The organism is Cognaticolwellia aestuarii, from assembly GCF_002000025.1.
GTDB lineage: Bacteria > Pseudomonadota > Gammaproteobacteria > Enterobacterales > Alteromonadaceae > Cognaticolwellia > Cognaticolwellia aestuarii.
On the sequence record NZ_MUZV01000004.1, the window covers coordinates 173,015 to 230,685 of the forward strand.

Here is a 57,671-nt window from a genome sequence, read left to right on the forward strand (position 1 = left end):
CTCAGTTTTTTATAGCCCATAGCCATCAATAATAAAGCACCTGTTGCTTCATTAGCTAATTCACCACAAATACTTAACGGCATATTTCGTTTATGGCTGATTTGCGCAATGTACTGTAATGCCCGTAAAACAGCGGGGTGATAAAAGTCATACAAACTGGCAACCCGACTATTATTACGATCAACCGCGAGTAAATACTGCGTTAAATCATTGCTACCAACGGAGAAAAAATCGACTTTATCCGCTAAATCTTCTAACTGAAAAATAACACTAGGTACTTCAATCATCACACCAATTTTTGGCCTAGTTAGCGTTTCACGTTCATGGCTAGGTAGTTCAGCACTTAATTCATAATAGGCTTGGTTAATCAGCCTAATCGCTTCATCTACCTCGGTAATACTCGAGATCATTGGCAACATAATAGCTAAATTGCCCAAACCGTAGTTTGCCCTTAACATTGCACGAATTTGTACTAAAAATATCTCAGGGTGATCTAAAGTAATACGAATTCCACGCCAGCCGAGAAAAGGGTTAGCTTCAATAATAGGAAAATAAGGTAACGACTTATCTCCACCTACATCTAAGGTGCGCATGGTAACCGGTTTACCCGAAAAAGACGCTAGCACCTGTCGGTATAATGCTGTTTGTTCTAACTCAGAAGGAAAACAGCTACGATTCATAAAGGGAATTTCAGTGCGATACAATCCAACACCATCTGCCCCAACATTTTGAGAATATTCGAAACCCGATGACAAGCCGGCATTAACTAATAAGCTCATACTATGACCATCTTTTGTTAGCGCCGGTAAGTGCTCAACTTCTTTGACTTGTGCTTGTAGTTGATATTCTGCCGCTAATATATGCTGATATTCAGTAATTAACGCTTCACCCGGTGTCACATAAAGTTGATACGCATAACCATCTAAAATAGCATGTTTTTGATGTAGCTGACGAATAGCTAAATATTCAACCCCCATAATCGCAGGAATGTTCAATGCTTTCGCTAAAATGGCTGTATGTGAATTATTAGAGCCGGTTAATGAAACAATACCTAATAACCCCAGGTGCTGATGTTCTGCTAACATTGCTGCACTGACATCTTCGGCAACTAAAATAAACTTTTCAGGTAAGTGTTGATCGTGGTCCGCTAAGTTTTGAATGTTGTTGAGTAAACGATTACCTAAGTCTTTGATATCGTAGGCACGCTCACGGAGATATTCATCATCTAAGGCTTCAAACTTTACAACATAACTATCAACAATCAACTTTAATGCACTTTCCGCATTCCAGCCTTGATTTATTTTAGCAATAACTTCAATTTTAAAATTATCACTGGCCAAAAGCTGCTTATAAACATCGAAAATATCAAGGCTACTATCTGAAATTATTTTTTTCAGTTTTTCGCTCATTTGTGAAAATTCAGCAAAAGTTCGAATAACCGCATTATCAAAAATAACTCGCTGCTGTGTAATATCACCTTCTTTAGTAAGCGCAATCGTCGTCAAATCAGCTTTTGGATGCACCACAATCATCTGCCCTATAGCAACGCCAGGAGCGCCACCTATGCCCTTATGATACTTACCAATACTTTGTTTACCATGATATTCAAGTAAACCTTGTGCTTCGACATTGACTAAAGCATTTGCCAGTTGTGCAGATAAGGTCACCAAAAATGCTTCTTCATTTTCAGTAAAAATCCGTGCATTTTCTTGTTGAACGGTGAGTATTCCCAGCACTTTACGCTGATGAATAATTGGTGTGCCTAAAAAAGCCTGAAAGTGATCTTCTTGTACCTCGGGGGCATGGATAAAGTCAGGGTGTTGTTGCGCATTAGCAATATTAATCGGCTCTTCTCGTTGCCCAACAAGACCAATAAGCCCTTCAGTAAAGCCAATACTCGTTCGGCCAAAAGCATCCTGTGCTAAGCCATTAGATGCCATTAACAAGAAGTGTTGTTTTTGATGATCAGCTAAGTATACCGAACAACATTGGGTAGCTAGCGCTTCTTTCACCTGGCTAACCAAGTGCATTAAAGCTTGATCAAGTTCAGATGCTTGGCTAAATTCTAAGACAATTCGGCGTAAAGTCGTAAGCATTATAATCCCTATAATTAAGTTATTTACTGTACATTTAACAATGCAGGCTATGTAAAGCTGTTAGGATTTGTTGATCTTTGAGTTTATAGCACAGGAAGCTAAAGCTGAGCATCACGACATAATATAACGCTCATTTCGCTTTGTTAACTCAAAAATCACCTTATAGCAAAGGCTAAAGTAAAAGATCAACAGCCCTAGTAAACTAAGCTGATCTGCTGATAGTATTAGAATCGGTTATGTCATCCATGTTCATAACGCTAATATTGATATAAGGGTATTACTTAAATAGGTGTTTAGGCAATAAATTTAAACTAAATAGCTCACCGAAGTGAGCTATTTTACAAGACATAATAATAATCTAAAGTACCATCGTTAAGCACGTCGTCTTCGACGTTCTTGGCGATAACTTGGCATTGCTGCTAAAGCAAATTCCTTCATCACCTTACGATAAACTTCACGTTTAAATGACACAACCTGTCTTACTGGATACCAGTAAGACACCCAACGCCAGTCGTCAAATTCAGGATGATTTGAATGTAACAAATCAACTGCTGACTCTGGTGCCGTCAATTTCAGTAAAAACCATTTCTGCTTTTGACCAATACAAACCGGCAAGCTTTCGTGTCTAATTAACCTTTTTGGTAATTTATATCTTAACCAATGCTTAGTGGTAGCCACAATTTTAACATGCTCAGGTTTTAAACCGACTTCTTCGTCTAATTCCCGATACATAGTTTGTTCTGCGGATTCACCCTCATCAACGCCACCTTGTGGATATTGCCAAGAATGCTGACCAAAACGCCTTGCCCAAAATACTTGTCCCCTATCATTGATTATTACTATGCCGACATTGGCTCGATAGCCTTCGGCATCTATCAAAGGAACTCCTGACAGCATTAAATAATGCTTTGATTCTTCCACACTCTGCTGTTTTGGGCAAATACTTATTAACAGAAATATTGCGAATATGCGCTTGTTTGCTATTAACATTGTCGAGTTTCCCAATAACAAAAAATAATTGCCTTGCTCAAAACCTTATTGCTGATTGATAATAAGCTAAATAAAATTGATTGAAGGGTCAACGTTGAGTACCACAATACCGAAAAGCGAAGCTGAGTTATTAGCACGAGCACAAAATCTTGCCGGTATGACCCTTGGCGAAATTGCAGCGTCAATGAATATTGCCGTGCCTAAAGACCTCAAACGAGAAAAAGGCTGGATAGGATTATTATTAGAGCAAGTTCTTGGCGCAAGTGCTGGCTCTCGCCCAGAGCCCGACTTCCCGCATTTAGGTATTGAGCTCAAATCATTACCCATTAACTACCAAGGCAAACCTTTAGAAACCACGTTTGTTTGTGTTGCACCACTTACCGGTTTAGTTGGTGCTAGCTGGCAAACTAGTCATATCCGTAATAAATTAGCCCGTGTATTGTGGATACCCGTGGTGTCTGAACGCAATATCCCTGTAGCTGAACGTATAGTAGGTAGTGCTTTTATTTGGTCGCCATCACCAGAAGAAGAGCATTTACTTGCTTTAGACTGGCAAGAGCTAACGGATATGATCGTACTTGGTGAAGTGGAAAATATTCACGGTCGCCATGGACAAGTTTTACAGTTACGTCCTAAAGCAGCTAACAGCCAGGCAAAAACTCAAGCATTTAACCGTCATGGCCAACCCTTTATGACATTACCACGCGGTTTTTATTTAAAAACAAGTTTTACACAAGCCTTATTAAACAAATATTTACGCATAAATTAGTGATAGACCCCAACATTAAAAACATTGTGCTAACTAGATTATATAAAAATATAATCATCTAATCGTAGATAAAATTTTCTAAGCACGCTATAAATTACTTAACATTAACATTTGATATTGTTTTTCTTATATGAAGTTTGGTAATAAGTTTGATCGTTACATTGCAGCTATATTTTTCGTTACTATTGTCACGATTATCCTCGCCTCTTATTTAACCTTAAAAGATGTAATAAATACACATAACAAACAAGTACAAAGTGCAATAACGCCGCTATTTTCCTTAATCACCAGCGAAATACTTCGCCCATTAGGTGTCGCAAATTATATGGCTCACAATCAATTTATTATTGACTATGCTAGCCAAGAAGCAATAGAAAAAGACTACCTAGTAGCTTACCTTCGTAAAATTTCTGAATCATATAATATGGTGGCTTTTATAGCTTTAGAGAAGCATAACGTTATGCTCGACTCTAATGCTAAAGAATCAACACTACAGAGTGAAGACACTGAATGGTTTCATCGTCTAAAAGGCCTACCCGGCAATCAATTTAGCGATATTGGTAACACACAAAACCCACATTTATATTTTGATAATAGAATTTTTAATCATCAAGAAGAATTTATTGGCTTTACGGGCGTAGGTATAGACCTAAATTATTTTGCCAGTAAGTTTCAAGAGTATAATAACCGCTTTGGCTTTGAACTCTTTTTTATTGATGAAAATAATGTTGTTACTTTATCATCAAATTACATTATGAAATCAGAAAGCTTCCATCGCAAAGGCTTGATCACTAGGCTAAATGACTTACCTTGGTACCAATCACTGATCAAAAATAATCAAGCTGATGCTAACTTAAGCTCAGAAGTCATGTATACCACCGAAGAAGGTTTGCTTATATCTCAAATGCCAATTCAAGAGCTTAATTGGCGTATGTTTATTGTTTCGCCACCGGCAGCAGATCAAAATGAATATTGGAAAATATTTATTGGTCGATTTTTACTATTTTTCTTTATCGCTATTATTTTTTACTTAATACTTTTAAACAGTATTAAGTATTTTAAATCACGTTTAATTAAGCACTCAGAAACAGATTTTCTGACCCAACTACCTAACCGAAGTCATGTTCACTGGCGCTTTGATGATTTAGCCGAAACCAATACCAACCTCTGTGTCGTTTTAGCTGATATTGATAACTTTAAACGTATAAATGATACTTACGGCCATTTAGTTGGCGATGATGTTCTACGTATTATTTCTCAGCAACTGTCACAAGCTTTACGTAAAATAGATATTGTTGGACGCTGGGGCGGCGAAGAGTTTGTTATGCTATTGCCAGAGACAACGGCAGAACAAGCACATACCATTGTTGAACGCATACGAGAAAACATTGCACGTATTTCTTTCCCTATTTCAACTACTAGTGGCTCATTCAGCACAACCATCAGCTTTGGTATTTGCCAATTGCCACTACACAATAAAACCATTGAAGATTATATACAGGGTGCTGACAAAGCTTTATACGAAGCTAAAAATAATGGTAGAAATCAAAGTGTAATTTTTAACTAAGCTGCCATACACCGACATTACCGTTAAAGTTAACTTTAGCGGTAATGTCATTAAGTACCAATTATTATTGAGTATATAATTTAATGGTTTGACTCATACTAACACTGCCATGACTTGCAATAGTTTGCCAATCTGTATTCGCAGCTTCTAAACAAACAAATTCATTTTCACCTTCGCCGTGTACATCATGCATTTTTTGTGCTTCTTTTCCCGGATTCCATAGTACCCATTGCTGACAGCCTTGGCTTGTTATTTCAATTTCTCGCTGCCAGTTATGGTCAACAACCATCATACGATCGCTACTGTGATATATCCGGTCAATCGGTCCTGTGCAATGGCTTAATAACGATTGCTGTTCATTAGCACCACTCAATTTATCATCAAAACGAGTATCATTTAACGCTGGGATTTCAATATATTTGGGGTTGCTGACACAAAGGTAACTGTGCAGAGCGCCGGTATAATTCACCGCGTGAGCTGATAGGTTTTTCATCGTTAAATGTTGATGAAATGATTGTCCAAACACCAATGATTGATTAAGTTCAAATGCTGCCGGCCAATAAGGTGAATGGTTATCACCCGACAAAGATAAAACAATTTCAACACTTGCAGGTGTTAACTTAACATCACTGAGCTGCCATTGACTTTGTCGAGCGAAGCCATGATTTGCCACTTTGCTGATATCGCCATTGACTAACTTTACTTCACCGCCAAACCATGGCCAGCAAAGCGGTATGCCACCACGAATAGCTTTACCTTCACTGTATTGACTATCATCACTCAGCCAAAACACTGGTTGCTCATGCTTTGGCTGCCAAGTAAGTACTTGCCCACCATATAGACTTAGCGAACCTTGACCTTGTTGATGAAAAAAGCGTAAACCTTGCAAGTCATCACTAAGTTCATAGCATTCAACTCGACCAAACTCGTTCTCTAAAATTACGCCTAATGGAAGCTTTTCTGTCATATCATTCTATCTCGCAGTTACCTTGTTGCGATGGCTTAAGTACCAAGCAATATGAGTTATTTTAGGTAATTAAAGTGCTGGATGATAGCACTAAAGTATTCATCATAACTTACAGATAACGCTAAACTAGCGTGTTTGAACTGAAAATAACTGCGGTGAAAATTCAGTACTATACATACCAGACTCAGTGAAGCAATAATAAAATAAAAACAAAACCTTATGCGGATATCACCTAATGTGGACATAACAGAGTGCGGACATAACCGAGTTAAGGCATAGTGTTAGGATAAAACAATGCGCTAAACACGTAAAAAAAAGCCACGTAAGTACGTGGCTTCAAAGTGTTATTCGCCCATGCGACTTAGGTTATTTAACGTAAGCTTTCGGCATATCACTTTTTGATGTATAGCGATCTCGTAAAGCATCTTGGCGACTTTCGGTTGAGTACTCTTTACCTGAAATCCAAATTTTACTTACCTTAGAGCTAAGTTCAAAAGGATCCGCACTCCACAACACCAAATCGGCTGTCTTGCCAATCGCTATTTTTCCACTATCAAGATTAAATGCGTCAGCAACATTAGCAGTTACCGATGCTAAGGCTGCGCTACGTGTTAAACCATTCGCTATGGCATTACCAGCATGAAAGCGCAATTGATAAAGATTGTGGGTATCACCATCAACGGTTAAAGCAACCTTAACACCCGCCTGAGTTAATTTGCCGGCATTCTCCAATGATGCATGTAACGAGTCGAAACTGCCCGGTAAGTTATCTAATGCCGCCATCACAACCGGCACTTTTGCTGCAGCTATTTTATCTGCAACTAAAACCGCATCCGCAGCACCTACTAAGACAAGATCTAATGAAAAGGTTTCTTTAAGTTTAAGTAATGCTAACAAATCTGTTGCACGGTCAGCATAGGCAACCAACGCTTTGTCACCATTAAGTAAAGCGTTAATCACTTGCGCTTTTCGGCTCGGCTCTTTCGCTTCTTTTTTATCCTTGGTGTTTTTCTTTTTAGCTTTAGCTAGCGCTTTTGTTGCATCTTCAAGTTGCTGATGCAAGTGTTGTAGTGATAACGCTCGAGAGCCTTTACTTTTTGCACCTAAGTCAATCACCACATTATTGTTACTGACACGAACACTGTTAAATTCTCCAGAGAGGTCAGCAACAAATGTTTGGCCCTTAAACATATCATCGCCGCCACGAGGTGCAACAACATTACTGGTAATACCGCCCTTACGACTATAAGGAATAACAGTCGAGCGAGGATTAAACGCTAAACTTGCATCAAAGGTAATATCAGCCTTTTTATCCGCAGCGTCACGACTACGAGAAACCGCACCAACTTCAACTAAACCCAGTTGGTTCATAGAACCAATAAATCCAGGCGTTAAAATTCGTCCTTGGGCGTCAATTGTGTTATCAGCAGTAATTTTTTCAGGATTAATAGCAATCACTTTGCCATTTTCAATAACCACGGTAGCATTTTCAAGTACACCTTGGTCAGTTACGGTATGTACTGTTGCATTAGTGATAGCAAAACTTTCGGCGAAACTTGCTGTTGAACTCGCTAACGCTAACGCGATCAGCGAGGTTTTAAATAGTTTAAAATTCGTCATTTTTTTCACCTTATTTCTGACCTAACAGGAAATCACTTTTTGCTTGGTATTTTTCGTCAAAACGGTCAAAAACTTTCGCACCATCAACAAATACTTGCTCAGCTTGTGCATAAACACTAAACGGGTTTTGGTTCCAAATCACCACATCAGCATTTTTGCCAGATTCTAGGCTACCCGTTTTATCCGCTAAACCGAGTGACTTAGCAGCATTAGCGGTGATCCATGTAATCGCTAACTCAGGGGCTATATCGAAACCATTTTCATTAGCACGGTACATAACCTTACCAGCCTCTTGATTCAAACGTTGAATAGTATTAGCTGAATCTGAGTGTACTATTGCACATGAGTTCTTTACTGCATCGACAATCGCTACATTTTCATGCACCATATCATAAGCTTCCATTTTAAAGCCCCACCAATCTGGCCACATAGCAGCACAATTGCCGTTTTCTGCTAAACTGTCAGCAATTTTGTAGGCTTCTATCGCATGATGAAAAGTACCTGAGTTATAATTAAACTCTTTCCCCAAATCGATCATCATCGCCATTTCTTCAGCTTTATAACAATGGTTATGAATTAAAATATCACCATCTAACACACCTTTTAAGGTGTCTAGCTCTATATCACGCACAGGTGCTGTTGGATTTTTCCCAGCAGCATAATCACTATCATATTTTTCCCAAGCACGTTTATATTCAGTGGCTTCTGCCCACGCCATTCTATAACCGGCCATGTTTCCCATACGTGTTGATGGTAATACCTTTCGACTACCGTAAACACGTTTAGGGTTTTCACCACAAGCCATTTTTAAGCCGTAAGGTGCATCCGGGAACTTCATACCTTGCATGGTAGGACTAGGTACATTGCGTAATGTAACACCACGACCACCGAATAAATTGGCTGAACCAGGAAGGATTTGTAAAGTCGTGATACCACCAGCACGTGCCGCTTCAAAACCAGGATCTTGTGGCCAAACACTATGCTCAGCCCACACTTCAGAAGTGTTAGGCGAAGTCATTTCATTGCCATCAGAATGTGATTCAACAGACGGGCTTGGATAAACCCCTAAATGTGAATGAACATCAATAATGCCCGGTGTTATCCATTTACCATTTGCATCAATTTCAGCCGCCCCATCTGCACTTAAGTTTTTACCAATTTTACTGATTTTGCCGTCTACCATCAAAACATCAGCATTATCCATGCGTGTTCCCGTACCTGTCAGTACGGTAGCATTTTTAATTAGTGTTGTTTGTTGGGGTAGTACTTGATAAGTGCTTGGGTATGGATTTTTATTTATCACCACTTTTTCATCTTGCTGTTCGCTTTGCAAACAACCGGTTAAGGCAACAGAAAGCGCTGCCATCACTAGCGATGGGAGAAATTTTTGCATAAGATTTTTCCTGTATTACTGCATACCTTGCAAAAAACATTATGTTATTTGGCAATTGCTTGTATGAGTTTATTATTAACGTGAACTACTGACGTAATTTATAATGATTAATACAACAGTATTATGAAATGTCTCTGACAACAAGCCAGAGATAAAGGCGAGTAATGCAATTGCGTTGAACTGTCAACTATCTGCGATAAATGGGCTAAATCGTTAGCTATAATTCAAAATCGTTAAAGTCAAAATCGTTGCTGTTATCAATTCGTGGCTTACTCGGCGTATCAAGTAAAGAAGCTTGTTTATTTTCAACAACCACTTCAGCTAGTTTAACTTTTACAGGTTGATTTTTACGCTTTTTACGTTGCTGACAACGCTTAATAACTTTTTGACGCTGATCAGAATCTGATGATGTCCAGTTTAAGCGCTCCTCTCGGGTACGAAAACAACCTAAGCACTGGCCTTTGTCATCAGACTGACAAATACCAATACAAGGGCTTGGAACATCAAAAAATTCTAATTGCATCTATTTGTACTTAAATTCAATTACGTTATTAGGCAGATACGATAAGTATAGCTTATCGTATCTTGTCGCCTAGTTAACCGAGTTTGTCTGTCGCAATATGGTACTCAGGATCTTCAATCACATTGATTTCCACTAAGCTACCTGCTTTAGTTAACAGCTGTGTACACTCTTTACTTAAATGTCTTAAGTGCATTTTTTTGCCACGACTAATATAACGCTCGGCTAACGTATCAATAGCCTCAATAGCTGAATGGTCAGCTACGCGAGAGTTTTTAAACTCTACAATCACATCATCGCTATCATTTTCCATATCAAATTGCTCTAAAAAGCTCGATACCGAACCAAAAAACAATGGTCCACTCACGTCATAAACCGTTGAGCCTTTGCCATCAATTGAGCGATGAACAATAACGTGTTTTGCATGCTCCCATGCAAAAACAAGCGCAGAAACAATAACACCAACTACAACGGCGATAGCTAAATCAGTGGCCACAGTAACCGCTGAAACCAAGATAATAACAAAGGCATCAGCCTTAGGCACTTTACCTAAAATACGAATGCTCGACCACTCGAAGGTGCCAATAACTACAATAAACATCACCCCAACCAGTGCAGCTAAAGGAATTTGCTCAATTAAGCTTGAAGCAAATAAAATGAAGCCTAGTAGGGCAAGTGCTGCTGTAACACCTGACATACGACCGCGACCGCCAGAGTTAACATTGATCATTGATTGACCGATCATCGCACACCCCCCCATACCACCAAAAAAGCCAGTCACTGTATTCGCAGCACCTTGAGCAACACATTCTTTATTGCCTTGTCCACGAGTACCGGTAAGTTCATCAATTAGTGTCAATGTTAACAGCGACTCAATTAGACCAATAGCAGCTAAAATAAGTGCGAAGGGTAAGATCACCTGTAGTGTTTCTAAATTAAATGGCACATTAGGAATATTAAATTGTGGCAAGCCACCCGCTATAGAAGCCATAGGGTCATTCGTCATATCACGTACAAAATCGACTACAGTACGTGCATCCAAATCAAGACTCTGCACTAAAAGAGTTACTACAACTATCGCCACAAGTGATGACGGCACAGCTTTAGTTAATTTTGGTAAGAAATGGATAATTGCCATGGTCAACACGATAAGTCCAACCATAGTTAGCATTTGACTGCCCTGCATCCAAGCTAAAACACCATTTTCATCGGTGACTTTAAACTGCCCTAATTGAGCCAGAAAAATAACAATCGCTAAACCATTAACAAAACCAAGCATAACCGGATGAGGCACTAAGCGAATAAACTTGCCTAGCTTAAATATACCAGCGAGTATTTGCAGTAAACCGGTTAGCACTACAGTGGCAAATAGGTACTCAACACCGTGAATTGCTACCAAGCTCACCATAACAACCGCCATAGCCCCCGTAGCGCCAGAAATCATACCTGGACGACCACCAAAAATAGAGGTAATTAGCCCCACCATAAAAGCAGCATATAAACCAACAAGCGGTTCAACGCCGGCAACAAAAGCAAAAGCAACAGCTTCTGGTACTAATGCTAAGGCAACCGTTAAGCCCGATAAGACATCATTTTTTAAATTTGCCACTTTACTGGCGTGTAATTCAAACATTATTTTCTCAACTTTGATTAGAACATCAAAAATACAAGCACAAATTTTATTAACTTGGCTTGTACTTAAATACTTTAGGTATAGACCCGAAATTACCTAATGACAGGTAATCTAAACAGAAATTGTTATCTTTCGGGACTTGAAGGCGCGGGAATACTATAGATATGTTACTAAAAAGTCAATATATGCTCAAAATTACAACAAGATTTTCAAGCAGATAACAAGTCATTAATTAAAACAAAAATTTACCTACAGAGCATAACATTGGCTACATCTAGCTAGGTGATCTAATAAAACTCACCCAGTGACAATCATCCACTAATAATCGATTCACGCTCATTCAAAAATGCTTTGATTTCATCACGAGAACCTAAAATATGCTGTTTTAATAAGGCCACGGCTTTTTCAACATTGCGTGCTTTACATAAGGCTAAAATTTCATTGTGTTCTGATTCTGCTTTAGATATCCCCCCAGCCCACAATAAATGCATCCGAATATAACGATCTGCATTCTTATTGAGTGTATCAACTAAAAGCTGAGTTTGCGGACGATCAGCTCCCGAATATAAACAATTGTGATAATTTGAATTAAGTTCGCTCCAAGTGTTAGCTGCATTTTCTTTACCAAGCGCTTTATCAAGCCTTTTCAATAATTGCGTTGCTTCTTCCAAGGTTTCATCACTAAGGTTCGGCAATGAGTTTGCTAATAAATCTGCTTCTAACATTGCACGCAGCTCAAACAATTCATCAACTTGGTCAGCATTGAGCTCAGTTGCCGTTGCGCCTTTATGTGGTTCAAAAACCACTAAACCTTCCCCTTCAAGCTGTAGTAACGCTTCTCGAACAGGAATTCGACTAACATTTAGCTCAGTCGCTAGCGCTGCTTGTCTTAAAGGTTGCCCCGCTTGAATTTCACCACTTAAGATCTTTTCTCTTAGTGTTTCTACAACTAATTGTGTTCTAGTTTTATATATTATGCTCATACTGGGCTTCCTGAAAATATTGCAGCTATTATAAATAACTGCAGGTTAAACACAAAAAAAAGCCACTATTAATCAATTAAAGGTAAATCAGGATCAAGCGGTTTTGTATGACTGCCTTGCTCGGTTTGTAAAGGTACTTTAACAACAAAGCAGCAGCCGTGTTCACTGTCAGCTATTTTAATGCTACCGCCAAGCTTAGTGTTCACTAAGTTATAAACAATATTCATGCCTAAACCTGAGCCACCAAAACCGCGCTTAGTCGTCACAAATGGATCAAATATTTTATCTTTTATTTTTTCATCTAAACCCTTGCCATTATCTTGGTATATCAGCACTAGGCTATCTTCACTCGCTTGAAATTCAATGGATATTTCACCTTTCATACAATTTTCAAAACCATGAATATGTGAATTAGTCAGAAAGTTAGTCAATATTTGATTCCATGCACTTGGAAAGGTAAACACATTTAATGCTTTATCAATTTCGATCTTAATCGTATAGTTTTTTTGTTTAAATAAGGTTTTTACCGTATTTACCACATCATTGACATGTTGGGCTAAATTTATATTTATCTTAGGATCGGTGTGATGCTCGACGGCGACAGATTTAAAGCCTCGAATTAAATCAACGGCTTTATTTAAACTACGCTCAATAATTTGCTCATATTCAACAAACAGTTTTAAAATTGAGCTCAATTGTTTTCGGCTCAACGTTTCATCAATAAGCGCATGATTTAATTCTGAAATTTTTTCCTTTAAAGCGCTTACTGACGTAACGCAAATACCTAAAGGTGTATTTACTTCATGGGCAACACCGGCAACTAATTGCCCAAGAGAGGCCATTTTTTCTGACTGTACGAGTTGATCTTTCGCTAAGGTTAATTCATTTAATGATTGTTGTAAGTGTTGGTTTATTTCCGCTAACTTAGCTGTACGTTCATAAACTTTTATCTCTAAATCGCCATTGAGATTAATTAAGGCATTTTCAGCATCTTCCAACTGAATAATATCGTCCTTGAGCGTTAAGCGCATATCATTAATAGCGGAGACGAGCTCATCAAGCTCATCGGTTGTTTCACCACGGTTTTCGAGTATTAAGGGGGTATCTATGTTTTCCCCTGTCATCGCTTTCGAATACAAAGTGATACGGTATAGATGGCGAGTGATAAGCCAGTGAACAATAAAGAAAGTACAAAAAGCGACGATAAAAATCTTAATAAATTCTGAAATAACAATAAAACCGGCTCTTTGCCATAGCTCTTGATAGATATCTCGGTAATCAGCAGATATCACCATATTGCCAATGCTATTACCTTCGAAAATAATTGGATAGTTTTCTGTTTTTTTCACCTCAGCAGTAATATCACCCACTTGATAAATTTTACCAAAACTTGTGGTTATTTTGACATGACGAATATCGGCTAAACGTAATATCCCTTCAATTTGTTGTCGAACTAAAGGCTCATTAAAATCCCATAAACTGGTCGATATTGATTGATTAAAGCTCAGTTCAATATCGTTAAATCGCTCATCAAGTTCGGATACGCCACTTTGAAAATCTGCATAGAGTTGAATCATTGTTGAGCACACAGATAATAAAGCGCTACACAGAAGAATATAAATAAAGACTCGTCGACTTAATTTACTATTAAAAGCACCCTTGTTGTCCATTACTTCATCCACGCAATGTTTTTTATCACTGATAAAACCTATAAAAATTATCTAAGTACAATGTATTTAGCACCTGAAAAAACCACCACTACAGCCCGAAAATTAACCACAGCATAGCTATATATCCTTAAATCGTAACACTATTTAAATAATAGTGGGTAATAAAGTCAAATTACAAAACGATTAATCAACTAATGTTACCTGTAATCTTATCTGAGTAACAAAATTATTTTATTAACTTGGAATAACATACTGAACTTAAAGGTTTTCTATAGGGTAATGTATAAGCGAAAGAGAGCAGCCAAACTATTTTTCCGAGTAAGCGAGCTTATTACAATTAAGTTTATCTCTAAAATTAAACCGATCTATTTTTAATAAATAGTCGGTTTTCGAAGTAGGAGCTCTTCCAAAGCACTTGCTTTCATCATTATATTTTAGGTCTTGTCCGATTATCGCTAGCCATTTACATTGCCTAGCGTATCATCAAAAAAACTATTCAGACGAGTAAAGTATCACTATGGCTAAAAATAAAACATGTTAAATATTGAAGTTTGTGAAAAAGCACGCTTAAGCCGCGATGCTCGTTTTGACGGTAAGTTTTTTACTGCGGTTTTAACCACAGGTATTTTTTGCCGCCCTATTTGCCCCGCTAGAGCACCAAAGCCTGAAAATGTCACTTACTATGAGAGCGCCGAACTAGCACAGAAATCAGGCTTTCGCCCCTGTAAACGTTGTTTTCCTCAACTTGCGCCAAGCTTACCGCTACCAAGAAAAATAAAACAAATCAGCCAAGCTTATTATGAAAACAGTTACAGTTTACAAAAATGCGCTCAACAACTTGATATTAGCGAAAGACAAATTCATCGTATTTTCACCCAGTATTATGGCCTGTCACCAAGTGAGTTTTTTCATCAACAACGTTTATTACTTGCCCACAAACTACTTATAACAACATCATTAAGCATGACAAATATTGCTTTTGCTTCTGGTTTTAATAGCATACGACGTTTTAATGAAGTTATTCTGCAAACTTACAAGGTAACACCTAGCGAAATCAGAGGTAAAAACATCACAAACACTGATAACCAAGTCATAATATTATTACCCTATAAAGCACCTTTTGATTGGCCACTTATGCTGAGCTTTTTTCAGTCAAGAAAAATGAGTAATATTGAAGAAATTAGTGCTGAGTATTACTTTCGCACCATAGAGCTTGACGACTGTCGCGGTTGGTTAAAGGTTAGTCAACACGAAAGTAAAAATGCCTTAAACTTAACCGTTAAGCTAACCGACTACAGCTATTTACACCAAGTTATTGTGCGTGTTCGCCGTATGTTCGATTTAGATGCTGACATGCAAATTATCCATCAACATTTAGCAAAGCACCCTAAACTAGCGGCAGTTATTGAACAAGTTCCGGGGTTACGCCTACCTGGCTGTTGGGATATTTTTGAATTTTCTATTCGAGCTATCTTAGGCCAACAAATATCAGTAAAAGGTGCAACAACTCTGGCCCAACGCATTGCGGAAAAATATGGAGATAATGTTGCTGATAGTGAGTCTGCGGGTAAAGGCAAGCCGCGCAAATATTTCCCAAGTATTAATGCATTACTCGATGTTAATTACCAAGATATTGGATTAACTCGCTCTCGTATCGCCACTTTACAAACTTGGGTTAGCTATTTTCAGGCTCAGCAAAGCATATTCACAAAGGGCTTAACTATTGAAGAGCTTGAAATAGCCTTAACAAAACTTAAAGGTATTGGCCCTTGGACAGTCAATTATATTGGCATGCGTGGCTTAAGTGATCCCGACGCTTTTCCAAGTGCCGATTTAGGCATCATTAAAGCCTTAACATACGATGAAATTAAACCTAAAAACAAAGATATATTAACCTTAGCGGAAAGCTGGCGACCTTGGCGTGCATACGCAGCTATATATTTATGGCAATCTCTAGCAGCTAAAACCTAAACTATTCAACGCCCGTTTAGGCTAATGATCAGGAAACTTTAAATGTATTATTCTACGTACCAGTCACCATTAGGTGAAATAGCTTTAACAGCCAATGACCATGGTTTAAGCGCCTTAGCATTTCAAACCGGCAAGTCTCCTATTTCCTTTGCTGGATTGAGCCAAGATAACAGTAAGTTCACTGAGGTCATCGAACAGTTATCCGAATACTTTAGCGGCACTCGCAAGCACTTCGATATCCCTTTAGCACCAACAGGAACTGCTTTTCAAAAAAAAGTTTGGCAAGCATTAACCGAAATTCCCTGCGGTGAAACCAAAAGCTACGGCTGGATTGCTAAAAGTATTAATAATGAAAAAGCGGTGCGCGCAGTTGGTACAGCAAACGGTGCTAATCCAATTGCGCTTATCGTCCCCTGTCACCGTGTTATTGGTAGTAATGGCAAATTAACAGGTTATGCTGGGGGCCTAGCTTTAAAAGCAAAATTATTAATGCACGAAGGAGCGCAGTTTAAACCATAGTCACTCATAATTTAGAACAAGTTAGCAGCACAAGGTTGATGTTCGCTCATTCAACACTTGTATAAACGAAAAGTCATGTAACCCACATCAAGCACTGAGTTGGCCATAGTTTGCAGTTTTATTTTTAAACATCTAACGTGAATTAATGGCCACTAAAAACCTTAACTGTGTGCAAAAAATACTGTTATCATGGCGCGGTATTTTTTGACTCTACTTGGGTATTATTGTTTTGGAAATCATCGTTGTAATCGCAGTTTTATTCTTAATTTGGTTGATATGGCAGTTTATACGCGCCAAACGTTTCACCCAATTTAAGCGGCAAATTTTTCGAGAGCTGAAACCTAAAGTTATCGAAAGTATCGTGGTAGAAATGGCTGAAACTCGCGACGAAAAATTACCGAATAGCCCTGCACACCAAGAAGCGACAATACATTATTGGAGCGCATCTGCAGGCCGAATTCTACAAGCGGCATTAAAGCGAGAGATTATTGATGAACAGTGGCTGAAAGAGACAGGTAATTTGCGCAATACGCAGCACTTGTTTCATATTGAACGAGACAAGTTACACCGATAACCTGCCACAAAGTTATCAGAATAAAAATATAAATTAATCAAGGTGGTAAGTTATACCACCTGAATAAATTTCAGTTAGCATTAGCTAATACGACTAAATTGTAAATCCCAAACACCATGACCTAAGTTCTGACCACGGTTTTCAAATTTAGTTAACGGGCGAGAATCAGGGCGCGGCACATAATCATCATTTGATGATAAGTTTTTATAGCCCGGTGAAGATTTCATATCTTCTAGCATGCATTCAGCATAGTTTTCCCAGTCAGTCGCCATATGAAAAACGCCACCAATTTTAAGTTTTTGGCGTATAGCTTCAACAAAGCTTGCTTGTACAATGCGACGTTTGTGGTGCTTCTTTTTATGCCATGGATCAGGAAAAAACAATTGCACAGTTGTTAGTGACTCAGCGGGAATACAATCAGCTAAAACCTCAATAGCATCATGTTCATATACTTTAAGATTGTTAACGCCTTCTTCCTGCGCTAAAGCGATACAAGCGCCTACGCCTGGACGATGAACTTCAACACCAATAAAATTCAATTCAGGCGCATTTTTAGCCATTTCAACTAATGACTTACCCATGCCAAAACCAATTTCTAATACCACTGGGTTGTCGTTGCCAAACAAAGTACTAAGATCAAGCAAACCATCTTCATGGTTCAGCCCCATAGTATCCCAAAACTGCTCTAAAGCTTTTGCTTGGCCATTAGTCAGACGACCTTCTCGCTTAACAAAGCTGCGTACTTTTCTAATGTACTTACCTTCTTGTTCTGCTTGCTCAATAGTTTTATGGGTTCTTTCAGTCATAGTCGTTCTTAAAGAAAAATCAGGGCGCATATTATCCACGTTTAAACAAATAAATTCAAACACAAAGAAGTTGTAGCTTGAAGATTGTCTATTCTGACTTTCTAGTCTACAACTATAATAGATATATCAGTTTAAAATGAGACACTTGTGATCAATTGGCTAAATAGCATTTCAATAAGAAAAGCACTTATAGCGGTAATTTCCGCTTCCCTTATAACACTATCTGTTGTCAGCATAGCGCTTAACAATAGTATTTTTGCCACCGTTTTTGAAACGAACATAGAACAGGACATATTACCTAACCAGTTAGCCAAAGTTGAAGCACGTATCAGAGCACAACTCGGTACGCCACTAGAGTTAGCTCGGTCAATGACACAAAATAAATATTTAATTGACTGGGCAATGGCTGACGAACCTGCAAGCGAACAGCAGCAAGTAGTCAATTTTTTACAACACATGCAACAGCAAAATGATGCGGTAACGGTTTTTTGGGTCTCAAATATCTCAAATAATTATTTTAATCAGAGCGGTATTTTAAAAAAAATCACCCGACAAAATGATCCATGGTTTTATCAGTTTCTACAGCAAGAAAAGCCATTCCAAATTGTTTTTGATTTCGAAGAAAATACAGGAAAATTAACTACCTTTATTAACTACAAAGTACAACACCAAGGCAAAGATCTAGCCATTGCGGGCATCGGCTATGAAGTTGATGAAGTGAGTGCAAATATTTTAGCTAATAAAGTCGGAGAAAACGGTTATGTATTTGTCAGCGACTATCAAGGTAACGTCATTATACATCCAGAATTAAACAACTTACCAAGTACCAAACTACAGCAATTCGATGGCTTTGATAGCGCCGCGAGCAAATTACTTACTGATGACGCTAACTATGTGTTTGATACCGTACGTTATAACAATGACGACTACTATGTTGCCAGTGTTGGTATGCCTGAACTCAATTGGAAAGTGATCGCCATGCTGCCAAAAGCGGAGCCATTATCAAAAATTTATGCCGCACTAAGCAAAACAGCTCTGCTGAATTTAGTCATTGTGATCGGCTTTATTTTTCTTATGGTACTCATGGCAAACCGTATCACTAAGCCGATAGTGCAAATCGGCGATAGATTACTTGATATGGCTGGAAAAGGTGGTGATTTAACCCAACGATTAGATGACAGTAAATCCAATGAGCTTGGGCTACTGGCTAAAGGCTTCAATGCTATTCTTAGTAAAGTGCAAGATATCATGATAGAAATTAAGCAAGCAGAAGAAGTAATGACCACATCTTTTGAACAACTAAGAACAATGGCGTTAACCGTTAATAGTTTAGTGGCAAGCCAACAAATTGAGTCAGACTCTGTGGCAACTGCAACTAACGAAATGAGCCATAGTATTCAAGAAGTTAGCGAACTTGCCGGTAATACCGCGAGTAAAACAGAAACATCTGAGCAACAAATTAGCGTTTCTAATCAAAGAGTTGATGAATCTAGCGAAGTGATGCTGAAATTACAAGAAAGTAACCGAACTACCCAAGATAAAATTACAGAGTTAGCGCAACAAACACAAACCATAAGCTCAGTAATAGAAACCATCAGCAGTATTTCAGAGCAAACTAACTTACTTGCACTCAACGCTGCTATTGAAGCTGCGCGAGCTGGCGAACAAGGCCGAGGTTTCGCTGTTGTGGCTGACGAAGTACGTACATTGGCAGGCCGAACACAGAACTCGACTCAAGAAATTAATGAAGTTATTCAACGTTTACAAGCACAAGCAAATGAAACGGTTACCGCCATGAAAGAAAACACCAAACTGGCAACCGAGGGCTTAAGTAAAACCAATGATGCAAAACTGGTGTTAGGTGAGGTTGTATCGGAAATAAAAGAAATCACGTCGATGAATGTACAAGTTGCAGGCGCAACTCAAGAGCAATCGAGTGTGATCAATGAACTTAATCAAAATGTCACTAAAATTGCTGATATGGCGACAGAAATATCAGCGCTATCTGAAAGCACCGCATTGGTGATGAATGAGCTAGACATACAAAAACATCAGCTGCAAAGTTTAGTATCGCAATTCAAAACAGAATAAATAAAGCGTAGTTGAGGTATAGGGAATTAGATTGTAGAAAATTAAAGTGTAGATAATTCAGCGCTAAATAATAAGTGCTAAATGCAGCGTAGGTTAAAAATTCAAGCTAGTAAGCCACTAGCTTGAGTCCTATTTAACCGCGGCTAAATAACTATTCTGCCCACCAAACATCATACAACGGGCTGACAGTAACTGAACTTGCGCCATTATCAGTTAACCACTTCTCAACTAATTGGCGATGCTCTTCAGTACACTTACCCAGTTTTTGTGTACACACTAAACCGTGCCATAACGTATCACCTTCGCCACCGAAGCCTAAACCATTTGGATCAATCGCTTCATCAAAAAATTTTGATAGAAAGGCATCAACCGTTTCATTATCAGCGCCATCTTCAAGCTTCCAAGCAATATCGAAACCTAATTCTTGATATTCATCAACACGTAATTTTTTACGTAAACGGTTACTACGATTTTTTGCATCTACTTTCATATTTAATTCCTTGCGGCTTGGTTTAAACCAAACACTGACTGATTACTCTGTGCGAGAGCATAGTGGCAATAGAAATTTTTGCAATGAAAATCTAAGCTTTATTCGCTACACTGTCGCCGTTATGACAAATAAAACTACTATATCAGCCAAATCTGCCCAAGCATTCAGCGACCAAGTCTTATCATGGTTTCAGTTGCAAGGCAGAAAACACTTGCCATGGCAGCAAGATAAAACACCTTACCGTGTCTGGATTTCAGAAATTATGCTACAGCAAACACAGGTAGCAACGGTGATCCCCTATTATTTACGGTTTATGACCAGTTTTCCCAACATTACCGCTTTAGCCGATGCTGATGAAGATACAGTACTTCATCACTGGACCGGCTTGGGCTATTACGCTCGGGCACGAAACTTACATAAAACTGCAAAAATAATTAGAGATAACTACCAAGGCAAGTTTCCTGAAGATATTGATGAAGTTATCGCACTTCCGGGTATAGGCCGCTCAACCGCAGGTGCCATATTAAGTTTGGCACTAAATAAGCATCACGCCATTCTAGACGGCAATGTTAAGAGAGTTTTAGCGCGTTGCTATAAAGTACAAGGCCATACAGGCCAAGCCATTTACGAAAAAACTTTATGGCCAATTACTGACACCTTAACACCTAAAGTTGGTGTAGCTCAGTTTAACCAAGCGATGATGGACTTAGGCGCTATGGTTTGCACTCGCTCTAAACCTAAATGTGAAGTTTGCCCTCTCAAGACAAGCTGTTTAGCCTTTGCTAGCGACGAACAAGCAAGCTATCCACAAAAGAAGCCCAAAAAAACTATTCCAGAAAAAAGCACCATTATGGTAATCCCCCGTGTTAACCAGCAAGTGCTAATGGAAAAACGCCCTCCTGCGGGTATTTGGGGCGGCTTATGGTGCTTTTTAGAGATATCAGACACCGACGAGCTAGCTAGCCTATTAAGCCAATTAAATCTTAAACAAACAGCTACCTTTGCTTTAGATAAGTTTCGCCATACCTTTAGCCACTTTCATCTTGATATAGAAGCGATAGTGGTTGACTGTGAGGTATTACCGGCAAAAGAAATTAGCGAAAATAGCACATTGCAGTGGTATAATTTAGCCACAACAGCGTCGGTGGGCCTAGCCGCATCAACGCAGAAATTAATTAAACAGCTAGAGCAATTACCTGTTTAATTTCATCATCTATACAAACCTTTATACAAAAGAGAATTTATTATGAGCCGTATCGTTTTTTGTCAAAACTTACAAAAAGAAGCCGAAGGTCTAGGCTTTCAACTTTACCCCGGCGAAGTAGGTAAACGTATTTTTGATAACATTTCTAAAGAAGCTTGGGGTCACTGGCAAAAAAAACAAACCATGTTAATTAACGAAAAAAAAATGAACATGATGAATCCTGATGATCGTGCATTTTTAGAAGCCGCTATGATCGATTATTTATTTGACGGTAAAGAGCCTGAAATTGAAGGCTACACCCCAGAAAAAAAATAACAGCGCTCGACAGTATTTTTGTTTCAATACTTATGGCTAAGCCTATTACTGAATTTACTGTGAAGACCATGACTGAGCTTAGTGCTGAACTTAGTACTGAGCTTAGTACCGAGTTAATCAACACAACTCAGCTTGCTTTACATCAGAAATAACAACGTCAATAACTAAGTTTTTTACAACAGCCTCAGTCGTTTTCATTATTACAACGGCTGTTGATATGATTAATCGTCGTTTTTTACCGCTTTTTATCGATAAAAATATTTTTTACACTGCCAATTGTAAACTTATCATCATTAACATTGGCATTTTTTATAAGCCATAAAAATAATAAATAATCATAAAAGTAGAAAAACTTAAGGTAAATCGTTTTATAAAAGCACAATCAGATGAAAAAACCGGCAAACAAACATTTATTTAAAAAAAAGGGTTGACGGGCTAAACGAAAAACAGTTTAATACGCCCCGTCTTCAAGGCACAGCCAAGAAGACAATGTACAAGACAATTATTATGATTGTTAACGTGCCTCGATAGCTCAGTCGGTAGAGCAGAGGATTGAAAATCCTCGTGTCCCTGGTTCGATTCCGGGTCGAGGCACCATTTACACTTTTAGCTTTTAAATAAGTTAAATGTAGAATCAACAAATTCCGATGTTGATTCGGTGCCAAGATAATTAATTCAATAGAATATAATTATCGCACACGTTTTCGTGTGCCGACTTAGCTCAGTTGGTAGAGCAACTGACTTGTAATCAGTAGGTCGCCAGTTCGACTCCGGCAGTCGGCACCATTCATAACGAAGCCTCAGCATTTATGTTGAGGCTTTTTTATTGACTAGTTTAATCTTCAGCAGCTACAGACTGATGAAGTACAAAAATATAATTGAATCAACTCTGTTGATTCGGTGCCAAGATAGTTAGTTCATAGAATATAATTATCGCACACGTTTTCGTGTGCCGACTTAGCTCAGTTGGTAGAGCAACTGACTTGTAATCAGTAGGTCGCCAGTTCGACTCCGGCAGTCGGCACCATTCATAACAAAGCCTCAGCATTTATGTTGAGGCTTTTTTATTTGCCCAAAACAAATTCATTCCTCAAGAAACTGGCACTGACTGAAATCAGTAACTCATATTAGACTAGCAGTTCAACGCCGGCAGTCGACATTATTCACTCAAAAAGAAAGAAGCGGCTACTGACTGAATAGCCCTTACCTACTGATAATTCATTGATTACTATCGTATCGTCCTTTCATAAAACAAAAAGCGGCAATATTAGCTAAAAATTTTCTTGTTATTTATTAAAGTTGCAACGATACTGTACAAAAATACAGTACCTTTTGAGTGTTATGAAAGTTATTCCAATCTATATAGAAGCAGGTGTTTCTGGTTTTGAGTCACCTGCAGCTGAATACAAAGAACTAGGTTTATCACTAGATAAGCTACTGATCCGCCATCCTAATGCTACTTTTATTGGTCAAGCTTCAGGTATTTCAATGCAGGGTGTGGGGATATTTGATGGTGATTTATTAATTGTTGATAGAGCGCTTACTGCACGAAATGGTGATGTTATTGTCGCTAATTATAACGGCTGCTTTGTTTGCAAAATAATTGATAAGCAGCAAGCCCGTTTACTGTCAGCATCTAAACACCATCAACCCGTAGTAATTTTACCCGGTGATGATTTTCAATTAGAGGGGGTTGTTACCCGTTCAATTCGACTACATCACCAAGCACCAGAATTAAAAGCATGTATGGCTTAGTTGATGCTACCTCGTTTTATGCTTCGGCTGAAAAGGTATTCGATCCTAGCATTCGCAATAGACCCGTTGTAGTTTTAACCAATAATGACGGCTGTATTTGCGCTGCTTGTCCGATTGCCAAGCGCCTTGGTATTCCTAAATTTACACCTTATTTCCAAATTAAAGACTTATTACACAAACATGGCGTTGTTATTCGTTCCTCAAATTACGAACTATATGCCGACTTGTCAGAGCGCATGATGACAGTGATAAGTCGATTTTGTGATAACCAACATATTTATAGCATTGATGAATCTTTTTTATATTTTAATAACTTCCATAAAACCATTACTCATTGGTATGACTATGGTCACCAAATAAGAAAAGCGATATGGAAAGAAACTCGCTTGCCTGTTGGCGTTGGCTTTGGCACAACCGCAACATTGGCCAAAGCAGCAAACCATGCTGCTAAAAAATTGTCAGGCTTCGATGGCGTGGCTGTAATTGACACAAAAAGCAGTGCATCAGCAGTATTACAACGCATGAATACAGCTGACGTATGGGGTATAGGTAACCGAATAACGAAAAGGCTCGCCCTACAAAATATTCATACCGCATTAGATTTAGCGAAACAAAACCCTAAAGATATTCGTCAGCAATTTAGTGTGGTAACCGAACGCACCGTAAATGAGTTAAATGGTATTAGCTGTTTATCTTGGGGTGATGTTAAGGAGCCTAAAAAAGAAATATTCTCAACCCGTAGTTTTGGCCAACGGATCAGTACTTACAGCGTGCTTAATACCGCATTAGCAAGCCATGCTGGTATTGTTGCTAAAAAACTGCGTCAGCAGTCATCACAAGTAAAAAAATTAATGGTGTTTGCAGCAAGTTCACCACACGATAATGATTACTATAAACAAGCCGTCGTTTATCCTTTTGCTATTCCTACCGATAACACCAGTCAACTCGCACAAGCAGTTTCGCTAGTTTTACCGCAAATATATCAATCGGGGGTTAATTTTTATCGTTGTGGCGTGGGCGCTATTGAGTTAACCAGTAATACATTTCAGCAAGGTGATTTATTTGATATTGATAATAACAATCCTGCACTGATGGAATGCTTTGATAACATTAACAAACGTTATGGAGCTGGTAGTATTAATATTGCGAGTGCAGGACAAACTCAAAAGTGGAATATGAAGCGGCACTTTCTTAGCCCACAATTCACCACCAATTGGCAGCATATCCCTAAAATAAGCTGCTAAAATAAATGATTAACATTAGCAGAGGGAAAATTATGTGCGGCAGGCTTAACGCGACTTTTGATGGTGGAGTGAGAAAGCTCTATACCAGTTTAAAAATCAATAAAGTGGTTGATAGGCCGATCGACAAGCATTTTGTCAAAGCGGCTGATACGGTTTCTATTGTTAGGGAAAAAGCTAATAGCCGTGTTGTTGAAAATGCTATTTGGTGGCTATTGCTAGATAGCACTGAAAATACCTTTAAACCCTCAAAATACACATCCTTTAACACCCGCTATGATAAATTAAGCACACCTAACAGTGCTGGTTATCAAGCTTACAGACACTCTCGCTGTGTTATTGCGGTAAAAGGTTTCGGCGAAACTGAATTTATCAATAAAAAGCCAGTACATTATTTTGATATGCAAGCCGAACATGGAGGGCTATTACTGGGTGGTTTATCTCGAGATTGGGTTAATAGCCAAACAGGTGAAGTAAAAACTTCATGTTCAGTGATCACCTTACCACCGCATAAGAAACTTACACATATTCACAGTAAAGCCATGCCGCTAATACTGCCACAAGACGAGACTATCATTGATCATTGGCTTGATAGCACATTTAGTGATGTTGAACGGTTTGCATCCTTGTTACAGCCTCATATTCCACAAAACTTGCTCGCTCAGCAAATAGATAAACCAATGAGCCATAAGCCGATTAATAAAGCTGAATTAATTCCATTAGATACCGAACAGCATGAACACCCTATGCGCTAAATGCAGTTACTAACATAGCGCCAAGTAGTATGAGTAACAAATAAAGCAGCCTGAATTAAGCAAAATAAACACAAAAAAACACCAAAGGTTAACATTGATGTTTTTTAGCATTTTGTTATTTAATATCCTCACTCAAGCTGCAACTATGCAGCTTGAATGACCAACAATGATTAAAATTGTTTTTTAAAGCGACGTGATGCTAACGCAATCATTGCTAAGCCAAAGATAACAAGTGTAGTTGGCTCTGATACTGTCACTGCTGATGACACTGGAGCGGTAACCTTCAACGCTATGTTGTTAAAACCTGCACCTTGATAAACCGACTCTGCACCATATACAACAAAGCCATTATTTACTGACGTTCCACTTACCCAACTACGCACAATGTCAGTTACATCAAGAGAGTAAGTATCAAAAGTATCAGTTTTGATATTATTTACCAATACCGCTGAATTGGTTGACAATCCCGCCATTTCAAATACAGGTAAAGTTCCTGCAACATTATCCCAAGTGCTGCTAACTTGTCCTAACATAACACTCATGTCATTGATTATATTTAAACGCTCAGAAAAGTCGGCTGAAAATAAAGCTGAAAAATCTGAAGCGTTAACTAAGTCTAAGGTCAATAAACTCACATCAAACTGGATAAAAGAAGCAATACGCTTATCTTTTTGGGATTTATCTCGACGCTCTCGAGCAATAACTTCATTATTAGCTAAGCCATTCACTGTACCTACTGAATTCTGATCACCGTCAAGTGACACGTTAACTATATAATCAGAAGAAATATTAATTAAACCTGCGTATGTATTTGGAACAATTGAGATCGAAAGCACTAATAGGCTAGCTTTTAAAGCGGCAATAATTTTTTTGGAATACAACATTGATTTTCCTTTAAACTTTTTCATTTAATGTAATGTGGTGCAAAATAAATAGTGATGCACACTGAATTAAGCAAAAATCAAACCAAAATAAAAAAACAACTAAATTTCATAAGCTTAAATATTTATACCAATATAACAAAATACATAGTGGAAAAAAATTTGACAAACGACAACTTATCAACCAGTTGAATTTATTACATAAAGTGCACTATAAGCATTAAATCAACTTACGAAAATGATAACCGAGAGATAAGCTAAGCCTGCATCAATATCGCACGAAAATACGAAAATATAATGAAACCTAGTGGCTGTTGAACCACATCACGCTACACATTTTATCAAACTAAAAAGGGTTTATACCTTTGCACATACCATGTAACGTAAAGTGAATTAAAAACCTCTCAATACCAAGGTTCTTCAGAAAGAATTATCAACATCCACCTTTAATACTTTGCTTAATCAATAATAATGCTCATAGAAAATTATTTTTTTTGTTGGACATTAAATCTAGCTTCAACTCTAATTCGCGCCAATTAACCATGCACAATGACCTTGTCATTATTGAATGCCAAGACAAAAGGAAACCCCATGAATAAAGATAATCTTGATCAAGCGCGTGCACACTACAACGTACGTCATTGGAGTCAGGGCTATTTCGGTATCAACGATACAGGTAATGTATATGTTGCGCCAAAGTTCGATAATCAAAATCACACAGTAAACTTAACCACTATTGCTAAAATAATCGAAGATAAAGGCTTAACATTGCCTGCTTTAGTGCGATTTCCACAAATAATTCATCATCGTATTCACAGCTTATGTGAAGCTTTTAATAAGGCGATAGAAGATTACGATTATCAGCAAAAATATTTATTGGTTTACCCGATTAAAGTAAATCAGCAACGTGAAGTTGTTGATGAAATCTTAGCCAGCCAGCATAACAAAGAATATACTCAACTTGGTTTAGAAGCCGGCAGTAAAGCTGAATTATTAGCCGTACTCGCCATGGCACAAAAAGTTTCATCAGTAATCGTTTGCAACGGTTACAAAGACCGCGAATACGTACGTTTAGCGCTGATTGGTGAGAAACTTGGCCATAAAGTCCACATCGTACTAGAAAAAATGTCTGAACTTGAAATGATCTTAAGCGAAGCAAAAAAATTAAATGTTGAGCCACGCTTAGGCATACGCGTGCGTTTAGCATCGCAAGGCAAAGGAAAGTGGCAAGCAAGTGGCGGCGAAAAGTCAAAATTTGGTCTGTCAGCTTCACAAGTGCTGAAAGTGGTCGAGATACTTAAAAAAGAAAATAGACTTGAGGCATTAAAGCTTGTGCATTTTCATCTAGGATCGCAAATTGCCAATATTAGAGATGTAAGACTAGGTGTGAGCGAAGCTGCGCGCTTTTACTGTGAACTTCGCCAGCTTGGCGCAGGTATTCTATGCATGGATGTCGGTGGTGGTTTAGCCGTTGATTACGACGGTACTCGCAGCCAATCACATAACTCAATGAACTACAGCTTAGCAGAATACGCCAATAATATTGTTCATACCATTGGCAATATTTGTAAGAGCTATGAGCAACCAATGCCAATGATTATTTCAGAATCGGGCCGCGCATTAACCGCACATCATGCCGTGCTTATTTCTAATGTTATTGGCGCCGAGTCTTATGAGCCAGAAGAAATGGCAGCACCAGTAGCTGAAGAATCAATTTTATTGAGCAATATGTGGCGCTCGTTAGAGCAGCTAAATAACCGCAACGATGACCGTGCCTTAATTGAAATTTATCACGACACACAAAGTGATTTAGCAGAAGTACACAGCCAATTTGCTATGGGATTATTAAACTTACCGCAACGCGCTTGGGCAGAGCAAATTAACTTACGCGTATGTTACGAATTAAATCAATTAATGGACGGTAAAAACCGTTTTCATCGACCTATTATGGATGATTTAACCAGCAAGCTAGCAGATAAGTTTTTTGTTAATTTTTCTTTATTTCAATCATTACCGGATGCATGGGGAATCGATCAGGTTTTTCCTGTCTTACCGTTAAACAATTTAGAAAAGTCACATGAAAAACGCGCTGTACTACTCGATATTACTTGTGATTCAGACGGTACAATTGACCATTATGTTGACGGACAAGGCATTGAAAATACCTTACCTGTACCAGCATGGACTGAAGACGAGCCTTATTTACTTGGCTTTTTCTTGGTGGGTGCTTACCAAGAAATTTTAGGTGACATGCATAACTTATTTGGCGACACCCACAGCGCCGTGGTGTTCGTTAATGACGATGGTGAAGCCGAAATTACTGAAATTAATGCAGGCGATACCGTAGAAGACATGCTGAGCTATGTGCATTTAGACGCAAAGTTATTTCAGCAGACCTATGCCGAACTTATCGACGCTAGGTTGTCAAAAACTGAAGGTGATGAAATCTTTAAAGAGCTAGTTGATGGCTTAAAAGGCTACACTTACCTTGAAGATCTTTAGAGATAATTGTGATGAAAAATATTTTCAAGCAAGTTGATGAGTCTATTTACTCCAATGCCATGACATTTTTACGTCAACCATTGCAGCAAAATCCTCTTTCATCATCGGCCGATATTGTCGTACTAGGTTTGCCATTTGATATGGCAACAACGGGACGTTCTGGCGCTCGTATGGGGCCAACAGCAATCAGACAAGCTTCTGTAAATTTAGCGTGGGAAGGTAAGCGTTTTCCGTGGCCATTTAGTTTATTAAAGCACTGTAAAATGGTCGATGCGGGAGACTTAGTGTTTTCACCTGGTGATGCAGCACACTTTTGCCAACAGGTTGAAACCGCTGTCGGCCAGTTACTCGACGCAGATAAAACCGTTTTGTCGTTAGGGGGCGATCACTTTGTCACCCTGCCAATACTGCGAGCTTATGCGAAAAAGTTTGGCACTATGGCATTAATACATTTTGACGCCCATACCGATACTTATAACAATGGTAGCTCTTATGACCATGGCACTATGTTTTATCATGCGCCGAAAGAAAAGCTGATTGATAGAGACAAGTCTATTCAAGTGGGCATTCGCACAAATTATCAAGAGTATAATCACGGTTTTTCTGTTATTAATGCCATGCAAGCCAATGATATGAGTGTTGATGAGATCAGTACTTTAATTAAAAGCCGAGTCGGTGATATGCCCGTTTATTTAACCTTTGATATCGACTGCTTAGATCCCGCCTTTGCCCCAGGCACAGGCACACCGGTATGTGGTGGCTTGAGCACAGACAAAGTACTAAAGGTTTTACGTGCTTTAGCGGGAATTAACCTGGTCGGCATGGATGTCGTTGAAGTGGCGCCAGCTTATGACAATAGCGACATTACCGCGCTAGCTGCAGCAACAATTGCCGTAGAGTTAGCGCATCTTTGGACAGTAAAGCATAAGCTGCCATAAACTAACGTAATCACATCACAGTGCTGGTAAGCTATTATAAGTAATTTTCCAGCACTGTTTTTAGTCGTGACACAAAAATTACGTATCACCAACGACATGTGCAAAACGTCATATCATTAAGTTAAAAACCCCTGCCGCCTAAATCGTCTACCTGTGTTTACCTCAAGCTTCATTCATTTTGTTTTACTTTACTTCAATCAAGTTCACTAAGCGCAATAAAATAATATTTCGGCATTAGCTAGGCTAACTCTAGGAACAACACGTTTTCATTAAAACTATAAACTATGGTTCATAATAAGCTGATACTATGAGATATTATGCGATATTAATTAAAAATAGCCGCCCATTCATTTAGGTACACCTTCATCAAATGGCTAGGCTAGAGAAAATAAATTATGGCGTTTTTATTACTGATCATTTATACCCAAACCACTTGAAAATGCAGGATTGTGCAAGTCGAAAAAGGGTTAGCACCAAGGCATTGATTGAAAGGAATGGTTGTTCCATTGTTAAAATCAATAACGCCGGAGATGACCCTTTATCGACTTGCCCTACGGGCGCTAAGCTAGAAAACCAGTGCAGCGTTGCAGCACTTGATAAGGGAATAACCATTATCTACGTGCTGTGCCTTGCGCTGATTTCCTAGCTTAACGCTGAAACTGCATTTTCAAGTAGCTTGGGTATATGTCTATTTAATTTGCGCTATGATGTTTTATGCAAGAAAACGCAGAGGATATAGCCATTTAAAACAAACCATCAGTGAGTTGGGTGAATCAGGCTCTCAATATGAAAAACAAGTTTCCTACATCATATTTTTACCTGTCGGTATCGGCTGCTTAGTTATTTCTTATGCTACCTATACCAGTAACTATCAAGCTGCTTTTTTATCAGGAGCTTTAGGTTTAAGCTATTTTTTAAGTGCTATTTTCCCTTGTGATCCAGGAACGCCATTGTCAGGCACATGGAAAAATGCCATACATAATACTGTTGGCGCTGTTTGCTATGTTGCAATGGCCTATCAACTCAATGAATTAATCGATAGCAATACTAGTAGCTTTATTGATATATCACTCTTCTTACTTTGTAGTTTTTTACTCATCTTTATTATTGGCTTTCCTAAGCAGGTTATCGGCCTAGCGCAACGTATTGCGGAAACAAGTATATTTTTCAGTATCGGTTTATTACTTGTAGATATCAGTGCTGCTTAGTAAGTATTTAACCTGAATTCTGGGTAATGAGTGCTTGATATTCAAGTGATTCAAAAGCTTAGGTGGCAAAGTAAATGCTATAGCAAGGTGAACATCACTAATAGACATCATCAATACTTCATTTTATGCCATTTCCAAGGCAAAACGTTGATCAATAGCGGGCTATTTATCGACGTTTTAACGCAGACAATGGGTTAAAACGGAGGATTGAGCAAGTGCTGCTTATCCAGAATTCAGGTTATTTATTACTGATACCAACAAAGCTAAAGCGCATGCGCTGTAAAAAACTGCTCAATCGCATCAACAACTTCTGATTGTTTTTCTTTGTGTGGTATATGTCCACAATCAGTAATAATTTCGGTTTGAGCAATACCTGAGACATTATTTTTAATATAACACGGAAAAGCCACTGAGCCATATTCGTCGTTAGCGCCATGAATGGCCAGCACCGGGCATTTTACCTTGGTAATACATCCCGCTAAATTCCAATTTGAAAACTCAGGCGACAGCCAAACATCTATCCACGCACTTAATACCCATTGTGTTTTCTTACCATGGTATTTCTCTAAACGTTTCATTTGCACTGGTTGGGCAAAAAATGCCTTAGCGTTACTAATGCCAGAGAGCGTCAGCTCTTCAACAAATGCTTGAGCTGATATCGTAATAGCGCCTAAACAATCAGGGTCATTGGCGGCAATAGTTATTGCCATAGCCCCACCAACACTGTGCCCAAGTAGTAAATAGTGACTTATTGAAAGTGCTTCTTTAATCAATGGAAAGTATATCAGTGCCTCTTCTTCAATAAAGTTAACCGACGGCAACTCGTTGCGGGCAAATGATCTTCCAAAACCTAAACGATCGTAAGCGATAACACGTCTAGATAAACGCTCAGACAAAATAGCAGGAAAATCTTTCCAAAGCTCAACACTGCCTAGCGAGTCATGAACAAGTATAAGAGCGGGCTTATCGTAAGCGTTTTCTGGTATCCATTGTTTGATATAAATTTCGCCATAGGGCGTTGCAATAAAGCGCGTATCAATCGCTATATTTTGCCTATTAATTTTGGGTGTTTTTTCCATATTGGCGCCTTAATTTTGTCACTATTTATGCATGGCTAACCAATCTAAAGCATATTTCCACAACACATTCGATTTCTTGCTAAAAAATTTCATATGCCCGATTTCTGCTAACCCATAATTTTCAGGAGCCAATGTTAGTGTTTGCGCATTTAATTTAGGAAACACCGTAAGCATATCAGCAACATTGGCGTCATTAGCAATATCATCATCAGTGGCATTTACCCATAACGAGGGCGTCGTTAGCTCGTCGTATAAATGCTCAAAAACAGTTTTGCCAAAGGCTTCTTTGACATAACCTTCAGCATTACACCAAGCTCTCCATTGCTTCGCGACATTTTTAGGTAAAGGCTCTCCCATACCGAACCACTGTGATTTTGTATAACCAAAAATAAGATTACTGAACGGAATAAATAAATTCATAAAAAAATGAGCTTTCATCCGATGGGAAAGTCGCATATTTTGCAACTGCCCTGAAGAGCATGCCACATTAAAAACAGAGCTTATTTCTTTTACATTAGGCATTAAACCAATCAGCTGCCCGCCCGCACTATGACCTATTAAGTGATACTTAGTGGCTGGAAAGCTAGCTTTTAGGTAATTAAGCGCTGCCGGCATATCTTTTTCGCCCCAGCACTGAATGGAAGCCTCACTATGCTTAATACTTCCCGTTAAAGACTCCCCAATCCCTCGATTATCAAAAGTCAGCACCGCGTAGCCATGTTCAGCTAAAAAATTAGCAAAGGATATATAAAACTGTCTTTTTATGCCGGTAGCAGGCGCAATTAACACAGCCCCTTTCATGGCGTTATGAGGTTGAAAAAGCGAAGCAGAAATTTCCTGTTCATCAGTACAAATGATTTTAACATTTGTCGAAGATATTTCCTTCATAGCCTACAACACCTTATTTTAATTATTAGTGACTATTAATAAGTAAGACTAACGCTAATGAAAAAGAAAAACTATATAGATGAAATAATTAAACAATCAATTCATATAAAAACAAAGTTTGTTAACTGATAGAGAAAATGGCTAACACAGTATTAAACTTATAGTTAACCCCATAGTTAATCATAAAAAATAACTCTGCGCGCCTCCTGATCAAAACACGCTTAATCACTTGATACGCTGCCCAGTTAGCTCACCAGCAGACTCACTAACAAGTTAAGTATTACTGGCTATGCAGTAAGTAACTTTTTCAATTTACTATGTCAATTTTGCACTGATGAAAAACAATAATAGCAACCCATAACCTAACAAAGAACCTAAACAATTGATTTAAAATTAAAAACACAAAAAATATCGCTTGGCCTAATCATTGCACCTCTCCTATTACTAGCAAATGTTACTCACTATAGTTTTTCAACAAAGGAGATAGCTCACATGGCTAACACAACAACAGCTAACACTAAAAAAACAAAATCTACACACCCAGTATCTGACAAAGTTCAAGACTCATTACACGAATCAATTGACAATCTTGCTGAAAAAACAGCCTCTACTGAAAACAAGCTACGTAACGCTGCGCAAACAAGCGCAGAAAGTCTATCGGCTAAGCAAAAAGAAGTACAAGATAAATGGCAACAATCCGCGGTAAAAAAATATGCCACTGAAAATCCAGTAGCAACCGCAGGTATTGCATTTGCGGCAGGCGTGTTACTAACCAGCTTATTACGTAGAAAATAATTAAAGCTAGCTGTAGCTGGTAACTGAGGAACGTATATCGTGACTAAATACACACAGCCAACAGGCTCAATACATTCGCCAAGCCATGCTCAGCTAAACCAGTCTCAGGCCAAAAGTGCTGAGACTGAAAGCTTACGTTTAAAGCAAGAAGGTGAGCGAAAAAGTCAGCAAGAGCAATCAACCCAAGCTTCATTTGAAGATACCTACTCTGCGCTTAAAAGTTTGTTTAAAATTAAACAAACTAAATATCACAAAACGCTCAAGCTAGTTTTTTTAGAGGGCAAAATAAGCCTGCAAGCCATAGTGGTATTTGCCATTTTGTTGCTGCTTATTTGCATTTTTATCACCTCTTTGTGGAGCTTAATTAACGTCGCCATAGTACTGACAGTCATGCACTTTTTTTCAGCGCTTTGGCTCGGGCTATTAACCGCAGCAGGCCTTAACTGCCTACTTATTGCACTATTTTTCATGCTATTAAAAAGGGTAAAACGCGAGGTCGGTTTTAGCCGAAGCAAACGGGTACTAGCAGGTGATTTATGATCATATCGTTACTAAAAGTAGCTAAACAAGCGGATCAATGTGAAGACCAGCTAAAACTGATAAATGCGTTAGAGCGGGCTCAAAATCATCGCGCTAACAGCAAAACGATGGCACTTATCACATCCCCCAAAGGGCTGTCAGCCATTTTCACAGCAGGTTTGCTCAAAGGCTTTATGCACCCAAGTATTACTGGACAGCTAAAAAAAATGGCGGTTATCTTCGGTAAAAGCAACCTTGATGACTGGCTTAAAAGTAACAACTTTGAAGAGCCCAAATAAAGTTAATCATCTTAAGTTCGCTACTTAGCCTGAACTCTGGATAAATGAGTACTTGATATTCAAGTGAATCAAAAACTTAGGTGGCAAAGTAAATGCTATGACAAGGTGAACATCACTAATAGACACCATCAATGCTTCATTTTATGCCATTTCCAAGGCAAAACGTTTATGAATAGTGAGCTATACCCAAGCCACTTGAAAATGCAGTTTCAGAGTTAAGCTAGGAAATTAGCGCAAGGCACAGCACTTGATAATGGTTATTCTCGATAATTGCTCCTGCATTATCCTAATGCCCCACATCCCTGTGGGAACCTTATCAAGTGCTGCACAGCTTTTTTGCTCCAGACAAAAGCTAAGTACATACATCCATGTATGCAACGCTGCACTGATTTTCTAGCTTAGCGCCCACAGGGCAAGGCGATAAAGGGTCATCTCCGGCGTTATTGATTTCGACAATGGAACAACCATTCCTTTCAATCAATGCCTTGGTGCTAACCCTTTTTCGACTTGCACAATCCTGCATTTTCAGGTGGTTTGGGTATATTTATCGATGTTTTAACGCAGGTAATGGGTTAAAAGGGAAGATTGAGCAAGTGCTGCTTATCCAGAGTTCAGGTTACTTAATTACAATTAACACTAACCGCTTTATTTTGTAGGGAAGTTTTTCTTCAGGGAGTGAAAGAAAATTAAATTGTTAAATAGTTAAGTGATAAAAATTATCTAAGCAGCTGCTATCCCCACTATCAAGTAGCATAACGATAAAAGCGCTTGTACTTGATAGTAAGAATATGATCAGGTTATTTCATTAGAACACTAAATCTTTTAGCTCTTGCACAAAAAATAAGACGATTTCTATCGCAATTAGCACGATAATAATCCATTCTAAAAATGAAGAATGTTGGTGCTTCTCCTCACCTGCTAGCATTTCAAATAACTCATGAATGGTAGCCAGTTTTTTTGATAATAGCTCAACACGTTGATGAATATCCATATAACGCGCCATGCGCTGATAAGTAGCTTCGTATTCTGGGTACTCCCAAAAAAAATCAGGCGTATCAAGCAAGCCATAATGTAAAATAATATCACTTTTTGTACTGATCAGCGTGCCTCTAATTTTAGCAATTTCCTTATGGCTAATTGATATTTTACCGGTTTTTGCTAATTCTTCAGGAATATGCGAATAATCTTTTATTGAGTTTTGCGCTTGAATTTCATATTCCATTAACTTATTTGATTGCGCCAAGGCATGGCTTATTGCTAAGCGCGATAATGGGTCTTGATCAGGCAGCGAAATAAGGTCTTTTTTAATAACTAACTCATCAGAAAAAGTAAAACGCAGGTGCTCTTCGATTTGCTTAATATGGGTTGTATTGTCTTTTTTCAGACGATTAATTAACGCTTGGCGCTCTTCTGTATCGACAGCCCAAAATACCACTACGCCATAATCAAACAGCCAATATTCTCCTGTAGCAAGCACTATTTGCACTGCATCTCTGTAGCGAGTGCCACCTTCAAAAAAACGTTTATCGATATTAGAACTTTCTGATAGAAAGTCATCACCAAAATTATAAACTGATAATTTATCGTTACTAAAAATAATTTCGTTATCTGTCATTTCGTTATCTCTTGTTACTCTTATAAGTTATTGCGTTACGTTTATTTTTCACACGAACTAAAAATAACCGATAATAATTTGCGGTTATTCGTTAGGTATTCATTTTCTACTGTGCTTTTTATGCTGAAATACTTTTTAATTTCAACGGCATCAGCACGGGTGTTTAACATCAAAGCTGTAATTTTCTTCTATCAATAGCACATGATCTTTAAAGGCTGGCATTTCTGCTTTGGCGCTTGAAACAACAGAGTAAAACCTAGAAACGCCCTTAAGCGTCTATATTTTTGCCATACTGATGTATTTATCAGTGCCTATTTACTAATGCCTATTTACCAAGAGGTTTTAGTAACGACAAGTAAATAAAAAAGCGATTGAAAGCCGCTGTTTACTTGGCTTTATTATCAACAATATTTAGAGGGCGATAGGCTCGCTCAGGTAAAAATTTGCTAGATTTTGCGCCAAAAATAAAAAAAATCAATATCAATATTTTCATCAAACTAAGCAAAAATTTTCATCTTGTTTTGTCACTTCGAACGAGAGCTAATTATGTTAATTTTCACTTTAATTTAGCCCATTACACAGCAAGCATTAGCATGGTTATGGCTTGCTTATCACGAGTGTAAAAATAAAATGCATAACATTTTTTGGAAGGTAGCATGACTGGCTTCACTGCTAGTAATGCTGATGGTATTAATACAATCAATACCAAGTTGATTAACACCTGCACTTGCGCAAACACGAATACATACAAAGTTCGCCTATCTATTCCTTAAAAAGCACTTTTATAATAATGTTGTCATATAAAAAACGCATTTAATCAGCATGGTACATGGCTATCTACTCTGTGATGAGTGTTTATTTTTATTACCAGCAGATATAAAAAATTCATCATAATTCAATGAATTAAATTTATATATTTACTATAGTAGGCATTAAGTTTCGTCAATTAAGGGCCACCATGAAAACTTTATTCAAATCTGTCGCCATCATCATATTTATGATTGTGTTATTAATCGTCGCCGCAACTCAATTAATATCAACACAAGACATTGTTAATCAAGTGAGCAGCACAGTAGAGCAATCAACAGGGAGAACATTAACCATTAATGGCGAACAAAACCTCAGTGTGTTTCCTTCGTTATCTATTGAATTAAAAGACGTTCATTTATCTAATAGCAACGGCGGCTCTCAACAAGATATGGCTATTATTAGTGAATTATCTATCCATATTGCTTGGCTTTCAGTATTTTCTGGTGAGCTAAGCATTGATAAATTCGTGATAAATAACCCAGACATCCTGTTAGAAAAAAACGTTGATGGCACAGTTAACTGGCAGCTACTGCCAGAAACGAGTAAAAGCTCAGCTGAAAAAACAGCAAGCTCTGATGGCAACATGGCGCTGCCTAAGTCTTTTGATATCAGCCTTGGTCAAGTAGAAGTTAACGGTGGCAAACTCACTTATATTGATCACCAAAGCAAAAAAACAACCGTTATCGACCAACTTAATTTAGCGGTGTTATTGCCCTCTTTACGCCAAGCGCTTAATTTTTCAGGCAGCGTGCGCTATATGTCACAGGTATTTGAACTTGAATCAAGTATTACCACGCCAGAAAAAGCTATAAATAACCAGCCATTTACAGTCAAGTTAGACCTAACTTCAGCCTTGGCTAAATTAAGTTATGAAGGTGAAATTTTACAACAAGGTAAAGACATTAGCGGGAAATTATCGCTATCTGGCGACTCGGTTAAAGCCCTATTAAACTGGCAAAACATCCCCTTAACCGCAAAAGATGCAGCCTTTAACAAGTTTGCCTTCACCACCGATATGCATTTTACTAATAACAAATTAACCCTTAAAAACTTACTAGTTAATCTTGACGCACTTGCCTTTAAAGGCGACACAACAGTAACCTTATCGACGCCAATCCACATAGCCAGCAATATTGATTTAGGCATATTAAACCTTAATCCTTATTTACCCGAGCCAAGCGCGAAAACACCACCCGCGAGCACAACAAAAAGCCAACCTATTGTATGGGATAACAGCGCTATTGATTTATCAGCGCTAGAAGCATTAAACGCGGATATTGCCATTAAATCGAGTCAACTATTAGTACGTGACATTAAGCTGGGTAAAAATGAAATAGCTCTGGTTTTAAATAAAGGTGTTGCCAATGTGCAATTAAAAAGCTTTCAGGGTTATGAAGGTAACGGCCATGGCGAGTTAACTGTAAATGCTAATAAAAAACCCTATAAAATTAGCACAAAATTTGAACTAGCCAACATTAACGCCGAGCCACTACTGACAGACGCTGTTGGTTTTGACAAATTAATCGGAAAAGGTCAATTAGCTTGGAGCTTAACCACTCAAGGTCTGAGCCAACGTGACTTTATTGCTCAGCTCAATGGCGAGCTTGATTTTAACTTTAACGATGGTGCCGTTAAAGGCCTTAACTTAGCTGCGATAGCAAAAAGCGCCAGTAATATTATGCAAGGTAATTTATCAGCGGTAAGTTTAGACAGCGACTTTAGCAACGCTGAAAAAACCGATTTTGCAGCATTAACCGGAAAATTCACCTTGAATAATGGTGTAGCCAATATTAATAATTTAGCGCTAACCAACCCTTTTATTAGAATATCAGGAACAGGCGATATAAATTTACCTGCAACAACAGTTGATTTACATATCAAATCAAAATTAGTGGCATCCACACAAGGACAGGCCGCTGATACCGATAATTCAGGTATTGAGATACCAATCAAGATCATCGGGCCATTTCATGACATTAAAATCCGTCCTGATATTAGTGCTGGCGCTAAAGATAAAGTGAAAGAAAAAGTAAAAGATAAGCTCAAAGATAAACTCAAAGGCCTGTTTGGTTAGGCACTATTAAAGTAGACATATTAGAGTGAGAATATTAAAAGATAAATATCCTCAGGTGGCTTATTAAGGGGCTGAAAGTCATCATCAAAGCTTAACTTATCGGGGGTAAGTGGTATTTACTCCCGATAAAATTTAATGGGGCATATAAAGCTGCTAAATTTTCTAGATAAATTCACTTTTTGATTAAATAGTGTAGAGCACTTTATGCAAAACAAATATGGGGTTGCCCTTTGAGTGCTCTAATCCAAGAAAAGCTGAAGAGTTTCTAGAAATAAGTAGAGTTTAACTATACCAAGCTGTTAAACAAGACAAAAAACAGTTGGTTTTTCCTCCTCCGTCGATTATTTTAATGCCTGTTAACAGCCTCGTTAGTTGTTCATACCTATTTAATCATCAATGTAAACTAAAGGAATATAAATGAAAAAAATAATTTTGCTGGTTTTATTAGCAGTGCCATTATCTTCTCAAGCTGGAATACTCGGCTTTCTTGGTGACGTATCAAGTATTTCTTCTGCTATGAACTCTGGACAGCAGTCATATAGTCAAAGCGATCTAAAAAAACTTAATTCATATTTATGGAAGCGTGTAGAGAAAAACCAGAAAACAGATGGTTATCAGTTTTTAGCTGAGGCATTGGAAAAATCAAATAAAGCTAGTTACTTGGATACAGCTGCGCAAACATATTACATTAACGGACAAAAAGAAAAAGCCATTGAATTGTATGAAACAAGAGTCCTTCCAACATCTAGAGCAACTTGCACCGGTTGTGATGCATTCTACAAAAAGCTGCTAGGGCTTAGTAGAGATCAAGAAATACCTTATTCTAAGATATACGAAAAGCAGAAGAAAAAATTGGAATATCTTCAAAACAAAGAGCCAGAAAAATCAGTTAAAAACTCTGATGAACTCCCTATTAATATTGCTATTTGGGGGATCCTAGTTGCACTTATATTAAACTTAGTTATAAATACAATTTCTCTTTTCAAGCCAAGACAGCCATAAGCTAATTAAACAATAAAATAACAGCTGGTTACACTTGTGCCTCACACATTGTAGCCAGGCATTATTTTTCCGCTTATTAAACATTAATGCTATTAAATTGCCCCAAACAAGTGAAAGAGACAGCGCCTAAATGCTATTTATGAGAGCGTTTAATTTCAACGTTAAAATCGACTTTCTTTCTCCAACCACAATTTAGCTGTTAAGGAAAAATTTAAGCAGTATTTTCAATTTATTTAAAGCTTCTCATAAAATTATCAACTAGCTCAAGTGTTTAATAAACGAACAAATGAAAATAATTCACCTATCGAATGAATTTTTCTCGTTTGCTGGTAATAAAAAATCACCATAAGATGAACTTGTTTTTGAGTCTCCCCCGATTCTACAAACGTTTTTACATAGTTAATTTGTTTCATTTCAAGGACATCAATTGATGTCCTTTTTTTTCTTTAAATTTTATCAACAACATTATTTTGGTGCAAAGCCCCCATTATGGTGCGCTGCAGATCGAGATAACACTCAAATAAAACAATATACCCTTTAAAATCAATGCATTAAATTTAGGCTTGAGTTTTGCTATTGCTATTTGTCATCCTTAAAAAATATTAACTATGTCAATACAAACACCTATACGTGGCCTACGCTCTTTTTGCGTAGCGTCGAAATGTTTGAGCTTCAAACATGCAGCATCACAATTATTCTTAACTCCATCAGCCGTTAGTCATCAAATAAAACAACTGGAAGCACAGTTGGACACTAGCCTTTTTAAACGCGGCACCCGAACTATCGAACTTACCAGTGCCGGTAAACAATTTTATCAGTCAATTCAGCCTATAATTCACCAATTAGAATCGACCATAACGGAGTTTACCCAAAAGCAACAAAATCAAACTATTGTCATAAGCCTGCCAGAGTTTTTTGCTAGTGAACTATTTGTTCCTAGTCTGTCGTTGTGGTCTGAGAATAACCCAACTATTAACCTTCAACTAGAAACAGTAAAGTCCAGTAGTGAACAGTCACAGTCTGCCGATTTATCCATTGTGCTTGCTAACGGCAAACCTAATGCCAATATAGTTCACGAACTATTTCCTATTCGCTATGCACCTGCCTGTAATAAAAAATTATACAAAAAATTAAAAAGCACAGGATTTGCGGCTTTAAAATCAACACCGCTAATTCTGCACAGTTCACGCCCATGGTCTTGGCACCAATGGGCTGACAAGGTCGGTGTTGATGACTTTGACCCTAAACAGATCATCCAGTTTGACAGTATGTTTGGTGTGGCACGCGCAGCACAACAAGGTATGGGCATAGCTTTAGTCCCCCTACCGATGAGTAAAACCTGGTTTAGTGAACAACTGTTAGTAAAACTATTTGATGAAGAATTAAATACCAACGATAAGTATTATCTTATTCAGCATGAAAATATGGATAGCCGTCCAGAGCTAGGCTTATTTGCTGAGTGGGTAAAAGATGCTTTTGTCGCTTGATGACTTATTACCGCCTTTCTGTATAGGTGAATATAATTCACCTAACGAATTTATTTTAATCGTTTGTCAGTAATAGCGCTTATTTCTATAGTGGCTATGTACCGAGGTGGTACTTAATTAATGGAGAAAAAACATGAAAAAAACGATATTTATTAGCTCAATACTAGCAACATTATTGCTAACTACAGCTAACCCAGCCTCTGCCGCTGATGCTAAGTTTAAAGTTGCCGTGGTAAAAGGTGCCGTTGGTAGTGTGGATATTACCAAAGGTGAATTAGCTTCAGGTATCGAAAAACTAACATCCAATACAAGCGATCAAGACTTTTACGCCAGTAAAATGAGTTTATGTGTTGCTTATTTACAAGCGCGCTACAACGACAAATCTGAATCAACCTGTACTGCAGCAATCAACAGCTTAGAGTCTTTGCCGCATGCAAACAGTAAAGTGCGTTACCTAACCGCGTTAAATTACAGTAACCGTGGTGTTGCTCGCTATAGAAAAAACCTATTAACTGCAGCATTAGCAGATTTTAAAGCAGCTGTTGCTATTGATCAAAACCCAATTACTAACGCTAACTTAGCTAGCATGAGAAAACTGCTACCAGCAGCAAAAGTTGAAACGGTCGCTGAATTGGCTGAATAATATTTATTTTATAGTTAACCACAACAGAAGGAATAAGCGCATGCTAAACAGTATTATTAAGTCAATTAACTCAACAGTAAAATTTTTCATTGAAATTAAACATATTTCTGTCAGTCAATGGGACGTTGAGCATAAGGAGCAGATAATGCATTGCGAACACTTACAGCAACAGAATAGGTAAGCGACACATGCATTTAAATAAGCATCCATACAGCTAAGTAATAATAAAAAATTTAATAATAAATATTATTTAGCTGATGCGTTACATACTAGCCACTGTCGCTCAACATACCGCCAGATGATAGACAGCCTCCTCAAATATTTACCTACATTGACAAAGCACTAGGCAAGTATCACTTTTTGTGCATAATGGGCGACCATTTATATTTTATTGCTAGTCAATAAAGCCATAAAAGTTCGTTATATGATTAAAGACATCGCCAACTTACAAGCCACATTGCAAACCTTACTCGCCGGACAAAAAGATTTATATAATCAAGGGCATGTCGCTGACTACATACCAGCACTTGCAGAAGTTTGCCCTAAAAAAATGGCCGTTTGTGTCGCAACAATTGACGGTAAGAGTGTTGGTGCTGGCGATTATCAAGAAGCTTTTTCAATTCAAAGTATTTCGAAAGTATTCGGCTTAGTGATGGCCATGAATCGAATTGGTGATGACTTATGGCAACGGGTTAATATGGAGCCATCAGGGCAACCATTTAATTCGATTATCCAGCTTGAATGGGAAAAAGGCATTCCACGAAACCCGGTGATCAATGCTGGAGCATTATTAGTCGCAGATGTGCTCGCCAGTCATTTCTCTGCCAGTAAGTTAGCTTTTTTAAGCTTTATGCGCACTTTAGCCCATGATGACAGTATTTTTATCGACAACCATGTTTATCAGTCAGAGCTATCTCATGGCAACCGCAATGCTGCACTCGCTTATCTGATGAAAAGTTTTGGCAATATTGAGTCCGAAATTCCTGATGTGCTAAGCCATTACTTCACGCAATGCTCAATTGCTATGACTTGTGAGCAATTAGCCACTAGCTTGCTGTTTCTGGCTAACAAAGGTGTAGACCCAATAACGAAAAAAGTTATCTGTACGCCACGAGATGCTCATCGAGTCAATGCGATATTATCAACCAGTGGTATGTATGATCAATCTGGCGAGTTTGCCTTCTCAATTGGCTTGCCGGCTAAAAGTGGGGTTGGCGGAGGTGTTGTCGCTATAGTGCCTAACTATGGGGTTATTTGCACTTGGAGCCCACCGTTAAACACTTTTGGCAACTCAGTGATCGGAACCAATTTATTGGCTAATTTAGCCCAAGAGCTTGGCTTGTCAATTTATCATTAATTAATCAATAATATAACAGCAGCACTTAGCTTGGGCGCTCAAATTTACTATAGCTTAAGGCAAAAAAAACGACACCAGCGCTTGCACTGATGTCGTATTTATTGTCCATGCGCGCCTTATTGTTTATCTTGCAAACGACGGTTTTTAAAATCTGATTCGGCTTTCCATTGTGGCCAGTGCTCGCTATTAGCTAATGTGCTAGCAATATCAGCAATAAGTTTTATGTCTTGCTCCATCCCACCTAGCGACCACAGTGGCGAGTAATCATCTTCTTCTTTATGATAACGGTGCGCAATATAATCAGGGTCAGTATCACCTAAACTCATAAATAATAAGCTAGGCACCCCTTGTTTTGCCAATGAAAAATGGTCTGAGCGAAAGAACAAGCCATTTTGCGGTCGGGGATCCATTTTAACTTTTCGTTGTTGTTTTTTACTCGCATCTGCCAAGTAATCTTCCATTTCAGACAAGCCTTTGCCGTACTGCAAAATATAATCAACCGCATCTAAGGCGTTCATGCCATCAATATTTAGCATTGCCACCATATTTTTAGTCGCCACAACTGACCCTAAAGCAAATAGCTCAGAGCCAATCATACCGGTTTCTTCAGCAGTAAAATTAACAAATAGGATAGAACGTTGAAATGGCTTAATCTTATGTTGCTGCATAAGAATACGCGCCAGTTCAACGGTTGCAGCACTGCCCGTGGCGTTATCAATGGCACCATTGTATATTTTCGGACCATTAGCCGTTTGCTTAGTACCAAAATGATCCCAATGCGCACTAATCACTATATATTCATCCGCGCGACTTTCGCCTTCAATCATCGCAACAACATTATTCGATTCTGCATTTTTAATCGCACTGTTTAGTGTCAAATTAGCGCTTTGCGGTAAACTGACGGCTTTAAAATCAGGACTAAGCGCATAGTGTTGCATTTCATCAAATGACAACCCAGCATCAGTAAAAATTGTTTCGGCAACGGCATGTTGAATCCAGCCCATAATAGGCAACTTACTGATATTGTTTTCACTGTCTACTAAAGTATATTTACTACCCGTATTTGAACTTTCAACCACGCTCCAAGGATAAGCTGCTGGTGCGGTTTGATGCACAATAAACACCGCTTTAGCACCTTGTCGGGCAGCTTCTTCATATTTATAAGTCCAGCGACCATAGTAAGTCATGGCATTACCAGTAAATAGCGCATCGTTTTGTGTTGCAAACCCAGGATCGTTCACTAGCACCACGACAGCTTTGCCTTTTACGTCAACATTAGCATAATCATTCCACTGATATTCAGGGGCATTAATACCATAACCAACATATACTAGCTCTGTATTATCTAATGTCACCGAGCCATCTACTTGCTGTGTGCGAGCGGTAAAATCTTGACCCGCTTTAAACTTATGCTGGCCAATCACTAATTGCATATTTTGATCGGGAGTTACTTTCGCCATAGGCACCGCTTGATAAAAACTGTTTTTATTACCTGGCACAAGCCCTATCGTTTGATATTGTTTGGCTAAATACTCAATGGTTAGCTTTTCTCCGGCGGTTAGCGGACCTCGACCTTCAAACTCATCAGAAGCAAGCACTTTAATATCTTGGTGTAGTTTGTTTAGATCAACGTTAATGCGACTTTCTGCTTGTTCAACTGTTTGATCTGTCTTTTGCGAACAAGCAGTAAAACCAAGTAATGCTAACAACGCGCAGGGCAATATTATTTTTATTTTCATGAGTTTAATCTGTTAGTTAAAGCGACAAGGCAAATAATATACACGCTCATTACAGAAAATAAAGCTTTAGCGCATAACCCGAGCGTATATTATGGCTTTAGTTGAGAAATGAGTTGGGCCAGTCGTTTAATATAATACTGATAGCCATTATCATCGTAATTTGTTGACAACGAGTTCATAAAACCATGTAAAAATTGACTTTGCTCGATAGTAACGGCTGACTTATCTTGCACTGCACTTTGAAACTCAGTGATACAGAAGTGTGATTCTGAGCTCGGTAAGATGAGTCGGGTCGCTACCTTGGGTGTTAACTGCGTCATATGACGAATTTGGCTACTATAGAAACAAATAGCCCCTAGGCATTGCTCAACAGTATTGTTCGCACACAACTGCCAGATAGCGCTACCGCCAACACTAAAACCGATCAGTAGCTTATGACCTGATATTAGCGATAATTGCTGATCAATAGCTTCAAGATAATTGCTTAAGCCAACATGTTGGGTAAAATGTTGATAGGCCGCTTGTTCTGACTCGAATGACATTTGCTGCTGTTGGTACGGACCAAGTATATGGCATTCAACATTAATTGTTTTCTCAAGGCTTAACGTGATTTTTTTACATAAGTTTTTAAACTCCTGAGTCATGCCAAAAATATCGGCCACGAAAATGATATGTAACTTATCACTCATAAAAACACCTTCTTTCCTAATAACTCATTAATCACATTAATTCGTGAGGTTTACGCTATTAATTCAATAACAACCTTACCTTGATTTATGCAAATTTTTGCATGCTTTATTAAAATTTAAAAGCTCAAATGGCCCGAACACTAGAAATAGCCGGCGCTACCCGTTAGAATCTAGCGCATAGAAATTTTATTCATCAGCAACGAGACGTATTCAGATGGGCAGAGCATATCAAAACCGCAAATTATCTATGGCCAAAACTGCTGGCCAAAAAACTAAAGTCTATTCAAAGTACGGAAAAGAGATTTACGTACTAGCGAAAAATGGTGGTGTAGACCCCGATGGTAACCTTGCTTTACGTCGTACCATTGAAAAAGCAAAAAAAGATCAAGTGCCAACGCATGTAATTGAAAAAGCAATAGAAAAAGCTAAGGGTACGGGTGGCGAAGATTATGTAGAATCACGTTACGAAGGCTTTGGCCCTGGCAACTGCATGGTTATTATTGATTGCTTAACCGACAACGGTAACCGAACAATTAAAGATGTTCGCCAATGTTTTACTAAAACCTATTCAAAAATTGGTTCATCAGGCACCGTTTCACATATGTTTGATCACCAAGCGGTATTCGCTTTTAAAGGTGAAGATGATGAGAGTGTATTAGAAAACTTAATGATGGCTGACATTGATGTTACTGATGTTGAACTTGAAGATGGCATTATTACTGTTTATGCACCGCACACTGAATTCTTCAAAATAAAAACTGAATTTGCTGAAAGCATGCCTGAGTACGAATTAGAAGTGGAAGAAATCACTTGGGTACCACAAACTTATACCGAAATTTCAGGTGAAGATGATTTAGCTAACTTTGAGAAATTCATCAATATGCTAGAAGATTGTGACGACGTACAAAATGTTTATCACAATGCTGATATCGCAGAGTAACAACAAGCAATAATAATTAAAGGCATCGAATCAGATGCCTTTTTTAATTTCCCTAAACCATAAAAGGCACACCATGATTGATTTTCGCTCAGATACTGTAACAAGACCAAGTAAAGCAATGCGAACAGCGATGGCAAACGCAGAAGTCGGCGATGACGTTTATGGTGATGACCCAACAGTGAATGAACTAGAGTTTTGGGCTGCAAAACGACATGGCTTTGCAAGCGCTATGTTCTGCAGTTCAGGTACTCAAGCCAACTTATTAGCACTGATGGCACATTGTCAACGCGGCGACGAATACCTTTGTGGCCAACAAGCACACAATTATAAGTTCGAAGGCGGTGGAGCCGCTATTTTGGCTTCAATTCAACCGCAGCCAATCGATAACGAGAATGATGGAACATTATGCTTTAAAAAGCTCACTGCTGCTATAAAGCCTGATGATGCGCATTTTGCACGTACCACCTTATTGAGTATCGAAAACACCATTAACGGTAAAGTGCTACCACTAAGCTATATGGCTGAGGCACGCGATTTTACTACCCGTAATAACCTAGCCTTACACCTAGATGGAGCTAGAGTTTACAATGCGGCTAGTGCCTTAAATGTTGATATTACCGAGATTTGTCAATATGTAGATTCAATGTCTATTTGTTTATCGAAAGGACTAGGTGCGCCAATAGGCTCTTTACTACTTGGCTCAGAAGCGCTGATAAAAAGTGCCAAACGTTGGCGTAAAGTCGTTGGCGGCGGCATGCGCCAAGCCGGTATTATTGCAGCGGCAGCAAAAATAGCACTTGAAGAAAACCCAGCTAAATTACAGCAAGATCATGATAACGCGAAATACTTAGCAACAGCATTAAATCGATTACCTGAAGTTAGCGTTAACCTCAGCCATGTTGAAACAAATATGGTTTTTGCAACATTTGCTGAAACCATAGATATAACGAATTTAGTGACAAAACTGAAGAATAAAAACATATTAGTTAGCACGGCTAATCCAATGCGTTTAGTTACTCACTTAGATATCAGTCAAACAGATATTGACTGCTTTATACAGCAACTAACCAATGTCTTGAACGCTAACACTAAGGCATAAAATAGCAACTATAAAAATAGCTTAGTTGTTTAAACTATTTTTAAAACAGCTTATTTTGCAAGTTTCTCGATCATCGTGTTCACGGCATTTAAATGCTCAGGATTGTTATGACACATACCCTGAAAAACGGCACATATATCAAGAAAATCGGGCAGTTCAGTACGCTGCGCTAATTTCATTAAACGCTTAGTTAAACGCAGTGAAGCAACAGGCTTAGCTGCTATATTACTAGCAAGTTGATTTACTCGCTCGAGTAAGTGCTCAGGTTCAACAACATCAAGCACAATACCTATTTCTTTTGCTTCAATAGCATCGATAACACGACCACTAAAAGTTAACTCTGCTGCTTTTTGGTAACCAATTAAGCGCTGCATAAACCATGCACCACCATCACCTGGAATAATACCTAAGTTAACAAAAGTCTCACCAAACTTAGCTTTTGTTGAAGCAATACGCATATCGCACATGTTAGCAATATCAAAACCAGCACCTATTGCCGGACCATTAACGGCGGCAATAACCGGCACCTCTAATTTATGCAAAGCTAAGGGAATGCGCTGAATCCCCTCTCGATAACGTCTTTCCAAGGTTTGTACATCGCCAGCAAAGTCCCCTGCTCGCTCTGCCATATCTTTAATATTACCGCCAGAAGAAAACGCCGAGCCTTCGCCTGTTATAATCAATACCGCAATTTCGGGTGTGGTATTAATCCACTCAACAATAGTAACAATGTCATCGGCAATCTCAGTACCCGTCAAGGCATTGCGAACATCATGTCGATTAAAGGTCAGGGTCACAATATTATTATTAAGCGCTATTTTACTGTCGACCAATACCGGGAGTGAACTCATATTTACCTCTAAGGTTGCATTAATTATTGTGCTTTTGTTAGCTGAGATTAAGATTTTTCAGCAATTTTTACTTGTTGCCAAAATGCTTCAAGCTCGTCTAGAGAGTGTTGCTGAAAGCTTTTATCACTATCATTGACCTGTGCTTCAACACCTTGGAATCGCATAGTAAACTTCTGATTTGCTTGTCGCAACAGAGCTTCCGGGTCTTGCTTAGCATGTCGGCAAAGGTTCACTACCGCAAACATTAAGTCACCTAACTCTTGAGCTAAAGCATTGTCATCGTGATGTAACTCAGCTTTGACTTCCAAAACTTCTTCTTCGACTTTGGCAAATACATCATCAATATTATCCCAGTCAAAACCGACATGAGCACAGCGTTTTTGAATTTTTGCTGCTTGTGATAACGCCGGCAGATTGCGTGGAATATCAGCTAGCATACTCAAGCTTTCATCATTATTTTTAGCTTGTCGCTCTTTCGATTTTTCATTTTCCCAGTTAGCTTTAATTTCTGCGTCTGAAGAAAAATCACTACTAGCAAAAACATGTGGATGACGACGAATGAGCTTTTCACAAATTGCACTTAACACACTGTCAAAGTCAAAACGTTTTTCTTCCGCGCCTAATTGGCTATAAAACACCACTTGAAACAGTAAGTCGCCAAGCTCTTTCTCTAATTCAGCAAAGTCTTCTTGCTCAATTGCATCTGCTACTTCATATGCTTCTTCAATAGTATGAGGAATAATTGAGGCAAAAGTTTGCTTTAAATCCCATGGACATCCCGTTTCAGGATCACGTAATTGCGCCATTATCCAGCGCAGCTTTTCAATTGAGGGTTTAGCCGTTAACATAAGTTACTTTTACCTATAATCTTTTTACTTCAACAACATCATCTAGTTGTTTTAATTTTGCCAATAATCGACTAAGCACTTCGTGATTCGCGACTTCTACTTTGATGTTCATGCTCATACTTTGCTTGGCGTGATCTGTGTTGCTTTCAATACCAATGATACTAACACGCTCGTTAGAGATAATAGTCGAGATATCTCTGAGTAGACCTTGGCGATCACCACCAATAATATTAATGCTAACTTGGTAACTTTTATTATGATCTGAGCCCCACTGCACCTCTACTTCACGCTCGGGTTGTTGCTCTAGTGCATTAGCCAGTTGCTCACAATCAAGGCGATGCACGGAAATGCCGCGCCCTTGAGTAATAAAGCCTGATATTTCATCGCCGGGTACCGGATGACAACATTTTGCCATATGGGTTAGCAAGTTGCCCACACCAGAGACCGTAATGCCATTACTATCACCCGTTTGGTCATCAGCTTGCTGAGGCTGTCTAATTAAACTTTGCGGGTCAATTTCTTCTTTTGGTTTTAACTTCTCATTTTGCTGCTGTAAAAAGTTTACTACTTGCACTAAGCGTGCGTTACCTGAGCCAATAGCGGCAAACAAATCATCATTAGTGGTTAAATTAAAACGCTCTGTTGCCGCAGACAAGTCAACCTTAGCTAAAGATAACTGTAACTTCGCTAAAGCCGTTTCTAGCATCTCTTTACCGGCGGCAAGGTTTTTATCTCGATCGAGTAAACGAAAGAAATGCTGGACCTTAGCCCGTGCGCGTGAGGTATGAAGATAATTTAGACTTGGGTTTAACCAATCTCGGCTCGGATTAAGTGTTTTACTGCGCAAAATTTCAACTTTATCGCCAGTTTGTAAGGTATGAGTAAAAGGTACAATACGACCAAATACTTTGGCACCAATACAACTATGGCCGACATTAGAATGAATATAGTAGGCAAAATCTAATGGTGTCGAGCCACTAGGCAAATCGACCACATCACCACTAGGGGTAAAGACATAAATACGGTCTTCAAATACTTGGCTGCGTAGCTCATCAAGTAGCTCGCCACTTTCAGAAACATCTTCTTGCCATTGTAGAATTTTTCTTAACCAGCTCACTTTTTCATCAAAACCGGAAGTTTTGCCGCTGGCATTACCTTCTTTGTATCGCCAATGCGCTGCAACCCCTAACTCCGCATCATCATGCATTTGTTGAGTTCTAATTTGCACTTCAATTGCTTTACCTTCGGGGCCTAGAACAACAGTATGAATTGACTGATAACCATTGCTTTTCGGTGTAGCAACATAATCATCAAATTCTTTCGATAAATGCTTCCAACTGGTATGTACTAGGCCTAATGCGCCATAGCAACCTTGAAGTTCATCAACAATAATACGTACGGCACGCACATCGAATAACTGCTCAAAATCCAGCGACTTTTGCTGCATTTTCTTCCAGATACTATAAATATGCTTTGGACGCCCATACACCACACCTTTAATACCCGATGACTGTAACTGTTGAGATATATTACCAACAAAATCAGCCATATAACGTTCTCTTTCGAGACGGGTTTCATCAAGCTGTTTAGCTATTTTTTTATAAACATCAGGGTGAAGATAGCGAAATGACAGGTCTTCTAACTCCCACTTTAATTGCCCTATCCCTAAACGGTTAGCAAGTGGCGCGTAGATATTACTGGTTTCTTTAGCGGCTAAAACACGAGTTTCTTCATCACTATTTTTAACTAGACGTAGATGACATAAGCGTTCAGCTAATTTGATAACAACTGCCCGCACATCTTCGACCATAGCCAACAGCATACGACGGATATTATCAATTTGGTTAGCGCTAACTTTGCTGGACTGTGATTGCTGCAAAGCCTTAATCGCTTCCATTTGGCCTACGCCTTTGCACAATAAATAGATTTGTTGTGAAAAGTTTTCTTCAATATATTCTAAGCTAATGCAGCCATATTCATATAATGGACAAATGAACGCTGCGCATAATGAGTCAGTATCGAGATTCAAAGCCGATAGAATTTCTACCATCTCTAAAGATTTAGTCTGGCAAGGCGTCGCATCATCAAATAAATCATTCACTTGATGATATAGCTTTTCTAATGCTATTTTTTTATCGTGTTCTAATTCGAGCCGACCTAACCATTGCTCAAAGCTTGCTTCCGACATTTGATGTGACTTACGCACAGAAACCATGAAATTCACTACCTCCGATTCAATTTCAACCATTTATTTTGATAAAACAGCAACCGACTTATACCCAAACCACTTGCAAATGCAGGATTCAGCAAGTCGAAAAAGGGTTAGCACCAAGGCATTGATTGAAAGGAATGGTTGTTCCATTGTCGAAATCAATAACGCCGGAGATGCCCCTTTATCGCCTTGCCCTGCGGGAGCTAAGCTCGAAAATCAGTGCAGCGTTGCATACATGGATGTATGTACTTAGCTTTTGTCTGGAGCAAAAAAGCTGTGCAGCACTTGATAAGGGAATAACCATTATCTGCGTGCTGTGCCTTGCGCTGAGTTCCTAGCTTAACTCTGAAACTGCATTTTCAAGTGGCTTGGGTATATAAGCTAAACATTACCATAGTTTCAACATGCTTTGTTTGCGAAAACATGTCCATTAAGGCTATTTTTTCAATTTTATAACCGTGATCAATAAGTAACTTAGCATCTCGTGCCAATGAAGCTGGATCACAGCTTACATAAAGCACTTTTTCAATATTAAAGTTCAGTAGTTGTAATAAGGCTTGGTATGCTCCCGCCCTAGCAGGGTCAAGCAACACTTTAGTATATTTTTGCTTAGCCCATTGATGCGCTTGCCAATCGCTATTTAAATCAGCTTGATGAAATTGACAATTGCTCATGCCATTCTTTTCGGCATTTGCTTGGGCTTTATCAACCATAGATTGAACACCTTCAATACCAACCAACTGACTGACTTGCTGTGCGATAGGTAAACTAAAATTACCTAAACCACAAAATAAATCCAAAACAATATCTTGAGCATTTAACGCTAGCCATGCTTGCGCTTGTTCAACCATCAGCTTATTGACCTGATGATTAACCTGAATAAAGTTATTAACATCAAATTCAATGTTGATAGTATCGCTTATCGGATAAAATAATACCTGCTCAGCCCCTAACGGCGTAATGCTTTTACCGTCGTCAAAATATATTAGATAATTATTGTTATTCGAAAAACGTTGCCAGTGCTGTTTATCTTGGGCTGTCAATTTAACTAATTGACGTACCACAACAATATTTTCATTAGCAGCAATAACCTCGATATGACCAACAGCATTCTTTCCTGACAAGCTTGGTAAAAGTGCTTTTAATTCAAGAAAAATATCATCAAAAGCAGCCGCAAGTACCGGGCAAGATTTAATGTCGACTAGATGGCTGCTCTCACGCTGACGAAAACCAATAATCGGCATGCCGCGTTTATCATACTGTACCCCAATTCTTGCTTTACGACGATACTGCCATGGTTGGCTGTCAATATGACTTTGCCAAGGCAAGTCTTGGTTTAAAGCTTCGCGTGCAAATAATTGCTTAATTTTATCTTGCTTATATGTCAGTTGATGTGGGTAGTCCATATGTTGTAAGTTACAACCACCACACTGAAAATAATGACGACATTTCACTTCAGCACGCGCGTCACTGCGGCTAACTATGTTAATGAGTTTGGCTTTGGAAAATTTACTTTTTTGTTGATAAACCTTCACCTCTACCGTTTCATTTGGTAGCGCACCCTCAATAAAAACCGGCTTTTTATTATGAAATGCAACACCACAGCCTTGCTGATCAAGGCGGGCAACCTTCACCGTTAAGTTTTGTTGTATTGCTGTTTTTTTAGCGCTTGCTTTGAAAAAATTTGCCATAGCTATCTTAGTTTGCCATCAAAGATGCGACATAATTTATGCATTTGCCGCCGTAGTGAATGATTATCTATTTGGTATTAGTCTAATATGTGCCATTATAGAGTTATTAACCCAATGATTTTACACTAAAGCTCAACAAAAAATGCATAAAATAAGCCTGAAAGATTGGGTAATTTTACTTACGATCGTACCAACGACCATAATCAGTTTAATTGTTGCAGGTTACTTATCTTATAGCCGCTATAGCGAGCTCGATCAGTTCGTTTATCAACGAGCCACAAGCATCATAGCGCCGCTTGCTATCAGCAGTGCTGCACCATTATTAGAGAAAAAGCGCGATAACTTAAGAACCTTAATTGGTTTTAGTCATCGTAGTCAGTCTGATATTATCAAAAGTATTGCGATTTTCACCAAAGACAACCAAGTTTTTGTCACTAGTGCTTATCACGGCGATACCCATATTATGCGGGTCAAAGCTGGGCAAAGTTTGCCTAATCGAATCGTTTATGACGACTATGATGATTACCTCATTTATCGTGCACCAATTATTGATGAATTTACCGCACAAACCAATGAGTCGATACTTAATACTGACCTTAACAGCGATATTATTGGTTATATTGCCATACAAGTTGACAAAAGCAGCATTAAGTTTGCACAACAAAAGCTATTGATCAGTGCTTTTTTTATTGTCTTAGCTGGCATCATTATCAGCGCCCTATTTGCCTATAAACTGATCAAAAGCGTTACTCGGCCTATTTCATCGATGGTATTGGCGATAGATCGTATTAGAGAAGGCAAAATAGAAAGTCGCATCAGTGGCCAGTTATTAGGTGAGCTAAACTTTCTAAAAAATGGTGTCAATGCTATGGCACAATCTTTAGGGGATTACCAAGATGAAATGCAGCGCAGTATTGATCAAGCCACGATAGATCTACGCGAAAGTTTAGAACAATTTGAAATTCAAAACGTTGAGCTCGACATAGCAAAACGTAAGGCGCAAGATGCCAATAAAGTTAAGTCAGAGTTTTTAGCCAATATGAGCCATGAGCTACGAACACCGCTCAACGGTGTAATTGGCTTTACACGGCAAGTACTAAAAACACCTTTAAGCGATACCCAGCGCGATCATTTACAAACGATAGAACGCTCAGCAGGTAACTTACTTTCCATTATTAATGATATTTTAGACTTTTCTAAGCTTGATGCTGGTAAAATGGTCATTGAAAACATTCCATTCTCTATTCGCGAGTCGGTAGAAGAAACCTTAACCTTACTTGCCCCTAGTGCACATAAAAAGAATATCGAATTATCATTACGGGTTAGCCCACAGTTACCAGACTCACTTATTGGTGACGCTATGCGTGTTAAGCAAGTTATGGTCAACTTAGCGAGTAATGCCATTAAATTTACCGATAAGGGCTCGGTAGATATTAATATTGAAGGTAGTGTTATTGCTCAAAACCTTTATAAAATTAAAGTCACCGTACAAGACACAGGTATAGGTATTCCAAACCAGCAACAACACTCTATCTTTGAAGCTTTTGGTCAAGGGGATAAAAGTGTTACCCGTATCTATGGCGGTACAGGTTTAGGCTTAGTGATATCACAACGCTTAGTGTTAGAGCTTCGTGGTAATATTGGCTTTGAAAGTATTGAAAATAAAGGCTCTACTTTTTGGTTTACCTTCCAATGTGAAGTTAACCCTATCCCCACTTTACAGATGCCAACGCCTGAATGCCTAAAAGATAAAACCATTCTCTACTATGAGCCTCATGCAGCAAGCCGATTAGCCACGGCTGAAATTTTAGCAAGTTGGAAAATGAAAACGGTCTGTATTACGCATGCAGATGAGATAGATGAATTACTGGCTAATAAAGAAAGATTATCGTCCTTTGATTTTGCCCTCATTGGTCATGACGTGACGCCATCAGCTCTAAATGAGGTGAAAAAGTTAATCTTTACTATTAAAGATATTATCCCTTCAATACATCTCGCGATTAACAGTAATTCGCCTAGCTTACACGAAGCGTTGATTTCAAGTGGTGCAAAAACTTGCATCAGTAAACCGATCACCGTGCAACGCTTAAGTAAGACATTAGTACCTAAAGCTAAATCAGAGCCAAGCAGCTTAATTCAATTATCAGAGCAAAAAGTCCCTATTAAGGTACTGGCAGTCGATGATAATGAAGCAAACTTAAAGCTGATCAGTGAATTATTACTTGAGCAAGTCAGTGAAGTTGTCACTGCTACTAATGGTGCTCAGGCAGTAGAATTATGTCGGCATGAAAAATTTGCCTTAATATTTATGGATATACAAATGCCGGTACTTGATGGCATTTCAGCCTTGGCTATTATTCGCCAACAAACACTTAATGAACACAGTCCAATAATCGCGGTTACTGCGCATGTTTTCGGGGAAGAAAAAGATAAACTGCTCGAGAGTGGCTTCGACTCATTTGTTACTAAGCCCATTGATGAGGCGATGCTACATCACAGTATTTATGAATACTGTGATTCAGCCCTGCTCGCCAATCGTCCTGCGATCATCTCACCGTCTGCAGAGCCGATTACTAGTTCAAGAGTGAAGATTATTGATTGGACATTAGCACTACAAAGGGCCGGACAAAAAGCGACCTTGGCTAAAGATATGTTTATTGGCCTCGTGAACAGCTTACCTGAAAGTAAGGCAAATATTTCAGAAGCGCTTATTTCTCAAGACATTGAGCAACTAAAAGTATTAATTCACAAACTTAATGGCGCTTGTTGCTACTCTGGTGTACCAAATTTAGGAAAAGTAACTCACGAGCTTGAAACAGAGCTAAAGCGTGGTATTGCCTTAGATGATTTAGAACCAGAGTTTTTTGAGTTTTTTGAACAAATAGATTTAGTGCTTGAAGATGCGAGTGCTTTCATTAAAAAGCTTGAGGCGCAATAGCCGATATTTAGATAGATTTAACGCAAGGAAACCTTCTAAATGCTAACGAATCTTAATATTTGGTGAGGTATTAATATCACCATCTTCAGTGATCACGGCAACACCTGAGTTACAAGTTAGTACCGCTAAACTGTGTCCATGCTCATTACGAACAAAGCAAAGCTCATAGCCGAACTTACCTAAACTGCTTGCAGAAAATTTTTGTGCTAATGATAGCTTAGACCACCATAAAGATTGCTCGGGTGGCTCTTGGCGCCTGTCGACAATAGGTTGCTTTTGCGATTGCATATCTACTCCTAAATTCAAATTTGCTCACTAACAATTTCACTAAGCTTCACTTGAGTATAGAACAGATATTATTTCTAGCGTTTAATTTATTATTAAGCCTGTTTAAGCCCTTGCACTTTAATCGCTAATTTGCGCCTAACTATTGCGATAAAACCACAAAAGCAGTGGCATATTTAACTTCATCAGAAAGTGAAATATGCCAAGTATTAGCACCCAAGTTTTTAGCTAAAGTTAACGCTTGTGCACTTAACTCAAGTATAGGTTGGCCGCTAGTTAAGGAAACAATATCAAAATGTTGAAATGAAACGCCGGCAGCAATACCAGTACCAAGTGCCTTAGCTGCAGCCTCT

49 protein-coding genes and 3 tRNA genes (2 of these 52 running past the window's edge) are annotated in these 57,671 nt (G+C 38.6%); 29 read left to right on the forward strand and 23 right to left on the reverse strand.

Features of this window, described 5'->3' with window-relative positions:
• A protein-coding gene (ptsP, locus tag B0169_RS07730; protein ID WP_077285386.1) for a phosphoenolpyruvate--protein phosphotransferase crosses the window boundary here: on the reverse strand, positions 1-2,096 show its 5' portion. 181 nt of this gene lie to the left of the window's left edge; the window shows 2,096 of its 2,277 coding nt (coding positions 1-2,096); it begins with the start codon at positions 2,094-2,096; its stop codon lies beyond the left edge, outside the window.
• Positions 2,097-2,468: 372 nt separating this feature from the next.
• Entirely contained in the window at positions 2,469-2,975 is a 507-nt protein-coding gene (gene rppH, locus B0169_RS07735; RefSeq protein ID WP_077285574.1) for an RNA pyrophosphohydrolase, read from the reverse strand.
• A 205-nt stretch (positions 2,976-3,180) separates the two neighbouring features.
• Between rppH and mutH the strand changes: the two genes are divergently transcribed.
• Entirely contained in the window at positions 3,181-3,855 is a 675-nt protein-coding gene (gene mutH, locus B0169_RS07740; protein WP_202971813.1) for a DNA mismatch repair endonuclease MutH, read from the forward strand.
• A gap of 130 nt (positions 3,856-3,985) precedes the next feature.
• Positions 3,986-5,422, forward strand: coding sequence for a sensor domain-containing diguanylate cyclase (locus B0169_RS07745; protein WP_077285387.1), 1,437 nt, complete (start codon positions 3,986-3,988; stop codon positions 5,420-5,422).
• Positions 5,423-5,486: 64 nt separating this feature from the next.
• Here the strand turns inward: B0169_RS07745 and B0169_RS07750 are convergent, their stop codons facing one another.
• The 7 genes from B0169_RS07750 to B0169_RS07780 all read right to left on the reverse strand — a co-directional run bounded on the left by B0169_RS07750 (position 5,487) and on the right by B0169_RS07780 (position 14,115).
• Positions 5,487-6,389: a D-hexose-6-phosphate mutarotase gene (locus B0169_RS07750; protein ID WP_077285388.1), complete on the reverse strand. Its 903-nt coding sequence runs from the start codon at positions 6,387-6,389 to the stop codon at positions 5,487-5,489.
• A 366-nt stretch (positions 6,390-6,755) separates the two neighbouring features.
• A complete protein-coding gene (locus tag B0169_RS07755) occupies positions 6,756-8,009 on the reverse strand; it encodes an amidohydrolase family protein (protein ID WP_077285389.1) in 1,254 nt (417 codons plus the stop codon).
• 10 nt (positions 8,010-8,019) lie between these two features.
• A complete protein-coding gene (locus B0169_RS07760; RefSeq protein ID WP_077285390.1) occupies positions 8,020-9,402 on the reverse strand; it encodes an amidohydrolase in 1,383 nt (460 codons plus the stop codon).
• Positions 9,403-9,619: 217 nt separating this feature from the next.
• Positions 9,620-9,925 carry a DUF1289 domain-containing protein gene (locus B0169_RS07765; protein WP_077285391.1) on the reverse strand — a complete coding sequence of 102 codons (306 nt, stop codon included), beginning with the start codon at positions 9,923-9,925 and terminating at the stop codon, positions 9,620-9,622.
• A gap of 73 nt (positions 9,926-9,998) precedes the next feature.
• The gene (locus B0169_RS07770; protein ID WP_077285392.1) at positions 9,999-11,555 is read right to left on the reverse strand and encodes a SulP family inorganic anion transporter; all 1,557 of its coding nucleotides are present in this window, start codon (positions 11,553-11,555) and stop codon (positions 9,999-10,001) included.
• Positions 11,556-11,866: 311 nt separating this feature from the next.
• A complete protein-coding gene (locus B0169_RS07775; RefSeq protein WP_077285393.1) occupies positions 11,867-12,538 on the reverse strand; it encodes a GntR family transcriptional regulator in 672 nt (223 codons plus the stop codon).
• A gap of 68 nt (positions 12,539-12,606) precedes the next feature.
• Complete coding sequence (locus B0169_RS07780; protein ID WP_158077064.1) at positions 12,607-14,115, reverse strand: sensor histidine kinase; 1,509 nt, start codon at positions 14,113-14,115, stop codon at positions 12,607-12,609.
• A 627-nt stretch (positions 14,116-14,742) separates the two neighbouring features.
• Here B0169_RS07780 and B0169_RS07785 point away from each other — a divergent pair.
• The 3 genes from B0169_RS07785 (at position 14,743) to B0169_RS07795 (ending at position 17,272) form a co-directional block, all read left to right on the forward strand.
• On the forward strand, positions 14,743-16,179 hold the full coding sequence (locus B0169_RS07785; protein WP_077285395.1) for a DNA-3-methyladenine glycosylase 2 family protein: 1,437 nt from the start codon (positions 14,743-14,745) through the stop codon (positions 16,177-16,179).
• Positions 16,180-16,221: 42 nt separating this feature from the next.
• A complete protein-coding gene (locus tag B0169_RS07790; protein WP_077285396.1) occupies positions 16,222-16,698 on the forward strand; it encodes a methylated-DNA--[protein]-cysteine S-methyltransferase in 477 nt (158 codons plus the stop codon).
• Between the two features lie 229 nt (positions 16,699-16,927).
• A complete protein-coding gene (locus tag B0169_RS07795; protein WP_077285576.1) occupies positions 16,928-17,272 on the forward strand; it encodes a hypothetical protein in 345 nt (114 codons plus the stop codon).
• A gap of 80 nt (positions 17,273-17,352) precedes the next feature.
• On the opposite strand, the gene trmB is transcribed toward B0169_RS07795, so the two are convergent.
• Positions 17,353-18,078 (reverse strand): tRNA (guanosine(46)-N7)-methyltransferase TrmB, encoded by a 726-nt coding sequence (gene trmB / locus B0169_RS07800; RefSeq protein WP_077285577.1) that lies wholly within the window; start codon positions 18,076-18,078, stop codon positions 17,353-17,355.
• Between the two features lie 147 nt (positions 18,079-18,225).
• Between trmB and B0169_RS07805 the strand changes: the two genes are divergently transcribed.
• The gene (locus B0169_RS07805; protein WP_077285397.1) at positions 18,226-20,169 is read left to right on the forward strand and encodes a methyl-accepting chemotaxis protein; all 1,944 of its coding nucleotides are present in this window, start codon (positions 18,226-18,228) and stop codon (positions 20,167-20,169) included.
• Between the two features lie 151 nt (positions 20,170-20,320).
• Here the strand turns inward: B0169_RS07805 and B0169_RS07810 are convergent, their stop codons facing one another.
• On the reverse strand, positions 20,321-20,659 hold the full coding sequence (locus B0169_RS07810; protein WP_077285398.1) for a YggL family protein: 339 nt from the start codon (positions 20,657-20,659) through the stop codon (positions 20,321-20,323).
• Positions 20,660-20,780: 121 nt separating this feature from the next.
• Between B0169_RS07810 and mutY the strand changes: the two genes are divergently transcribed.
• The 8 genes from mutY to B0169_RS07850 all read left to right on the forward strand — a co-directional run bounded on the left by mutY (position 20,781) and on the right by B0169_RS07850 (position 25,929).
• Positions 20,781-21,863: an A/G-specific adenine glycosylase gene (mutY, locus tag B0169_RS07815; protein ID WP_077285399.1), complete on the forward strand. Its 1,083-nt coding sequence runs from the start codon at positions 20,781-20,783 to the stop codon at positions 21,861-21,863.
• 42 nt (positions 21,864-21,905) lie between these two features.
• Positions 21,906-22,178, forward strand: coding sequence for an oxidative damage protection protein (locus B0169_RS07820; protein WP_077285400.1), 273 nt, complete (start codon positions 21,906-21,908; stop codon positions 22,176-22,178).
• Positions 22,179-22,699: 521 nt separating this feature from the next.
• Positions 22,700-22,775: transfer RNA gene (locus tag B0169_RS07825), tRNA-Phe, on the forward strand.
• Positions 22,776-22,888: 113 nt separating this feature from the next.
• Positions 22,889-22,964, forward strand: a tRNA-Thr gene (locus tag B0169_RS07830).
• 165 nt (positions 22,965-23,129) lie between these two features.
• A tRNA-Thr gene (locus tag B0169_RS07835) sits at positions 23,130-23,205 on the forward strand.
• 314 nt (positions 23,206-23,519) lie between these two features.
• Entirely contained in the window at positions 23,520-23,933 is a 414-nt protein-coding gene (locus B0169_RS07840) for a LexA family protein (protein ID WP_077285401.1), read from the forward strand.
• Positions 23,921-25,177, forward strand: a complete 1,257-nt coding sequence (locus B0169_RS07845; RefSeq protein ID WP_077285402.1) for a Y-family DNA polymerase — start codon at positions 23,921-23,923, stop codon at positions 25,175-25,177. The genes B0169_RS07840 and B0169_RS07845 overlap by 13 nt, the downstream gene beginning before the upstream one ends.
• Before the next feature lie 5 nt (positions 25,178-25,182).
• On the forward strand, positions 25,183-25,929 hold the full coding sequence (locus tag B0169_RS07850; protein WP_235838515.1) for an SOS response-associated peptidase family protein: 747 nt from the start codon (positions 25,183-25,185) through the stop codon (positions 25,927-25,929).
• A gap of 170 nt (positions 25,930-26,099) precedes the next feature.
• Here the strand turns inward: B0169_RS07850 and B0169_RS07855 are convergent, their stop codons facing one another.
• Positions 26,100-26,813, reverse strand: coding sequence for a PEP-CTERM sorting domain-containing protein (locus B0169_RS07855; RefSeq protein WP_077285404.1), 714 nt, complete (start codon positions 26,811-26,813; stop codon positions 26,100-26,102).
• Positions 26,814-27,401: 588 nt separating this feature from the next.
• On the opposite strand from B0169_RS07855, the gene speA reads away from it, so the two are divergent.
• The 3 genes from speA (at position 27,402) to B0169_RS07875 (ending at position 31,458) form a co-directional block, all read left to right on the forward strand.
• Positions 27,402-29,312 (forward strand): biosynthetic arginine decarboxylase, encoded by a 1,911-nt coding sequence (gene speA, locus B0169_RS07860; protein ID WP_077285405.1) that lies wholly within the window; start codon positions 27,402-27,404, stop codon positions 29,310-29,312.
• A gap of 11 nt (positions 29,313-29,323) precedes the next feature.
• The gene (gene speB, locus B0169_RS07865; RefSeq protein ID WP_077285406.1) at positions 29,324-30,250 is read left to right on the forward strand and encodes an agmatinase; all 927 of its coding nucleotides are present in this window, start codon (positions 29,324-29,326) and stop codon (positions 30,248-30,250) included.
• Between the two features lie 704 nt (positions 30,251-30,954).
• On the forward strand, positions 30,955-31,458 hold the full coding sequence (locus B0169_RS07875; protein ID WP_077285408.1) for a DUF998 domain-containing protein: 504 nt from the start codon (positions 30,955-30,957) through the stop codon (positions 31,456-31,458).
• A 263-nt stretch (positions 31,459-31,721) separates the two neighbouring features.
• On the opposite strand, the gene B0169_RS07880 is transcribed toward B0169_RS07875, so the two are convergent.
• Positions 31,722-32,537: an alpha/beta fold hydrolase gene (locus B0169_RS07880; protein WP_077285409.1), complete on the reverse strand. Its 816-nt coding sequence runs from the start codon at positions 32,535-32,537 to the stop codon at positions 31,722-31,724.
• A gap of 21 nt (positions 32,538-32,558) precedes the next feature.
• Positions 32,559-33,425 (reverse strand): alpha/beta hydrolase family protein, encoded by an 867-nt coding sequence (locus tag B0169_RS07885; protein ID WP_077285410.1) that lies wholly within the window; start codon positions 33,423-33,425, stop codon positions 32,559-32,561.
• Between the two features lie 492 nt (positions 33,426-33,917).
• Here B0169_RS07885 and B0169_RS07890 point away from each other — a divergent pair, with 492 nt between their 5' ends.
• From B0169_RS07890 to B0169_RS07900, 3 genes are read left to right on the forward strand one after another with little or no spacing between them, the layout of a single operon-like run.
• Complete coding sequence (locus B0169_RS07890) at positions 33,918-34,220, forward strand: DUF883 domain-containing protein (RefSeq protein WP_077285411.1); 303 nt, start codon at positions 33,918-33,920, stop codon at positions 34,218-34,220.
• 39 nt (positions 34,221-34,259) lie between these two features.
• Positions 34,260-34,760 carry a hypothetical protein gene (locus B0169_RS07895; RefSeq protein ID WP_077285412.1) on the forward strand — a complete coding sequence of 167 codons (501 nt, stop codon included), beginning with the start codon at positions 34,260-34,262 and terminating at the stop codon, positions 34,758-34,760.
• Positions 34,757-35,038, forward strand: coding sequence for a hypothetical protein (locus B0169_RS07900; RefSeq protein WP_077285413.1), 282 nt, complete (start codon positions 34,757-34,759; stop codon positions 35,036-35,038). The genes B0169_RS07895 and B0169_RS07900 overlap by 4 nt, the downstream gene beginning before the upstream one ends.
• A gap of 805 nt (positions 35,039-35,843) precedes the next feature.
• On the opposite strand, the gene B0169_RS07905 is transcribed toward B0169_RS07900, so the two are convergent.
• Entirely contained in the window at positions 35,844-36,653 is an 810-nt protein-coding gene (locus B0169_RS07905) for an RMD1 family protein (protein WP_143323494.1), read from the reverse strand.
• A 958-nt stretch (positions 36,654-37,611) separates the two neighbouring features.
• On the opposite strand from B0169_RS07905, the gene B0169_RS07910 reads away from it, so the two are divergent.
• From B0169_RS07910 to glsB, 5 genes are all read left to right on the forward strand, one after another.
• Entirely contained in the window at positions 37,612-39,537 is a 1,926-nt protein-coding gene (locus tag B0169_RS07910; protein WP_077285414.1) for an AsmA family protein, read from the forward strand.
• A 417-nt stretch (positions 39,538-39,954) separates the two neighbouring features.
• Positions 39,955-40,539 (forward strand): hypothetical protein, encoded by a 585-nt coding sequence (locus B0169_RS07915; RefSeq protein ID WP_077285415.1) that lies wholly within the window; start codon positions 39,955-39,957, stop codon positions 40,537-40,539.
• Positions 40,540-41,153: 614 nt separating this feature from the next.
• Positions 41,154-42,026 carry a LysR substrate-binding domain-containing protein gene (locus B0169_RS07920; protein WP_179143631.1) on the forward strand — a complete coding sequence of 291 codons (873 nt, stop codon included), beginning with the start codon at positions 41,154-41,156 and terminating at the stop codon, positions 42,024-42,026.
• Between the two features lie 133 nt (positions 42,027-42,159).
• A complete protein-coding gene (locus tag B0169_RS07925) occupies positions 42,160-42,669 on the forward strand; it encodes a hypothetical protein (RefSeq protein WP_077285417.1) in 510 nt (169 codons plus the stop codon).
• Positions 42,670-43,093: 424 nt separating this feature from the next.
• On the forward strand, positions 43,094-44,026 hold the full coding sequence (gene glsB / locus B0169_RS07930; protein WP_077285418.1) for a glutaminase B: 933 nt from the start codon (positions 43,094-43,096) through the stop codon (positions 44,024-44,026).
• 116 nt (positions 44,027-44,142) lie between these two features.
• Here the strand turns inward: glsB and B0169_RS07935 are convergent, their stop codons facing one another.
• Both B0169_RS07935 and B0169_RS07940 read right to left on the reverse strand, forming a co-directional pair.
• Positions 44,143-45,765, reverse strand: a complete 1,623-nt coding sequence (locus B0169_RS07935) for a M28 family metallopeptidase (protein WP_077285419.1) — start codon at positions 45,763-45,765, stop codon at positions 44,143-44,145.
• Between the two features lie 89 nt (positions 45,766-45,854).
• Entirely contained in the window at positions 45,855-46,454 is a 600-nt protein-coding gene (locus B0169_RS07940) for a hypothetical protein (RefSeq protein ID WP_077285420.1), read from the reverse strand.
• Positions 46,455-46,668: 214 nt separating this feature from the next.
• Here B0169_RS07940 and B0169_RS07945 point away from each other — a divergent pair, with 214 nt between their 5' ends.
• Together B0169_RS07945 and ltaE are read left to right on the forward strand one after the other, a co-directional pair.
• Positions 46,669-47,394 carry a YebC/PmpR family DNA-binding transcriptional regulator gene (locus tag B0169_RS07945; protein WP_077285421.1) on the forward strand — a complete coding sequence of 242 codons (726 nt, stop codon included), beginning with the start codon at positions 46,669-46,671 and terminating at the stop codon, positions 47,392-47,394.
• 73 nt (positions 47,395-47,467) lie between these two features.
• Entirely contained in the window at positions 47,468-48,493 is a 1,026-nt protein-coding gene (gene ltaE / locus B0169_RS07950; protein WP_143323495.1) for a low-specificity L-threonine aldolase, read from the forward strand.
• A gap of 50 nt (positions 48,494-48,543) precedes the next feature.
• Here ltaE and B0169_RS07955 read toward each other — a convergent pair whose 3' ends face one another.
• The 3 genes from B0169_RS07955 to relA are packed head-to-tail and all read right to left on the reverse strand — an operon-like array spanning position 48,544 to position 52,407.
• Positions 48,544-49,344 (reverse strand): enoyl-CoA hydratase-related protein, encoded by an 801-nt coding sequence (locus B0169_RS07955; protein ID WP_077285423.1) that lies wholly within the window; start codon positions 49,342-49,344, stop codon positions 48,544-48,546.
• 47 nt (positions 49,345-49,391) lie between these two features.
• Entirely contained in the window at positions 49,392-50,192 is an 801-nt protein-coding gene (gene mazG / locus B0169_RS07960) for a nucleoside triphosphate pyrophosphohydrolase (protein WP_077285424.1), read from the reverse strand.
• A 13-nt stretch (positions 50,193-50,205) separates the two neighbouring features.
• Entirely contained in the window at positions 50,206-52,407 is a 2,202-nt protein-coding gene (gene relA, locus B0169_RS07965) for a GTP diphosphokinase (protein ID WP_077285425.1), read from the reverse strand.
• Between relA and B0169_RS07970 the strand changes: the two genes are divergently transcribed.
• On the forward strand, positions 52,406-52,657 hold the full coding sequence (locus tag B0169_RS07970) for a hypothetical protein (protein ID WP_077285426.1): 252 nt from the start codon (positions 52,406-52,408) through the stop codon (positions 52,655-52,657). The two genes, relA and B0169_RS07970, sit on opposite strands and share 2 nt — an antisense overlap.
• 106 nt (positions 52,658-52,763) lie before the next feature.
• On the opposite strand, the gene rlmD is transcribed toward B0169_RS07970, so the two are convergent.
• Positions 52,764-54,095, reverse strand: coding sequence for a 23S rRNA (uracil(1939)-C(5))-methyltransferase RlmD (rlmD, locus tag B0169_RS07975; RefSeq protein ID WP_077285427.1), 1,332 nt, complete (start codon positions 54,093-54,095; stop codon positions 52,764-52,766).
• A gap of 142 nt (positions 54,096-54,237) precedes the next feature.
• Here rlmD and barA point away from each other — a divergent pair, with 142 nt between their 5' ends.
• A complete protein-coding gene (barA, locus tag B0169_RS07980) occupies positions 54,238-57,033 on the forward strand; it encodes a two-component sensor histidine kinase BarA (protein WP_077285428.1) in 2,796 nt (931 codons plus the stop codon).
• Positions 57,034-57,075: 42 nt separating this feature from the next.
• Here barA and B0169_RS07985 read toward each other — a convergent pair whose 3' ends face one another.
• Positions 57,076-57,321, reverse strand: coding sequence for a hypothetical protein (locus B0169_RS07985; RefSeq protein ID WP_077285429.1), 246 nt, complete (start codon positions 57,319-57,321; stop codon positions 57,076-57,078).
• Positions 57,322-57,460: 139 nt separating this feature from the next.
• Positions 57,461-57,671, reverse strand: the 3' portion of a protein-coding gene (acpS, locus tag B0169_RS07990; RefSeq protein WP_077285430.1) for a holo-ACP synthase. The gene runs 170 nt beyond the window's last position; the window shows 211 of its 381 coding nt (coding positions 171-381); its start codon lies off the right edge, out of view; the stop codon is at positions 57,461-57,463.

Excerpts from the sequence above, each read along its gene's own strand:
- trmB (WP_077285577.1), bottom strand. The coding sequence starts at position 18,078 with ATGACTGAAAGAACCCATAAAACTATTGAGCAAGCAGAACAAGAAGGT.
- glsB (WP_077285418.1), top strand. The coding sequence starts at position 43,094 with ATGATTAAAGACATCGCCAACTTACAAGCCACATTGCAAACCTTACTC.
- speB (WP_077285406.1), top strand. The coding sequence starts at position 29,324 with ATGAAAAATATTTTCAAGCAAGTTGATGAGTCTATTTACTCCAATGCC.
- ltaE (WP_143323495.1), top strand. The coding sequence starts at position 47,468 with ATGATTGATTTTCGCTCAGATACTGTAACAAGACCAAGTAAAGCAATG.
- B0169_RS07765 (WP_077285391.1), bottom strand. The coding sequence starts at position 9,925 with ATGCAATTAGAATTTTTTGATGTTCCAAGCCCTTGTATTGGTATTTGT.
- B0169_RS07845 (WP_077285402.1), top strand. The coding sequence starts at position 23,921 with ATGTATGGCTTAGTTGATGCTACCTCGTTTTATGCTTCGGCTGAAAAG.
- B0169_RS07900 (WP_077285413.1), top strand. The coding sequence starts at position 34,757 with ATGATCATATCGTTACTAAAAGTAGCTAAACAAGCGGATCAATGTGAA.
- B0169_RS07755 (WP_077285389.1), bottom strand. The coding sequence starts at position 8,009 with ATGACGAATTTTAAACTATTTAAAACCTCGCTGATCGCGTTAGCGTTA.
- B0169_RS07945 (WP_077285421.1), top strand. The coding sequence starts at position 46,669 with ATGGGCAGAGCATATCAAAACCGCAAATTATCTATGGCCAAAACTGCT.
- B0169_RS07905 (WP_143323494.1), bottom strand. The coding sequence starts at position 36,653 with ATGACAGATAACGAAATTATTTTTAGTAACGATAAATTATCAGTTTAT.
- B0169_RS07875 (WP_077285408.1), top strand. The coding sequence starts at position 30,955 with ATGATGTTTTATGCAAGAAAACGCAGAGGATATAGCCATTTAAAACAA.
- B0169_RS07785 (WP_077285395.1), top strand. The coding sequence starts at position 14,743 with ATGTTAAATATTGAAGTTTGTGAAAAAGCACGCTTAAGCCGCGATGCT.
- B0169_RS07935 (WP_077285419.1), bottom strand. The coding sequence starts at position 45,765 with ATGAAAATAAAAATAATATTGCCCTGCGCGTTGTTAGCATTACTTGGT.
- B0169_RS07880 (WP_077285409.1), bottom strand. The coding sequence starts at position 32,537 with ATGGAAAAAACACCCAAAATTAATAGGCAAAATATAGCGATTGATACG.
- barA (WP_077285428.1), top strand. The coding sequence starts at position 54,238 with ATGCATAAAATAAGCCTGAAAGATTGGGTAATTTTACTTACGATCGTA.
- B0169_RS07970 (WP_077285426.1), top strand. The coding sequence starts at position 52,406 with ATGAAATTCACTACCTCCGATTCAATTTCAACCATTTATTTTGATAAA.
- B0169_RS07810 (WP_077285398.1), bottom strand. The coding sequence starts at position 20,659 with ATGAAAGTAGATGCAAAAAATCGTAGTAACCGTTTACGTAAAAAATTA.
- B0169_RS07750 (WP_077285388.1), bottom strand. The coding sequence starts at position 6,389 with ATGACAGAAAAGCTTCCATTAGGCGTAATTTTAGAGAACGAGTTTGGT.
- B0169_RS07790 (WP_077285396.1), top strand. The coding sequence starts at position 16,222 with ATGTATTATTCTACGTACCAGTCACCATTAGGTGAAATAGCTTTAACA.
- mutY (WP_077285399.1), top strand. The coding sequence starts at position 20,781 with ATGACAAATAAAACTACTATATCAGCCAAATCTGCCCAAGCATTCAGC.
- B0169_RS07760 (WP_077285390.1), bottom strand. The coding sequence starts at position 9,402 with ATGCAAAAATTTCTCCCATCGCTAGTGATGGCAGCGCTTTCTGTTGCC.
- B0169_RS07850 (WP_235838515.1), top strand. The coding sequence starts at position 25,183 with ATGATTAACATTAGCAGAGGGAAAATTATGTGCGGCAGGCTTAACGCG.
- B0169_RS07855 (WP_077285404.1), bottom strand. The coding sequence starts at position 26,813 with ATGTTGTATTCCAAAAAAATTATTGCCGCTTTAAAAGCTAGCCTATTA.
- rlmD (WP_077285427.1), bottom strand. The coding sequence starts at position 54,095 with ATGGCAAATTTTTTCAAAGCAAGCGCTAAAAAAACAGCAATACAACAA.
- B0169_RS07840 (WP_077285401.1), top strand. The coding sequence starts at position 23,520 with ATGAAAGTTATTCCAATCTATATAGAAGCAGGTGTTTCTGGTTTTGAG.
- B0169_RS07940 (WP_077285420.1), bottom strand. The coding sequence starts at position 46,454 with ATGAGTGATAAGTTACATATCATTTTCGTGGCCGATATTTTTGGCATG.
- B0169_RS07910 (WP_077285414.1), top strand. The coding sequence starts at position 37,612 with ATGAAAACTTTATTCAAATCTGTCGCCATCATCATATTTATGATTGTG.
- B0169_RS07775 (WP_077285393.1), bottom strand. The coding sequence starts at position 12,538 with ATGAGCATAATATATAAAACTAGAACACAATTAGTTGTAGAAACACTA.
- B0169_RS07955 (WP_077285423.1), bottom strand. The coding sequence starts at position 49,344 with ATGAGTTCACTCCCGGTATTGGTCGACAGTAAAATAGCGCTTAATAAT.
- B0169_RS07780 (WP_158077064.1), bottom strand. The coding sequence starts at position 14,115 with ATGATTCAACTCTATGCAGATTTTCAAAGTGGCGTATCCGAACTTGAT.
- B0169_RS07985 (WP_077285429.1), bottom strand. The coding sequence starts at position 57,321 with ATGCAATCGCAAAAGCAACCTATTGTCGACAGGCGCCAAGAGCCACCC.
- B0169_RS07925 (WP_077285417.1), top strand. The coding sequence starts at position 42,160 with ATGAAAAAAACGATATTTATTAGCTCAATACTAGCAACATTATTGCTA.
- mazG (WP_077285424.1), bottom strand. The coding sequence starts at position 50,192 with ATGTTAACGGCTAAACCCTCAATTGAAAAGCTGCGCTGGATAATGGCG.
- B0169_RS07770 (WP_077285392.1), bottom strand. The coding sequence starts at position 11,555 with ATGTTTGAATTACACGCCAGTAAAGTGGCAAATTTAAAAAATGATGTC.
- relA (WP_077285425.1), bottom strand. The coding sequence starts at position 52,407 with ATGGTTTCTGTGCGTAAGTCACATCAAATGTCGGAAGCAAGCTTTGAG.
- B0169_RS07885 (WP_077285410.1), bottom strand. The coding sequence starts at position 33,425 with ATGAAGGAAATATCTTCGACAAATGTTAAAATCATTTGTACTGATGAA.
- B0169_RS07745 (WP_077285387.1), top strand. The coding sequence starts at position 3,986 with ATGAAGTTTGGTAATAAGTTTGATCGTTACATTGCAGCTATATTTTTC.
- B0169_RS07915 (WP_077285415.1), top strand. The coding sequence starts at position 39,955 with ATGAAAAAAATAATTTTGCTGGTTTTATTAGCAGTGCCATTATCTTCT.
- B0169_RS07820 (WP_077285400.1), top strand. The coding sequence starts at position 21,906 with ATGAGCCGTATCGTTTTTTGTCAAAACTTACAAAAAGAAGCCGAAGGT.
- B0169_RS07890 (WP_077285411.1), top strand. The coding sequence starts at position 33,918 with ATGGCTAACACAACAACAGCTAACACTAAAAAAACAAAATCTACACAC.
- speA (WP_077285405.1), top strand. The coding sequence starts at position 27,402 with ATGAATAAAGATAATCTTGATCAAGCGCGTGCACACTACAACGTACGT.